The sequence below is a fragment of the Halomonas organivorans genome, assembly GCF_014192055.1.
GTDB lineage: Bacteria > Pseudomonadota > Gammaproteobacteria > Pseudomonadales > Halomonadaceae > Halomonas > Halomonas organivorans.
Genome location: NZ_JACHXM010000003.1, coordinates 1 through 57,671 on the forward strand (window position 1 = coordinate 1; position 57,671 = coordinate 57,671).

46 protein-coding genes and 1 pseudogene (1 of these 47 running past the window's edge) are annotated in these 57,671 nt (G+C 59.6%); 11 read left to right on the forward strand and 36 right to left on the reverse strand.

The features are described 5' to 3' along the window. Positions 1–223: 223 nt before the first annotated feature. Together leuD and leuC are read right to left on the reverse strand one after the other, a co-directional pair. Complete coding sequence (leuD, locus tag FHR96_RS04410) at positions 224–868, reverse strand: 3-isopropylmalate dehydratase small subunit (protein ID WP_183386459.1); 645 nt, start codon at positions 866–868, stop codon at positions 224–226. Positions 869–871: 3 nt separating this feature from the next. After that, on the reverse strand, positions 872–2,335 hold the full coding sequence (gene leuC, locus FHR96_RS04415; protein WP_183386460.1) for a 3-isopropylmalate dehydratase large subunit: 1,464 nt from the start codon (positions 2,333–2,335) through the stop codon (positions 872–874). A 256-nt stretch (positions 2,336–2,591) separates the two neighbouring features. On the opposite strand from leuC, the gene FHR96_RS04420 reads away from it, so the two are divergent. Both FHR96_RS04420 and FHR96_RS04425 read left to right on the forward strand, forming a co-directional pair. Beyond that, positions 2,592–3,488 (forward strand): LysR family transcriptional regulator, encoded by an 897-nt coding sequence (locus tag FHR96_RS04420; protein ID WP_183386461.1) that lies wholly within the window; start codon positions 2,592–2,594, stop codon positions 3,486–3,488. Positions 3,489–3,791: 303 nt separating this feature from the next. Next, positions 3,792–5,126 (forward strand): hypothetical protein, encoded by a 1,335-nt coding sequence (locus FHR96_RS04425; protein ID WP_183386462.1) that lies wholly within the window; start codon positions 3,792–3,794, stop codon positions 5,124–5,126. Positions 5,127–5,357: 231 nt separating this feature from the next. On the opposite strand, the gene FHR96_RS04430 is transcribed toward FHR96_RS04425, so the two are convergent. Continuing rightward, positions 5,358–5,879: a zinc ribbon-containing protein gene (locus FHR96_RS04430; protein WP_183386463.1), complete on the reverse strand. Its 522-nt coding sequence runs from the start codon at positions 5,877–5,879 to the stop codon at positions 5,358–5,360. A gap of 238 nt (positions 5,880–6,117) precedes the next feature. Here FHR96_RS04430 and leuS point away from each other — a divergent pair, with 238 nt between their 5' ends. From leuS to FHR96_RS04460, 6 genes are all read left to right on the forward strand, one after another. After that, a complete protein-coding gene (gene leuS, locus FHR96_RS04435; protein WP_183386464.1) occupies positions 6,118–8,712 on the forward strand; it encodes a leucine--tRNA ligase in 2,595 nt (864 codons plus the stop codon). A gap of 29 nt (positions 8,713–8,741) precedes the next feature. Then, on the forward strand, positions 8,742–9,233 hold the full coding sequence (locus FHR96_RS04440) for an LPS-assembly lipoprotein LptE (protein ID WP_183386465.1): 492 nt from the start codon (positions 8,742–8,744) through the stop codon (positions 9,231–9,233). A gap of 7 nt (positions 9,234–9,240) precedes the next feature. Beyond that, on the forward strand, positions 9,241–10,299 hold the full coding sequence (holA, locus tag FHR96_RS04445) for a DNA polymerase III subunit delta (protein WP_183386466.1): 1,059 nt from the start codon (positions 9,241–9,243) through the stop codon (positions 10,297–10,299). A 221-nt stretch (positions 10,300–10,520) separates the two neighbouring features. Further along, positions 10,521–10,916, forward strand: a complete 396-nt coding sequence (locus FHR96_RS04450) for a PA2779 family protein (protein ID WP_183386468.1) — start codon at positions 10,521–10,523, stop codon at positions 10,914–10,916. Between the two features lie 15 nt (positions 10,917–10,931). Continuing rightward, the gene (locus FHR96_RS04455) at positions 10,932–11,903 is read left to right on the forward strand and encodes a PA2778 family cysteine peptidase (protein WP_183386469.1); all 972 of its coding nucleotides are present in this window, start codon (positions 10,932–10,934) and stop codon (positions 11,901–11,903) included. Beyond that, positions 11,900–12,331 carry a DUF488 domain-containing protein gene (locus FHR96_RS04460; protein WP_183386470.1) on the forward strand — a complete coding sequence of 144 codons (432 nt, stop codon included), beginning with the start codon at positions 11,900–11,902 and terminating at the stop codon, positions 12,329–12,331. The genes FHR96_RS04455 and FHR96_RS04460 overlap by 4 nt, the downstream gene beginning before the upstream one ends. Positions 12,332–12,446: 115 nt before the next feature. Here FHR96_RS04460 and FHR96_RS04465 read toward each other — a convergent pair whose 3' ends face one another. Both FHR96_RS04465 and FHR96_RS04470 read right to left on the reverse strand, forming a co-directional pair. Then, positions 12,447–13,796, reverse strand: coding sequence for an O-antigen ligase family protein (locus FHR96_RS04465; RefSeq protein WP_183386471.1), 1,350 nt, complete (start codon positions 13,794–13,796; stop codon positions 12,447–12,449). A gap of 31 nt (positions 13,797–13,827) precedes the next feature. Continuing rightward, positions 13,828–14,835: an NAD-dependent epimerase gene (locus FHR96_RS04470; RefSeq protein WP_183386692.1), complete on the reverse strand. Its 1,008-nt coding sequence runs from the start codon at positions 14,833–14,835 to the stop codon at positions 13,828–13,830. Positions 14,836–15,466: 631 nt separating this feature from the next. On the opposite strand from FHR96_RS04470, the gene tviB reads away from it, so the two are divergent. Further along, the gene (tviB, locus tag FHR96_RS04475) at positions 15,467–16,747 is read left to right on the forward strand and encodes a Vi polysaccharide biosynthesis UDP-N-acetylglucosamine C-6 dehydrogenase TviB (RefSeq protein WP_183386472.1); all 1,281 of its coding nucleotides are present in this window, start codon (positions 15,467–15,469) and stop codon (positions 16,745–16,747) included. Positions 16,748–16,830: 83 nt separating this feature from the next. On the opposite strand, the gene FHR96_RS04480 is transcribed toward tviB, so the two are convergent. The 31 genes and pseudogenes from FHR96_RS04480 to FHR96_RS04630 form a co-directional block, all read right to left on the reverse strand. Further along, the gene (locus FHR96_RS04480) at positions 16,831–18,006 is read right to left on the reverse strand and encodes a DegT/DnrJ/EryC1/StrS family aminotransferase (protein ID WP_183386473.1); all 1,176 of its coding nucleotides are present in this window, start codon (positions 18,004–18,006) and stop codon (positions 16,831–16,833) included. A 27-nt stretch (positions 18,007–18,033) separates the two neighbouring features. Further along, positions 18,034–18,636, reverse strand: coding sequence for a sugar transferase (locus FHR96_RS04485; RefSeq protein WP_183386474.1), 603 nt, complete (start codon positions 18,634–18,636; stop codon positions 18,034–18,036). Positions 18,637–18,719: 83 nt separating this feature from the next. Then, positions 18,720–19,625, reverse strand: a complete 906-nt coding sequence (locus FHR96_RS04490) for a GNAT family N-acetyltransferase (protein WP_183386475.1) — start codon at positions 19,623–19,625, stop codon at positions 18,720–18,722. Positions 19,626–19,776: 151 nt separating this feature from the next. Next, complete coding sequence (locus FHR96_RS04495; RefSeq protein WP_183386476.1) at positions 19,777–20,988, reverse strand: glycosyltransferase family 4 protein; 1,212 nt, start codon at positions 20,986–20,988, stop codon at positions 19,777–19,779. Positions 20,989–21,172: 184 nt separating this feature from the next. Continuing rightward, the gene (locus FHR96_RS04500; protein WP_183386477.1) at positions 21,173–21,919 is read right to left on the reverse strand and encodes a class I SAM-dependent methyltransferase; all 747 of its coding nucleotides are present in this window, start codon (positions 21,917–21,919) and stop codon (positions 21,173–21,175) included. 99 nt (positions 21,920–22,018) lie between these two features. Then, the gene (locus tag FHR96_RS04505) at positions 22,019–23,167 is read right to left on the reverse strand and encodes a hypothetical protein (protein WP_183386479.1); all 1,149 of its coding nucleotides are present in this window, start codon (positions 23,165–23,167) and stop codon (positions 22,019–22,021) included. A gap of 46 nt (positions 23,168–23,213) precedes the next feature. Further along, complete coding sequence (locus FHR96_RS04510) at positions 23,214–24,014, reverse strand: glycosyltransferase family 2 protein (protein WP_183386480.1); 801 nt, start codon at positions 24,012–24,014, stop codon at positions 23,214–23,216. 223 nt (positions 24,015–24,237) lie between these two features. Continuing rightward, on the reverse strand, positions 24,238–26,010 hold the full coding sequence (locus tag FHR96_RS04515; RefSeq protein ID WP_183386481.1) for an asparagine synthetase B family protein: 1,773 nt from the start codon (positions 26,008–26,010) through the stop codon (positions 24,238–24,240). 146 nt (positions 26,011–26,156) lie between these two features. After that, positions 26,157–27,605 (reverse strand): capsular polysaccharide export protein, LipB/KpsS family, encoded by a 1,449-nt coding sequence (locus FHR96_RS04520; protein WP_183386482.1) that lies wholly within the window; start codon positions 27,603–27,605, stop codon positions 26,157–26,159. A gap of 507 nt (positions 27,606–28,112) precedes the next feature. Next, positions 28,113–29,633 (reverse strand): annotated as a pseudogene (locus tag FHR96_RS04525) (ATP-binding cassette domain-containing protein); the annotation flags it as partial. Positions 29,634–29,710: 77 nt separating this feature from the next. After that, positions 29,711–31,000, reverse strand: a complete 1,290-nt coding sequence (locus tag FHR96_RS04530) for a DUF4910 domain-containing protein (RefSeq protein WP_183386484.1) — start codon at positions 30,998–31,000, stop codon at positions 29,711–29,713. Positions 31,001–31,045: 45 nt separating this feature from the next. Beyond that, a complete protein-coding gene (locus FHR96_RS04535) occupies positions 31,046–32,023 on the reverse strand; it encodes a polysaccharide deacetylase family protein (protein WP_183386485.1) in 978 nt (325 codons plus the stop codon). Positions 32,024–32,053: 30 nt separating this feature from the next. Further along, positions 32,054–32,878, reverse strand: coding sequence for an SDR family oxidoreductase (locus FHR96_RS04540; RefSeq protein ID WP_183386486.1), 825 nt, complete (start codon positions 32,876–32,878; stop codon positions 32,054–32,056). Beyond that, positions 32,859–33,758, reverse strand: coding sequence for a Gfo/Idh/MocA family protein (locus tag FHR96_RS04545; protein WP_183386487.1), 900 nt, complete (start codon positions 33,756–33,758; stop codon positions 32,859–32,861). Before FHR96_RS04545 ends, FHR96_RS04540 begins: the two co-directional genes overlap by 20 nt. A gap of 144 nt (positions 33,759–33,902) precedes the next feature. Continuing rightward, positions 33,903–35,123, reverse strand: a complete 1,221-nt coding sequence (locus tag FHR96_RS04550) for a polysaccharide pyruvyl transferase family protein (RefSeq protein WP_183386488.1) — start codon at positions 35,121–35,123, stop codon at positions 33,903–33,905. Then, positions 35,124–35,858, reverse strand: coding sequence for an SDR family NAD(P)-dependent oxidoreductase (locus tag FHR96_RS04555; protein WP_183386489.1), 735 nt, complete (start codon positions 35,856–35,858; stop codon positions 35,124–35,126). Continuing rightward, positions 35,855–36,562, reverse strand: a complete 708-nt coding sequence (locus FHR96_RS04560) for an acylneuraminate cytidylyltransferase family protein (protein WP_183386490.1) — start codon at positions 36,560–36,562, stop codon at positions 35,855–35,857. Before FHR96_RS04560 ends, FHR96_RS04555 begins: the two co-directional genes overlap by 4 nt. Positions 36,563–36,610: 48 nt before the next feature. Next, on the reverse strand, positions 36,611–37,666 hold the full coding sequence (locus FHR96_RS04565; RefSeq protein ID WP_183386491.1) for a nucleotidyltransferase family protein: 1,056 nt from the start codon (positions 37,664–37,666) through the stop codon (positions 36,611–36,613). A gap of 15 nt (positions 37,667–37,681) precedes the next feature. Next, the gene (gene neuC, locus FHR96_RS04570) at positions 37,682–38,878 is read right to left on the reverse strand and encodes a UDP-N-acetylglucosamine 2-epimerase (RefSeq protein WP_183386492.1); all 1,197 of its coding nucleotides are present in this window, start codon (positions 38,876–38,878) and stop codon (positions 37,682–37,684) included. Continuing rightward, positions 38,875–39,894: an N-acetylneuraminate synthase gene (gene neuB, locus FHR96_RS04575; protein ID WP_183386493.1), complete on the reverse strand. Its 1,020-nt coding sequence runs from the start codon at positions 39,892–39,894 to the stop codon at positions 38,875–38,877. The genes neuC and neuB overlap by 4 nt, the downstream gene beginning before the upstream one ends. Continuing rightward, positions 39,891–40,517, reverse strand: a complete 627-nt coding sequence (locus FHR96_RS04580; RefSeq protein WP_183386494.1) for a NeuD/PglB/VioB family sugar acetyltransferase — start codon at positions 40,515–40,517, stop codon at positions 39,891–39,893. The genes neuB and FHR96_RS04580 overlap by 4 nt, the downstream gene beginning before the upstream one ends. A gap of 33 nt (positions 40,518–40,550) precedes the next feature. Further along, entirely contained in the window at positions 40,551–41,555 is a 1,005-nt protein-coding gene (locus FHR96_RS04585; RefSeq protein ID WP_246392781.1) for an NAD-dependent 4,6-dehydratase LegB, read from the reverse strand. 213 nt (positions 41,556–41,768) lie between these two features. Beyond that, positions 41,769–44,042 carry a polysaccharide biosynthesis tyrosine autokinase gene (locus FHR96_RS04590; protein ID WP_183386496.1) on the reverse strand — a complete coding sequence of 758 codons (2,274 nt, stop codon included), beginning with the start codon at positions 44,040–44,042 and terminating at the stop codon, positions 41,769–41,771. A gap of 1,304 nt (positions 44,043–45,346) precedes the next feature. After that, complete coding sequence (gene nqrM / locus FHR96_RS04595) at positions 45,347–45,604, reverse strand: (Na+)-NQR maturation NqrM (protein ID WP_183386497.1); 258 nt, start codon at positions 45,602–45,604, stop codon at positions 45,347–45,349. Between the two features lie 175 nt (positions 45,605–45,779). Continuing rightward, positions 45,780–47,012 (reverse strand): NADH:ubiquinone reductase (Na(+)-transporting) subunit F, encoded by a 1,233-nt coding sequence (gene nqrF / locus FHR96_RS04600; protein WP_183386498.1) that lies wholly within the window; start codon positions 47,010–47,012, stop codon positions 45,780–45,782. A gap of 69 nt (positions 47,013–47,081) precedes the next feature. Continuing rightward, the gene (gene nqrE / locus FHR96_RS04605; protein WP_183386499.1) at positions 47,082–47,699 is read right to left on the reverse strand and encodes an NADH:ubiquinone reductase (Na(+)-transporting) subunit E; all 618 of its coding nucleotides are present in this window, start codon (positions 47,697–47,699) and stop codon (positions 47,082–47,084) included. A gap of 1 nt (position 47,700) precedes the next feature. Beyond that, complete coding sequence (locus FHR96_RS04610) at positions 47,701–48,369, reverse strand: NADH:ubiquinone reductase (Na(+)-transporting) subunit D (RefSeq protein ID WP_183386500.1); 669 nt, start codon at positions 48,367–48,369, stop codon at positions 47,701–47,703. Between the two features lie 2 nt (positions 48,370–48,371). Next, complete coding sequence (locus FHR96_RS04615) at positions 48,372–49,181, reverse strand: Na(+)-translocating NADH-quinone reductase subunit C (protein ID WP_183386501.1); 810 nt, start codon at positions 49,179–49,181, stop codon at positions 48,372–48,374. After that, entirely contained in the window at positions 49,181–50,407 is a 1,227-nt protein-coding gene (locus FHR96_RS04620) for an NADH:ubiquinone reductase (Na(+)-transporting) subunit B (protein ID WP_183386502.1), read from the reverse strand. Before FHR96_RS04620 ends, FHR96_RS04615 begins: the two co-directional genes overlap by 1 nt. After that, positions 50,407–51,756, reverse strand: a complete 1,350-nt coding sequence (locus tag FHR96_RS04625; protein WP_183386503.1) for a Na(+)-translocating NADH-quinone reductase subunit A — start codon at positions 51,754–51,756, stop codon at positions 50,407–50,409. The genes FHR96_RS04620 and FHR96_RS04625 overlap by 1 nt, the downstream gene beginning before the upstream one ends. A gap of 282 nt (positions 51,757–52,038) precedes the next feature. Beyond that, positions 52,039–53,502, reverse strand: coding sequence for a glyceraldehyde-3-phosphate dehydrogenase (locus FHR96_RS04630; protein WP_183386504.1), 1,464 nt, complete (start codon positions 53,500–53,502; stop codon positions 52,039–52,041). A 228-nt stretch (positions 53,503–53,730) separates the two neighbouring features. Between FHR96_RS04630 and mfd the strand changes: the two genes are divergently transcribed. Both mfd and FHR96_RS04640 read left to right on the forward strand, forming a co-directional pair. Further along, a complete protein-coding gene (gene mfd, locus FHR96_RS04635) occupies positions 53,731–57,180 on the forward strand; it encodes a transcription-repair coupling factor (protein WP_183386505.1) in 3,450 nt (1,149 codons plus the stop codon). 149 nt (positions 57,181–57,329) lie between these two features. Then, positions 57,330–57,671, forward strand: partial view of a L,D-transpeptidase family protein gene (locus tag FHR96_RS04640; protein ID WP_183386506.1) — the beginning only. 711 nt of this gene lie beyond the right edge of the window; 342 of the gene's 1,053 nt are visible here — the first part of the coding sequence; the start codon lies at positions 57,330–57,332; its stop codon lies beyond the right edge, outside the window.

Sequence of the window (57,671 nt, forward strand, 5' to 3'; positions counted from 1 at the left end):
GAAGCTGGAAGCTGGAAGCTGGAAGCTGGAAGCTGGAAGCTGGAAGCTGGAAGCTGGAAGCTGGAAGCTGGAAGCTGGAAGCTGGAAGCTGGAAAGCAGCATATTGCCACCAGAAATAGCGTCAAAGGTTTTTCTTCAAGCTTCCAGGCGCGAAGCGCCGCTCTTCAAGCTTCCAGCTCAAGCCCGCGAAGCGGGCGCTCTTCCGGCTCCCGGCGAAGCCGGGTCAGGCTTCCCGAAACAGCCAGGGCCGCGCGGCACGATGCTTTTCTTCGAAGGCGCGGATGGCGTCCTCGTTCTGCAGCGTGATGCCGATATCGTCGAGGCCTTCGAGCAGGCAGTGCTTGCGGAACGCATCCACCTCGAAGTCGAGGATCTCTCCGGACGGCGTGGTGACGCGCTGGGCCTCGAGATCCACGTCGAGGCGGTAGCCCTCGGCGGCCTCGACCTCGGCGAACAGCCGGTCGACGACACGCTCGGGGAGCGTGATCAGCAGGATGCCGTTCTTGAAGGCGTTGTTGTAGAAGATGTCGGCGAAGCTCGGCGCGATCACCACCCGGAAGCCGAAGTCGGCCAGCGCCCAGGGCGCATGCTCGCGGGAGCTGCCGCAGCCGAAGTTCTGACGCGCCAGCAGCACGCTGGCGCCCTGATAGCGCGGCTGGTTGAGCACGAAGTCGTGATTGAGCGGACGCTGCGAGCAGTCCTGGCCCGGCTGCCCCTCGTCGAGGTAACGCAGCTCGTCGAACAGGTTGACGCCGAAGCCGGTACGCTTGATCGACTTCAGAAACTGCTTGGGAATGATCAGATCGGTATCGACGTTGGCACGGTCCAGCGGCGCGACCAGGCCGTCGAGGCGTTCGAATTTCTGCATGGCTCAGGCCTCCTGCTGCTGGGTGTCGTCGTTGGCGGCGCCGTCGCCACCGACGGCGCGCACGTCGACGAAGTGGCCGGCGATGGCGGCGGCGGCGGCCATGGCCGGGCTGACCAGGTGGGTGCGCCCGCCGTAGCCCTGGCGACCCTCGAAATTGCGATTGGAGGTCGAGGCGCAGTGCTCGCCGGCACCGAGCTTGTCGGCGTTCATCGCCAGACACATGGAGCAGCCCGGCTCGCGCCATTCGAAGCCCGCCTCGCGGAAGATCGCGTCGAGCCCTTCCGCCTCGGCCTGCTGCTTCACCAGGCCCGAGCCCGGCACCACCATGGCCAGCTTGATGGAATCGGCGACCTTCTTGCCGCGCGCCACCCTGGCGGCCTCGCGCAGGTCCTCGATGCGCGAGTTGGTGCAGGAGCCGATGAACACCTTGTCGAGGCGGATATCGGTAATCTTCTGCTTGGGCGAGAGCCCCATGTACTCGAGCGCGCGGCTGATGCCGGTCCGCGCGGTATCGTCTGCGGCCTCGGCCGGATCCGGCACTTCGCCACCAATCCCGGTGACCATCTCGGGGCTGGTGCCCCAGCTGACCTGCGGCTCGATGTCCGCGGCGTTCAGGGTCACCACCTTGTCGAAGGCGGCGCCTTCGTCGGACACCAGGCCACGCCAGTCGGCCACCGCGGCCTCCCACTGCTCGGCGCTGGGCGCGTAGTGGCGCCCCTTCAAGTAGTCGATGGTGGTGTCATCCACGGCGATCAGGCCAACCCGGGCGCCCGCCTCGATGGCCATGTTGCAGACCGTCATGCGGCCTTCCATGGACAGCTCGCGGATGGCGCTGCCGGCGAACTCGATGGCATAGCCGGTGCCACCGGCGGTGCCGATCTCACCGATGATGGCCAGCACGACGTCCTTGGCGGTGACGCCGACGCCGAGCTCGCCTTCCACGCGCACCTGCATGTTCTTCATCTTCTGGGCCAGCAGGCATTGGGTGGCCAGCACGTGCTCGACCTCGGAGGTGCCGATGCCGTGGGCCAGCGCGGCGAAGGCGCCGTGGGTGGCGGTGTGGGAGTCGCCACAGACCACGGTCATGCCGGGCAGGGTCGCGCCCTGCTCCGGGCCGACCACGTGCACGATGCCCTGACGCGGGTCGTTGATGCGGAACTCCTCGATACCGAACTCGTTGCAGTTGTCATCGAGGGTCTGGACCTGGATCCGCGACACCGGGTCCTCGATGCCGGCGTTGCCCGCGGCACGCTCCTTGAGGGTGGTCGGCACGTTATGGTCCGGCGTCGCCAGGTTGGCGTCGATCCGCCACGGACGACGGTGCGCCAGGCGCAGGCCCTCGAAGGCCTGGGGCGAGGTCACTTCGTGAAGCAGTTGGCGATCGATGTAGATCAGCGCGGTGCCGTCATCGCGCTCCTTCACCAGGTGCTGCGACCACAGCTTGTCGTAGAGGGTCTGGCCTGCCATCTCGTTCTCCCGGGCGCTGGGGCCCTGTGCGTGTCCGGTCGGTCTGTTCGTCTTTTGGCGCTTGGCGCTTGGCGCTTGGCGCTTGGCGCTTGGCGCTTGGCGCTTGGCGCTTGGCGCTTGGCGCTTGGCGCTTGGCGCTTGGCGCTTTTGCAGGAGTGTCCCGCGGCGCGCACATAAAAGCAATTCATGTTATTTATTCAAAGGATTCCATAAAGGAATATAGAGTCTCTCCTACGCCCACAACGCTGGAGCCCGAATGGATACCCAGAGCCTGCAGGCCTTCCTCGCCGTGGCCGACGGCGGCAGCTTCTCTCGCGCCGGCGAGCAGCTGCATCTCACCCAGCCGGCGGTGAGCAAGCGCATCGCGGTGCTGGAGGATCAGGTCGGCGCGCGGCTTTTCGACCGCATCGGCCGCCGAGTGACGCTGACCGAGGCCGGCCGCCTGCTGCTGCCACGCGCCCGGCAGATCCTGGTGATGGTGGACGACAGCCGCCGCGCGCTGGGCAACCTGAGCGGCGAGGTAGGCGGTAGCCTGACGCTGTCCACCAGCCATCATATCGGCCTGCACCGGCTGCCGCCGCTGCTCAAGGACTATACCCGCCAGCATCCTGAGGTGCGGCTCGACCTGCGCTTCGAGGACTCGGAACAGGCCTACCAGGGCGTGCTCGACGGCACGCTGGAAATCGCCGTGGCCACCCTGGCCCCGCATCCCGATGCCCAGCTCCAGGTAGTGCCGGTATGGATTGACCGGCTGTGCTTCGTCTGTGCCCCCGATCACCCCCTGGCCTCACGCGGCCCGCTGGCCCTGTACGAGCTGTGCGACTTCGACGCCGTGCTGCCGGGGCCGCTGACCTTCACTCGCGGTCTGATAGAAGCGCGATTCGCCGCCGCCGGCCTGCGCCTGCCGGTCACGCTTTCTACCAACTACCTCGAGACGCTGAAGATGATGACCGCCATCGGCCTGGGCTGGAGCCTGCTGCCGGAAGGCCTCGCGGCCGGCGAACTACACGTGCTCGAGGTGGATCATCCGCCGATCCAGCGCCCGTTGGGTTACCTGGTGCACCGCAACCGAACGCGCTCCAATGCCGCCCGAGCCATGCTCGAGCTGCTCGAGGAGGCCCGGGATGACGCCGCCAGCCAATGGACGGCCTAGGCCCGAACCCAAGGTGGCGAGCGAAGCTGGCGGCCAGCCCCATTCCCGACGGACCAGTGCAGGCCTCACCCCCGTCTGGATGGCTCACGCGGGAGTTGACGCGGTGCCCATGTGTCTCTTGGGCCGATGCCGAACGCCTGCTCGAGCGCAGGGAGTGCTGGCACAGGGCCCCGCCACGCCCCGCGAGCCTCCTGGGACCATCACGCCTGCGCGCTGGCCACCGACTTGAGGCCGACCGGCAATCTGCTTAGGATGCTATGTTTTCGTCGCATATCCATCCGCCGCTTGCCAGGGGTCCACGCCATGCCCTCCCAGTCTGCCGATGCGGCCTCCCCCGTGGTCGCGCCTCGCCACGCCCTCGCCGGCCTGGCGATCTTCGTCGGCCTGCTGTCACGGATCGCGAGCCTGGCCTGGCTGCCCGAGGCCGGGGCGCTGACCGGACCAGCCCTGTGGCTGGGCACCGCCCTGCTGTGGCCCGACCTGCCGAGGCGCAACCGCCGCCAGGCGGGACTGCTGGCGGGCATCGGCATCGGCCTGCTGCTGTTCGCGGCCTTCTTCTATGATGCCCGAGTGGACTGGGCAGACATGCTGGACGCCAACACCCAGGTAGTCGCCATGCTGGTAGGCGTCAGCTTCATCGGTCTGATCGGCAATCGGCGCGGCCCATCACGCCCGACCGGTCCGCCGGTCACCGGACGGCGCGGCCTCGCTGGCACCTGGCTCGGCGTGCACCTGCTCGGCACCATCCTCAACCTGTCGACGGTATTCATGGTCGGCGACCGCCTGGCACGCCGAGCGCCGCTGACCACGCCCCAGTTGCTGGCGCTCAACCGTGGACTGTCCAGCGCCGCGCTGTGGTCGCCCTTCTTCGCCTCCATGGGCATCGTGATCACCCTGGCGCCGGGCATGGACTACGCCACCGTGCTGGCCCACGGCCTGCCGCTGGCATTGTGTGCGGGGCTGATGACGCTGATCGAGCTGCCGCGGCGCTTCGATCTGACCGACACCGCCGGCTTCTCGATGGCGCCGAGGAGCCTGCTGCTGCCGGTGATCATGGCCATGCTGGTGATGGGCTTTCACTTCGGCCTGACGCCGGGGCTGTCGATCGTCGCCATCATCACCTTCCTGATGCCAGGCGCAGCATTGGCAACCAACCTGCCCCGCGGCCTGCACTGGACCGCCGGCCGCCTGCGCCAGCACACCTTGATCCGGCTACCCGCGATGCGCGGCGAAATCTCGCTGTTCCTGTGCGCGGGGCTGCTGACCCAGGGCCTCTCGACGCTCGCCGACGCCGCAACCGAAGGCGGCTGGACACTGTTCGAGCAGTTCGCCACGGGCGAGGCCATCATGAGCTTCCTGGCGATCGTGGTCAGCGCGGTGGCCGGGCTGCACCCGATCATCGGCGTCTCGGTGCTGGCCTCGGTGCTCGACCTTGCCCCCTCGGAGCAGACGCTGTTCGCCTTCGTCGCCCTGGCGGCCTGGGCGGTGGGCACCAGCGTGGGACCGCTGTCGGGGATCAACCTGTCGCTGCAGGGGCGCTATGGCGTCAGCGGCGGCCTGATGATGCGCGAGAATCTGCGCTACGCGCTGGTGATGGCAGCGCTGGTGGTGGGAATGATCGCCTGGCTGGCCGGCTGAGCCGGCTCGATCATGCTCTACAGGACACTCTCCGGTGGTTCGGGGGCCACCGAGCAGGGGTTCGTGGGAGCGCAGACCTTCTGCCGGTCCAGTGCCACCGAACTGGTTTTCGTGGGAGCACACGGTCCGCCGAACCAGCTGGCTGCGCGAGGGGGTGATACCTTGGGGCACCGCCCGCGCGCTCTGAAGAGCGCCCCCACCAGGAGCGCCCTCTCAAGATCGTGACGGGCATCAGTCCAGCGGCGCGCGCACGAAGTAGCGGTGGCCGCACTTGTGGCAAGGTTCGAGGCGGGCCACCTCGCCGAGCTCGACCACCGCATCGCAGTGGGTGCAGGCCATGCGACCCGGGGCGGCGATCTCGCCGGCGGTATAGTCCGCTCGCGAGGCCTCGAGGTCGTCCTCGAGCCGCTCCCGCTCGATCAGGCCTCGATCGGCGATCGACAGCAGCGACTCCACCACTCGCCGCGACAGCACCGACAGATCGACGCCGAGCCAGTGGGCCACGCTGTGTCCGCCGGCATTCAGGTAGCGACGCATCTCCTTGAGATCGCGATCGACCCAGGCGCGCAGCAGCGAGAGTTCGTCGCGGGTGAAATTCTCGACGTCCGACTCGAACTCGATCGCCTCGTCGAGCTCCTTCTGCAGCGACTCCCGGTTCAGCTCGCCGGCGCCCTCCTTGAGGCGCTCGAGCACGCGTTCGTAGGCATCCTTGAGGCGATGGTCCTCATGGGGCTTGTGCGGTTGGTCGCTCATCGCTGTTCTCCTGTCCGTGTCCTGTCCGCGTCGGGGTCACGACGCCGCCACCATAGCCGGCGCCGGCCGTGCTGGGGTATCCTTGCGCCCCAGAGGTTCTCCCATTTAGACGATATGCCGTCGGCGAATCAATGGCTTCCCCCAGCTAACGGGGCTGACCCTGACGCCGGACAAGGCCCGCTGACATGCGCCGCGCCACGCGCGCCGCGCTCGACTAGCAAGGTACCCGAAGACAGCGATGGACGCACAATACCAGCCCCAAGAGATCGAACGCGACGCCCAGCAATACTGGGAGAAGAACGCCTGCTTCAAGGCAGTGGAAGACGCCAGCCGCGAGAAATACTACTGCCTGTCGATGTTCCCCTACCCCAGCGGCAAGCTGCACATGGGGCATGTGCGCAACTACACCATCGGCGACGTGGTCTCTCGCTTCCAGCGCATGCAGGGCAAGAACGTGCTGCAGCCGATGGGCTGGGACGCCTTCGGCATGCCGGCCGAGAACGCGGCCATCAAGAACCAGGTGCCGCCGGGCGAGTGGACCTATCAGAACATCGACTACATGCGCCGCCAGCTCAAGGCGCTCGGCTTCGCCTACGACTGGGACCGCGAATTCGCCACCTGCGACGTCGACTACTACCGCTGGGAGCAGTGGTTCTTCACCAAGCTCGTCGAAAAGGGCCTGGTCTACAAGAAGATGTCCACGGTCAACTGGGATCCGGTCGACCAGACCGTGCTGGCCAACGAGCAGGTGATCGACGGCTGCGGCTGGCGCTCCGGCGCCCCGGTCGAGCGCAAGGAAATCCCGTTGTGGTTCCTCAAGATCACCGACTACGCCGATGAGCTGCTGGCGGATCTGGACAAGGTCGACTGGCCCGAGCAGGTCAAGACCATGCAGCGCAACTGGATCGGCAAGTCCCGGGGCGTCGAGCTGGCCTTCGACGTCGCCGACCATGAGGACAACGCGCTCGAGCCGCTGCGCGTCTATACCACCCGCCCCGATACCCTGATGGGCGTGACCTACGTCGCCGTGGCCGCCGGCCATCCGCTGGCCCAGGCCGCCGCCGAGGGCAATCCCGAACTGGCTGCTTTCCTCGAGGAGTGCGCCCACGGCGGCACCTCCGAGGCCGAGCTCGCCACCAGGGAAAAGAAGGGCATGGCCACCGGCTACCAGGCCGTTCACCCGCTCACCGGGCGTCGCGTGCCGGTCTACGTGGCCAACTTCGTGCTCATGGAGTTCGGTACCGGCGCGGTGATGGCGGTGCCCGCCCACGACCAGCGCGACTGGGAGTTCGCGACCAAGTACGAGCTGCCCATCGAGCCGGTGATCGCCGGCGAGAACGGCCAGGCGCCGGACGTGAGCCAGGGCGCCCATGACGAGCACGGCACGCTGATCAACTCCGGCGAGTTCAACGGCCTCGACTTCCAGGCGGCCTTCGATGCCATCGCCGCTCGCCTGGCCGAGCAGGGCCACGGCGAGGTCAAGACCAACTTCCGCCTGCGCGACTGGGGCGTGGCCCGCCAGCGCTACTGGGGCGCGCCGATCCCGGTCAAGTACGGCCCCGAAGGCCAGACCGTGCCGCTCACCGACGACGAGCTGCCGGTGGCCCTGCCGCTGGAGGTCACCGTCGACGCCTCCGGCTCACCGCTCAAGAAGATGCCCGAGTTCTCCGACCTCGGCGACGGCTGGGTGCGCGAGACCGACACCTTCGACACCTTCATGGAGTCCTCCTGGTACTACGCGCGCTTCGCCTGCGCCGACAACCCGGAGGCCATGCTCGACGAGCGCGCCAACTACTGGCTGCCGGTCGACCTCTACATCGGCGGCATCGAGCACGCCATCCTGCACCTGCTCTACGCGCGCTTCTTCCACAAGCTGATGCGCGACTTCGGCCTGGTCGAGTCCGACGAGCCGTTCCAGCGCCTGCTGACCCAGGGCATGGTGATCGCCGAGACCTTCTACCGCCCTGAGGAAAACGGCGGCAAGGAGTGGTTCAACCCGGCCGACGTCACCGTCAAGCGCGACGACAAGGGCCGGCCGCTGAGCGCCGTGCTCGAGGAGGACGGAGCGCCGGTGGAAATGGGCGGCATCGAGAAGATGTCCAAGTCCAAGAACAACGGCGTCGATCCCCAGGCAATGATCGACCGCTTCGGTGCCGACACCGTGCGGCTGTTCATGATGTTTGCCGCGCCGCCCGAGCAGTCCCTCGAGTGGTCCGACGCCGGCGTCGAGGGCGCCCACCGCTTCCTCAAGCGCCTGTGGCGGATGGTCGCCGAGCATGTCGAGGCCGGCACGCCGGGCGAGCTCGACGTCGCCCTCCTCAACGACGATCAGCGCGAACTTCGTCGCAAGACCCACGAAACCATCAAGAAGGCCAGCGACGACATCGGCCGGCGCACCACCTTCAACACCGCCATTGCCGCGGTGATGGAGCTGACCAACGCGCTCGGCCGCTTCCAGAACGACAGCGACGATACCAGCCCGCTCGGCCTGGCCGTGGCCCGCGAGGCCGTCGAGGCCTGCGTGCTGCTGCTGGCCCCGATCACTCCGCACGCCAGCCACGCCCTGTGGGCCGAGCTCGGCCACGACGGGCCGGCCATCGACGCCGCCTGGCCGGCGCTCGACGAGTCCGCGCTGGCCCGTGACACCATCGAACTGGTGGTGCAGGTCAACGGCAAGCTGCGTGCCCGCCTCGACGTCCCGGCCGATGCCGACAAGGCCGCCATCGAGGCCCAGGCCATGGCCGCCGAGAACGTCCAGCGCCACGTCGAGGGCAAGACGGTACGCAAGGTGATCGTGGTCCCGGGCAAGCTGGTCAACATCGTGGTCGGCTGAGCCGGCCGCCGGCCAAGGAGAGAGCCAAGATGCAACGGCGTGACTTTGTGCGCTTCACCCTGGCCGGCGCCGCCGGCCTCATGCTGAGCGGCTGCGGCTTCCGGCTGCGCGGCCTCGACCAACCCGCCATGGGCCTGAAGGCGCTGGCCATCGCCGGCACCGACGATGCCTTCGCGCGACTCGCCGCCGAGCGCCTCGCCTCCGCCGGAGTGGCCGTCCGTGACGACGCACCGCTGGTGCTCAACCTCGGTGCCGAGCGCATCGATGAGCGTCGCCTCGGCGTGCTCGATTCGGGCAGCCAGGAGCGCGAGTTGACCCTGCGCGTGCCCTTCTCGGTGCAGCGCCGAGCCGATGGCGCCTACCGCCTGGATCAGCAGGTCGTCGAGGTCAGCGAACGCTTCACGGTCAGCGACGACAACCTGCTGGCCAGCGACGACCTGCGTGAAGCGGCGTCCGAACGCCTGCGTCGCGACGCCGTGCGCCGGCTGATGGATCGCCTGCGCGCCCTGCCTCCGGCCTGAGGTCGACGTGAAGATCTTTCCCGACAAGCTCGAACCGGCACTGGCCAAGGCCCTGCCGTCGGTGGTGATCGTCGCCGGCGACGAGCCGCTGCAGCACATGGAAGCCTGCGACGCCGTGCGCACCGCGGCACGTACGGCGGGCATCGAAGAGCGCGAAGTGCTCCACGTCGAGGCCAACTTCGCCTGGGGACGACTGACCGAGGCCGCCGCCAGCCTGTCGCTGTTCGCCTCGCGCAAGCTGATCGAGCTGCGCCTGGGCAACGGCAAGCCCGGCCAGGAGGGCGCCAAGGCGCTGCGCGAGTATGCCGAAGGCATGGCGGGCAGCGACAATGTGCTGCTGGTCGCCGCGGGCAAGCTCGACTACCGCGAGCAGAAGAGCGCCTGGTTCAAGGCCCTCGACAAGGCCGGGCTGTTCGTGCCGGTGTGGCCGGTGGATGCATCGCGGCTGCACTTCTGGCTGCGCGACTGCGCCGGACGCCATGGCCTCTCCATGGACCTGGACGCCGCCCGGCTGCTCGGCGAGCGCACCGAGGGCAACCTGCTGGCCGCCGACCAGGAGTTGCAGAAGCTGGCGCTGATGTCACCGCCCGGGGCGCGCATCTCGCCCCAGCAGATCGCCGGCGGGGTGGAGGACAGCGCCCGCTACGACGTCTTCACGCTGACGGACGCCTGCCTGAAGGGCGAGCGAGCTCGGGTCTCGCGGATCCTCGCCGGGCTGCGCGGCGAAGGCGTGGAGGCCCCTATCGTGCTGTGGGCGCTGACCCGCGAACTGCGCCTGCTGCTATCACTGCACCAGCATCTCGACCAGGGACAGAGCCTCGAGCACGCCTGCAAGGCACAGAAGCCGCCCATTTTCGACAAGCGCCGTCCAGCCTACCAGCAGGCTCTCGGCCGCCTGCCCATGAAACGCCTGCACAAGCTGTTGCTGTTCGCCCAGCGGCTGGACCTGGCAATCAAGGGAGCAAGCGCGATCCCGCTTTGGGAAGGCCTCCACGATCTGGCCTTGACCCTGGCCGGCGGCCGCGGCCTGCTCGCCGAGTCAGCGCACTCCTACAAGGTCGGCTGAGGCCGGCGTCGGCACCGTCGCCGCCCAGTCGGCAAGCCGCGCTCGAATGCCCGCGCTTCAGCGGCGCCCCATTTTCACAAGCGTTTGGAAATCAACGCACAATCGTGAAATGACGGGCACTTATCCCCTATACTGTCGGAGCATCGCCGCCGGCATGACGCAAGGAAGTGCATGCGGAGCGGACTCGAGCCGGACCATCCCGATACACAAGGAAATCCATCATGAAGCGACTCACCCGACTCCTCAGCCCGCTCTTGATCCTGGCCCTGATTCTCGGCAGCCTGCCAGTGGTCGCTGCGACACCCAGCGCCGACCAGGGGCTGATCGGCACCGCCACGGTGCTGGATGCCCAGGCCAGCCAGCAGGATCGTGACAAGATTCGTCGCGTCCTGGCCCGCGAGGATGTCCAGCAACAGCTGCTCCTCCAAGGGGTCTCTCCTGCCCAGGTCGAAGAACGCGTGGCCGCCCTGTCCGACGCCGAGGCCCGCCAGATGGCCGACCGCCTCGACCAGATGCCCGCTGGCGCTGGCGTGGTCGGCGCCCTGTTCGCGGTCTTCATCATCCTGCTGGTGACCGATATCCTCGGCCTCACCGACGTCTATCCCTTCACCCGCTGAGCCGGGAGGTCACGCATGACCGACCTGTTCCGGCCGACCGGACGCAAGAACGCCCGCACTGCGGGCGTTCTTGCGCTGGTGATGAGCCTACTGCTGCTGGCAGGCTGCGCCACGACGCCGCAGCTGTCACCTGCCACCCGCCAGGCGTTGCCTACTCGGGCCACCGTCGGCGACGTGCCCTTCCATGGCCAGCGCGACTACCAGTGCGGGCCCGCAGCGCTCGCCATGGTGCTCGAGGCTGCCGGCCGTGACACCGCAGTGGATGCACTGATTCCCCAGGTCTTCCTGCCCGGACGCGATGGCAGCGTACAGCCCGAGATGCTGGCCACGGTGCGCCGCCATGGCCTGATTCCCTTCCGGCTGGAGACCGGCTTCCCGGGCCTGCTCGACGAACTCGCCGCCGGGCGGCCTGTGGTGGTGATGCAGAATCTCTCGCTGCCGATCTGGCCGCAGTGGCACTATGCCGTCGCCATCGGCTATGACCTGCCGGCCGATGACATCGTGCTGCATACCGGAATGACCCCCGAACGGTCCGTCGACTTCGGCCGCTTCGACGCCACCTGGGCACGCAGCGGCCGCTGGGCCTTCGTCGCCTTGCCACCCGGCCAGTTACCGGTCGACGAGGATGTCGATGCCAACCTGCGGGCCATTACCGACTTCGAGTCGGTGCAGGGCAGCGCGGCGGCTCTTCCCGCCTGGCGAGCCCTGGCCCAGCGCCATCCCGACGCTGCCATGGTGCAGTTTGCGTTGGGCAATGCGCGCTACGCCAACGGCGACGCCCAGGGTGCCAAGCAGGCGTTCCGAGCCGCCGTGACGGCAGCGCCCACGCTCGCCCCGGCGTGGCTCAACCTGGGCATCGTCGCCGGTCGAACCGGCGATAGCGACACCGCCCGTCGCGCCCTGGAACGTGCCGCCGCCCTCCCAGGCCCCTGGCAGCCTCGGGCTCGCGAGGAGCGCAAGGCCCTGGCCGAGGAGACCGACGCATGAGCTACGACATCGTCCTCAAACGAATCTATCAGGCCCCTGAGCCCGAGGATGGTGCCCGCGTGCTGGTCGATCGCCTGTGGCCACGGGGCAAGCGTCGCGAGTCGCTGCAACTGGCGGACTGGTATCGCGACGCCTCTCCCTCGCCGGCCCTGCGCCGTCAGTATCATCTAGGGGAGATCAGCGCCGCGGTCTTCGCGGTGCGCTACCGCGGTGAGCTGCGCGACCAGCCCGACTGCCTGCTGCCGCTGATGCGCCGGGCGCGCGAAGGCCGACTGACCCTGCTCTCGGCCGTTCGAGACCTTGAGTCATCCCATTTGCCCATCCTGCAAGAGGCGCTGCTCAAGGCGCTGGAAGCAGAGGATGCCAGCGACCGGGAACCGGCCTCCTCGCCGTGTCTTCGCGATGCGTTTCCGGATCCACCGCACTAGCCCCGAATCACGCTCATCCGACAGGTGCCAAGGTGGGCCATCGGTCTTGCAACGTCACCGGCCTCGTCCCGTTGACGCTCTCCGATGGCCTCGCTGCGGCAAACCCTCCACGCAGTCACTCATCGGCGCGTACCGCTCCCAGTGCCTGTGCACGAGCCAACCGACGCTGGCGGCGTCGTGCGACCCATTCCTCCCGACGCATCACGGCCCAGCAGCCAATGCTCAGCCCCATGTAACCGCTCAAACCTCGCACGTCCCGCAGCATGGACTGGGTCAGGCCAAACTCGAGGAAGGCGACAGGAATCAACAGCCCGGCCACGGCCAGGATCCGCACGCCGACCTCCTCGTGACCTAGTCGGCGATAGAACAGCCACAGCGGCACGCCATAGAACAGACCCAGAACCACCAGCCCCAGCAGCCCTCGTCGGGCGGCCGTGTCGACGGTGTCGCTGTGCAGTTGATCAAAGACACTGACCCCCGGATGCAGGTCGCCTCGCGCCACCATGGCATCACGGGCCGCCTCGAGCCGCCCTTCGCCCCAACCGCTCAGGGGGCGCTCGAGGAACAGCCGATAGCCGGCTCGCCACATCTCCAGGCGAAGCCCCACCGACCCATCCCGCTCCTCACCCTGCTGGTACGCCTGGAAATCCTCCACCGCACGCTCGAGTCGCGAGGTGACGCCGCTGATCGGCATTGCCGTCAAGACCATCATCATCAACAGGCCCATGATCACGGCAAACCGACGCCAAGGCGTCGCGGGACGAACCGTGCCCACGGGCAGCCGCCGCCAGGCCAGATAGCAAAGCCCCAACAGCAGCGGCAAGGCGATCCAGCCACCACGAGTACCGGAGAGCAGCGAGGCCAGGAAGCCCCCCAGCGCGGCGACTAGCGCCAGCCTCTCCCAGCGAGGCGTCTGGACATGGCGGCGGGACGCTCGGCGACGGCGCGACCACGACCAGAGGGCCGCCAACAGCGAGAGACACCCCAGCAGCAAGGCAATGTTGCCAAAGGGAATGGCATTCATGCCGTTACTGGCCCTGGAATACCTGAGCACCAGGCATTCGAACAGCGCGATTCCACCAGCGGCCAAGGCACCGGCGGCGATGCCCAGCCACCACTGACGCGGCGAAGGCCCGACGCAGCGCAGCCAGATCAGTAACCCCGCGGCCAGGAGCGGCCAGAGCGGCAGCCCGACCCCCTGATCTCCCTCGCCCACGGGCCATACGCCCGTGCGCTGCACGTCCCACAGCCAGAGCGCCGCATAGGCCAGCAACGCCAAGCACCACAGCGCATCCTCATGATCCAGGTATCGCCAGCGGTGACCTATAGAGGGAATCGACACCGCCGCCACGCCCGATGCCACCAGGGGCACCACGGCATACCCCCAGGGCACGACGATCAAGCAGGCCGCGAAGGCCCCCACCAGCCACCCGCTGATGCTCTGCCATGTTCTGAATGACATCATGACTCGAGGCACATTCCTCCAATGCCACCCATTACACGCCGTGATAGTCGCGATACCAGGCGACGAATCGCCGTATGCCCTCTTCGACGCGAACCTGTGGGGCAAAGCCGGTGACATCGAAAAGCGCCCGGGTATCGGCGTAGGTTCGCGGCACATCGCCCGGCTGCATGGGCAGGTATTGGCACTCGGCTGGACGCCCGACAGCCACCTCGATCGCACGAACGAAGTCCATCAAGCCAACGGGGCTGCCATGGCCGATGTTGTAGATGGCATAGGGCGCGCGACTGCTGTCAGGCGTTCCTACTGCCGGATCCCACGCATCGTCAGGCTGAGGAATCACCTCGAGCAGGCGCACGATGCCTTCGACAATATCGTCGATGTAGGTGAAGTCCCGGGACATGTCGCCGTGGTTGTAGATCTCGATGGGCTTCCCCTCGAGAATTGCCTTGGTGAACTTGAACAGCGCCATATCCGGTCGCCCCCAGGGGCCATACACGGTGAAGAAACGTAGCCCGGTGGTAGGCAGCCCATAGAGATGGGAATAGGTGTGCGACATCAGCTCGTTGGCCTTCTTGGTGGCGGCGTAAAGGCTGACGGGATGATCCACGCTGTCGTGGGTGGAGAACGGGGTGCGAGAATTCATGCCGTAGACAGAGCTGGACGACGCATACACGAGATGATCCACGCCATGATGACGGCATCCCTCGAGGACATTGAGGTGCCCTACCAGATTGGCATCCACGTAGGCGTGGGGGTTGTCCAGCGAATAGCGCACGCCCGCCTGGGCCGCCAGGTGCACGACCCTGTCGAAGCGGTAGCGTTCGAACAGCGAGGCCATGTCATCTCGGCTCGCGAGATCGAGCTTGACGAAACTGATGTCATCACACCCCGCCAGCTGGGCCAAGCGAGCCTCTTTCAGTGACACATCGTAGTAATCGTTGAGGTTATCGACTCCCACGATATGGTGGCCCTGGCCGGAAAGTCGCCGGGCCAGCGAATAGCCGATGAAACCTGCCATGCCGGTAATCAAGAGCTTCATGATGATGTCCCCTGCCTCTACCGCGTTATTCGATATATCACCCCATGCGCCGACATGGGAGTCGATTGCCAATGAGACCCACCTCTGACTCGCCTCTACGCAGACGGGCCACACCTTCTCTTGCCCGGCTGCGCCCACTTCCTTCATCCAGTGAGCGATCCCATGGAATAAGTCTTATCATTTCGCAGGAGAAAACTCCTACTTGCCCACTCCAGAAATTTCATCATTCGACACACGAATTATCAGAAATTCACCTCCCAATAATGACAAAAATCACCTTGTAATAGCTGAACCATAAATTATTGTTAATAACATTACTTAACATACCACCTGACAAATTTACACTACATAACAATAGCAGATATAACAAGGCAAGAAATAAAAAAAACATATATAAACGAAACATTAATCACGCAGAACACAGTCCTCTTAAACATCGACATTCAATACATATACCTCGAGAATCGTAACAGATCATGCGTCTCAAGATATTTATTTCAACATAATATAATGTCTTATTTTCCTGATCAATGACTCGGCAAAGATCGTAAGATCGTTAACTTCTCTCAACGCCATCACCCAGTGCCAATCAAAAAATCAACGACTTATTCCAGGAGATCAATTAGTGAACATGACAATATCACTGGGCGATACCCGGGTCGCTGTCATTGGCTTGGGATATGTCGGACTCCCCTTGGCCGTCGCATTTGGCAAGCGCTACCCGACGATGGGTTTCGATATCAACGCAAAGCGTATCGCCCAACTCAACGAAGGCGTTGACGCGACCCGGGAGGTCGAAACCGCTGAGCTCCGCCAGGCGGAGAACCTGACGTTTTCCTGCGAGAGCCAGGCGCTTCACGACAGCAACGTCTATATCGTTACGGTGCCAACGCCCATCGATAACCAACGTTGCCCGGACCTGGTACCGTTGATCAGGGCTAGTGAGACACTGGGTAAAGTAGTACGACCCGGCGACGTGGTAATCTATGAATCGACGGTCTACCCCGGAGCAACCGAAGAAGTTTGCATACCCGTCATCGAGCGCGTGTCGGGACTTGCTTACAATATCGATTTCTTCGCGGGCTACAGCCCCGAACGCATCAACCCTGGTGACAGAGAACATCGTGTCGACTCGATCCGGAAAGTCACCTCGGGCTCGACCCCCGATATCGCGGCATTCGTTGATGCCCTCTATGCTTCGGTCATCACCGCCGGGACCTTCCGTGCCAGCTCGATTCGGGTCGCCGAAGCCGCCAAGGTCATCGAGAACACCCAGCGCGACGTCAATATCGCACTGATCAATGAGCTGGCAATGATCTTCAATCGCCTGCAGATCGATACCGAAGAGGTGCTGCTGGCAGCGGGGACCAAATGGAATTTCCTGCCCTTTCGCCCGGGCCTTGTGGGTGGCCACTGTATCGGCGTCGACCCCTACTATCTGACCCACAAGGCTCAGCAGGTGGGTTACCACCCGGAGGTCATTCTCTCGGGTCGGCGGATCAACGATGGCATGGGCGCCTACGTGGCCGGACAGCTCGTCAAGCAGATGGTCAAGCAGCGCATTCACGTCCAGGGCGCGCGGGTGCTGATGATGGGTCTGACGTTCAAGGAGAACTGTCCCGACCTGCGTAACACCCGAGTCACCGACATCATTCACGAACTGGCGGACTATAACGTCACCGTCGACGTATTTGACCCCCATGTCGACCGCGACGAAGCCCTCCAGGCCTACGATATTCGCCCGATAGACTACCCCCAGCAAGGGGCCTATGATGCGGTGATACTGGCAGTAGCCCACAACGAATTCCGCGATGTCGGCATTGAGCGCATCCGCGCCTGGGGAAAACCGCAACACGTGCTTTATGACTTGAAGTACCTGCTCGACAACGGCGAGGCCGACTTGCGGCTTTGAACGCCCCTTCCCTGACACCCTTGCTCACAACAAACGCCCGGCGAGACACCTCGGCCGGGCGCATGTTCCACTGGAACAACGTATCAGGCAGTCGCCTTCTCCATCGTCTCCTCCAGGACATCGCAGGTCAGCGCGATCTCCTTGTCGCCAAGGGTCGGATGAACGAGAAACATCAGGCTGGTTTGTCCGAGCTCCTGAGCCACCGGCAGCGGTCGAGGCGGACGCCATCCGGTGCCTTCGAAGGCATGCTCTCGATAAACCTCCGAACAAGAGCCTGCAAGGCATGGCACGCCATGCGACTGGATGTCGTCGATGATCCGTTCACGATCCCAGTCGTCACGGAGCGCCGAAGGCTCGAGAAACACATAGGCCTTGTAAGCGGCGTGACCGAGATGCGCGGGGGGCTGGGGGGCACGTAGTCCAGGACAGCGACGCGCAACCTCCAGGATACGCTCCCTATTCGCGCGCCGGCGACGAGTCCACTCCGGCATGCGCCGTAGCTGGAGGCGTCCAATCGCCGATTGCATCTCGGTCAGACGCCAGTTGGTACCGAAACTATCGTGCAGCCACCGAAATCCTGGCGGATGCTCACGATCGTACACGGCCTCCCAGCTCTTGCCATGATCCTTGTAGGACCACATCTTCCGCCACAGTGCCTCGTCGCTGGTAGTGACCATGCCGCCTTCACCACCGGTGGTCATGATCTTGTCCTGACAGAACGACCAGGCGCCAACGTGACCGATGCCCCCTACACTGCGCCCATGCCAGGTAGCCCCATGGGCCTGGGCACAGTCCTCCACCACCGCCAGTCCGTGAGCGTCGGCCAGCGCCATGAGATCGCCCATTTCACATGGCCATCCCGCCAGATGAACGGCAACGATCGCCCGGGTACGTGACGTGATCAGGGGCGCCACGGTAGCGGCGCTGATGTTCTGGGAGTCTCGATCCACATCCGCAAACACGGGGGTGGCCCCTGCCGTGACAATGGTAGAAACAGAGGCCATGAAGGTTCGTGGGGTCACGATGACCTCATCGCCCGGACCTATGCCCAGCCCCCGGAAGGCGAGATCCAAGGCCGTGGTGCCATTGGAAACGGCCACCGCATAGCGCGTACCGGCGAATTTGGCAAACTCGCGTTCGAAGTGTCGACCCTCTTCTCCGGTCCAATAGTTTACCCTGTTGGAGAGCAACACCTGGCTGACGACCTCGGCCTCCTCGCCGGTGAAAGCAGGCCAGGGAGAAAAATCGGATATCGACATGGCGACCTCTTGCGTGAGAGCATTTCATTAACCCACTAGGGTTCTGCAGATAAGTTTCAGGTCTCCCCAAAACGTCCAGTTATTGACATACTCCACATTGAGCCTGACTTTCTCAGGATAGATGACATCGCGGTTATATCGCTCGGGGTTATCCTGAGCAGCCAGCAGGTTTTCTTCGTCTCGATACTTCAAGGTCGCCGGCCCAGTAATGCCAGGACGCACACTCAGCACGATCGACTGAGTGCCCGTCAGCCTATCGGCAAAACCGGGCACGTCCGGTCGTGGGCCCACGAAACTCATGTCACCCTTCAGCACATTCCATAGCTGTGGCAACTCATCGACCTTGGTCTTGCGAAGCAGACGTCCCACGCGAGTGATACGAGGATCTCGTGACGTCGTAACAGTAGACGTTGAGACACTATCATTTTTCATCGTCTTGATCTTGTAAAGCATGAAAACATGCCCATTGCGACCGACGCGCTTCTGTTTGAATATGCCATGACTTCGGGTATCCCAGCTTGCCATCAAGTAGGCCACCACAATCAGCCATCCCACAACAAGCAAACCGAAGCTCGATAACACTATATCGAAGCACCGTTTCTGATACACCCTTATCTTGTCAATTTTCATGTCGGCAAGCCCTGAGGTACAGCTGGACAGCAACCTTGGCATTACAAGCATGGAACTACATGTTTAAAACCAGACATTTGACACTACAAGGCATTACGGCGTATCCGCTCTTGAAGCAAGATCGCCCGCACCTTGAGCAGTAACCCGGCATTGCCTAGACGATGCCACTCAAAAAGGCGAAAAAAAGGATAAACAAGAGACAGCATGAAAAAGAATCGCGGTGAATATACCACCTCGAGCTGAGAGTAGGCTTTCTCGAAACCAAACCTGTCCATCAGAAAGTCCTGCACACCTGTCTGATGATAGATAGATCGACAGCCATCCGATACGTAATGAAACCCTCTATCACTCAGGTAATACTCCAACATGTAGTGAACAAGCACATAGCTTGAATACAAGCTCATATAGTCTGGGTGATACCAAATATTTTCCCAGAAAACGCCTCCATCCTGGATATGGTTTTCGGAGAAACCCACAAGTTTTTCGTCGAAAAAGACACCGACATATTCCACGGTACCCACACACTCCTCGGCCGCTAGCAGCCTTTCATCGAAGGTTGCCGGACTAGGGAGATAGCCAGTCATTTCATGTCGAGTAACTGCCGCCTGACAAACACCGTAGCCCTGTGCCGCCATCTCGGTGAGAGAGACTGGTCGCGCGACTAGCTTCTTCAAGCCGCGTCGAACCTTGCTACGGGTGCTGCGACTACATTGCTGCAAGGAATACGGAGCGTATCGAACCACGTACCACCAATCCGACTCATCCTTCATGTGAAAACCACGATTCCAGCGCGCAAAGGGAACACCGGCAATTCTGATGGCCTCTCGAGCCTGAGCTCGGTCAATTTCTGGAGTCGCATGTGGAAGGTAGGCCGGCATCAAGAAACCCTGATAAAGATGCCAGTACACGCCGTCATGACAGAAAATTTTTTCGCCAGCTCTCTGAAGATAGGAGGCATAGTCGCTGCCACGGTTAGGTAATTCGTTCATTCTCCCCCTCCGATGAATAAAGCAGCAAGAAAATGGGAACTCTTCACTCCATGGCCCGACGATTGTCGAGAAAAGTTACTCAGCAAACATGCTCACCAGGAGCACATTGGCTCAGCGTGGAAACATCATGAAAAACAAGAATATTTATGAATTACTGCGAACGTGTGGCTTGGCTACCGAGTACAAAGTCTCTATACATCGTATTCGAGGATGTCCGCATCACATGGGGTATTCCCATACCCGTCATTAAAGCCTCATTCACCTTGTTCACATCATACTTTTCGACGGCTTTCCATCTTGATCTCTCCCCGTGAGCTCCGACGAGATCAGGATCATGGATATAGCGCAGCATGGTATCGGCCAGCGACATGACATCGCGCACAGGCACCAGAAATCCGTTGTCACCATCGACGACCGTTTCTCGGCAGCCCGGCGCATCTGAGGTAATCACAGCCCTGCCCATGGCCATGGCTTCAAGAACAGTACGCGGAGTTCCTTCCCGATAGGAAGGAAGTACATACACACTGCACTCGGCAATGGCTGATCTCACGTCTTCCAGACGGCCGAGAAACTCGATGTCACCTGCATCTATCCATCGATCGAGTTCCTGGCGGCTAATCGAATCGGGGTTATCATCGAGCCAGCCCACCAAGCTGAAGACCACATGCGGGTAGCGACGCTTTACAAGACGTGCAGCTTGAACGTATTCCCTCACCCCCTTGTTGCCAAGCAGACGCGCAATCAACAGAAAACGTACTGAGTCCCTCGGAGGGGGAGTAACAGCATACTCATCGATATCGATACCTGAGCCATTAACCACCTGATAGGGTGTCCTCGGAGAAAGCACCTCGAGTTCCCGCAAGAGAGTCAGATCATCATTATTCTGGAAGAATACTCGATGGCTTCGGGCAAGAGACCAACCATAAAGTTTCTTGACCAACCACGACAACCAGGGGCGCCGACACTTGCCCCCAGGCTCGTCAAGGCTGGTGAAGGCGTAACCTAGCCCAGTAATCATCACGTACCGCTTTGGCACCTTGGCCAGCCACGCCGTTAGCGTTCCATAGATAACTGGCTTGATGGTATACCCCAGCACCATATCAGGCGCAATCCATTGCATCAGCCGATACAAGCTTGCGACCGTGCGGAAGTCCGCGAAGGGATTAAGCCCAGTGCGTTGCATGGGAATGGCATGAACCACGATACCCTTGGCCTCCAGAGACGTTCTTATCCGACTATCCAACCCGACATCAGGAGATGCTACATGCACCTCCCAACCACTACTCTGCAAGTCTTCTAGTAATCGACCACGAAAACTGATCAGAGAGTCTGGGAAACTAGCAATCATCAGGAATCGTTTCATCGTCTGCTACTTCTCCTCGTTAAAAGGAATACAGGCTTCGGCATCCTTGGCCAAGGCAAAAACAGAAAAACCAGAAGACGTACAACAACATATAAAACTTACAACACGAGCACATTCACGCTACATCCCTAAACTCATATCTTATCCTCAAGGACATCTCGCGTTTCACAAGACACGAAGACATTTATTTTCTGCATACAACATAAAGAGCATGACTCTTCTTTAAAGCTGACAGAGAGGATTCAGAAACATCAGCGGCAGCATCTCTATCAGAACAAACAAAGATAACGTCGAACCCGATGGAACGCAAAAGATCAACAACCTCATCAGACCTGAACCAATAGTTATACGGCCCTCTATCTATCAGCACCTTGAAATTCAGTTTCTTGTTGTTTTTTATCCAGGGAAGGGACTGCAAAGACCTTCTGCATCGTTTTACGCGCCTCAAGAAGTTGATATAAACAAGAAAGGCACGATATGAAAGTCTTTCGAAGCGTCCATCAAAGCAGAGAAAGGAAAATATAACCACACCACCTTTTGACACCACTCTATATGCTTCTCGAAAAGCAGAGCATCTATCTTTTTCATGATCTATAAAGCAAAGCACCTGCTGTAAATATAAGGCCTGGTCAAAGCTCGAATCTTCATAGTCGAGCTTGGACGCATCCTGCACTTTAAACTGTATGCCTTGCGCCGCAACTCTTCCTTTTGCCAAGCCTATCATCCTGCCTGACAAGTCAAAGCCATGAAGATCATCGAAGCCTAATCGTTTCATCTCAATCAAGATGCGCCCAGCACCAGTCCCGGCTTCTAGTGTCGCACCCTCTTTACTTAAATATTTCTCTATTAAAAACTTCTCCCTATCACTCAGACCTTCCATGTATGCCCATCTTTCAAACTCAGCACCATCAAAAATATTCTCTTGCAACATGAAACGACTCACCAGGAAGGAAATTCGGAGATTTAACAAACAGATCGAGCTTTCACTATCGACAGCTCACGCGTTTTAAACCAGGCAGGGAAAGAACAACTAAAACCCGCGCAACAGGCGTGCTGCCACTTTACTGTCCTTACTACCCTTGTACTCGGACCAAATAATCGCTATAAAAAACCAGAACATCGTTGTTCGTAGCCCCATATGGGTTAGGGAGTAAACCAGAGGTCCTGCGGTCACGATCCATACGGGAAGTGGTGCATTTTTCAAGACAGAATAAAGAAGAACAACAAACAGCGTAATACCAGGTATTCCGTATGAAAAAAGCAAAGTGCCAAAACTGGAGTGAATTTCAAGCTTGTCGTGGGGATAAAAGCGCTCAAGATGGCCTTCACCCGCTCCAAGAATCGTATATTCCGGAAAGGCTAGGATACGATCATAATTTCTTTCTTCGCTAATTGACCCAAACTTTCCGTCAACCACTTGGGTGCGATTATGGACATTATCATAGATGTCCATTATGGCTTTATCATCAGCAATAAAGGAAACGGCAGCCAAAACAAAGACAACGGCTAATACTCGAAACATTTTCTTGGGCTGAAAATTGGCAGCCAAATATCCCACCACCACGAGACAGAAACCGGAAATAGCAGCTAATGAGGCAGAAGAAAATATGCCAGCGATGCCCGACAGCACTGCCAACACTGTCATCGGCTTAAGCGAAACGCTCATCCTGCCAAGGACCAATAAAGAAGAAATACCCAGCAAGGAAAAGAATGCGAGCTGATTAGGGTTATTGAAAAATCCCGTTGTACGTCCGCCATCCCCTAGTGACACAACCACTCCCACGCCAGAAACCACCAGACCCAAGCAGATAGAGTATTCGATATATCTCTTGCACTGCTCACCACATCCGATCAAATATATGACGCATGAACCTACCGCAGCATTATAAGTCCAAAACATGATAGTCCTGCTGAAATCTGATGACTGCAGAACCAAGGAATAAGCAGCGCAATGAAATATAATCCAGACCACTAACCCCGCCCATGACAGGGGAAGCTTGAACAATGGTAACCCTCTTGCCGTAGCAATAGAGTGAAAATAAACGATACCTACCAACATCATGAACACATAGTCAGTGGGCTGTGGGTTACCGCTGGGGAACATATAAACGGGACTCAAGGCTCCCGCGACAACGAGAACAAACAGTATTAAAACAATCATACCATCCCCCTTCAGCAAGAACTCCCTTCTGCTTTTACAAACGATCGTCACTATCCTTATCGCACTACTGCCTAAGATGCATACGTACACCCTGCGGCAACAACCCATAAATCAATCGCATAAAAAGATAAAGATAATATATATTCCCGCCCCGGAGTTCTGAAATGATTCTTTTCTGGAGAAGCACGCTTGAAAAGAGATACTTTATGCGATTCTTGTTTTCAAATGACTGTCGGGCATGTATTCTTTTTGCAGCCAGTGGGTAGCTCGTTCTATAGAGCTTGACTCCATTCATCACAAGTCTGAACCACAACTCATAGTCCAGCTGTGACTTTCTTGTTTCACTATAACCTCCCACGGACAAAATATCATCACGACGGCAAAACATGCTGATATGACTAACGGGATTACTCTTCATCAACAACGATGACACATCGGTCACATCATGATGAAAGGGTGATGAGAAAGGTGTCCACTTGGCAGCAACATCATCGTTGATGATATCTGTGCCCGCGCACAGGAACCTGCATTCGGTGACTGATATTATCTCGGCTTGCATCTCGAGACGCTGAGGGTGCGACAGGTCATCCGCATCCAGATTTGCCACATACAGGCCTCGCGCATTTTTTAGGGCCATGTTCAAGGCCTTGCCTCGACCACAGCCTTGGCCGGCAAAAATTCTGAATCTGTCGTCCTGGGACTCGACCTCCCTCAAGTACGCTAACGTTTGATCAGTAGATCCGTCATCAACAATAACGGCTTCCCAGTTTTCATATGTTTGATTCCTTATGCTATCGACGGCCTCATGAAGGTAGGGAAGACCATTCCTCACTGTCATATAAAAACTAACAAGTGGCTTATTCATAGATCGATTCCGACATCAGCAAGAAATCAAGGAAAACAATTCAACACTCATTCATAGAGGAATACTACTAGACCTTCCCTAGGGGCCTAGCACGGCAGGCATTCAACCACGCCAACCAAAACTGGCTGTCCTTTAGTATCCAAAAAGTCTTCCCGCACATGAAACCATTGCCAGCACCTGGTCTATTTCAGCCTGCGCTGACTACATCAAACCATCTTTACATTTATTTTGCGACAAGCCCTGCTTCGCTCATGCAAACATTTATCTGAAGCCATTCAGATAGCACAGAAAATTTCCTCAGCGACCCTGTGTCCAGTGAAGAAAACTTGCTGGAGACTTCTTCACCTAATACATTTTCAAGCATATCCCTGTTCTTATATAAAGAAGCCTCGTAAATATCTGAGCAATCTTGATCCAGGACCGAAAACCCCTTTTTTCTTCCAAAGGATATTTTTGACTTAGACTTGACATAGTCTTTCAAGCCTTTTTTCTTGTCGACAGGCGCCTCAAGAAAATAAGGATTGAGAAGAGGGACTCTTGCCTCCAACCCATTGTATATTGATATGTTATCCATATCCCTGAGCAACTGATTCTTGCAATAGTCAAATAGCTCGCAAAACTTTATTTGCATACCTGAATGACACGCGTATTTCTCCAGGCTCTCTACTGGCAAGGCATCATGCACACCTTTCTTGAATCTTTCATAAGACGTTCTCAATCGTTCTGGTTCGCTCAAGTCCACAAAGGCAGGATCGGTCCTGTACAGGAAGTAATATACAAGAACATTCCACTCACCAAGGATTCTTTTACCATCTATAAATCGTCGCATTCTCGAGACGACGACATCAGACCCTGGAAAGAAAACCAGTGTATTTATCAAATTGAAGTTCCTGAAAGACGGATAACCTCCAAATATCTCGTCCCCTCCCAGCCCCGAATATACAACCTTCAGTTTCGGAAACTTCTCTTTTAGATGTTTCAGCAAACGGCATACCTGCAAACCATCTGCCGTAGGCTGCTCCATTATATTCGCATAATATTCAAGTTCTTCTGCCAAACTTTTTCTATCGCTAGCATTATTGATAAGTGCTGAGTACTGATAGGCTCTTTCATCAAGATTCATCAGGGTCAGATTTTTTTCAACTTCACCCACCTCGCCCTTTCCATCATCATTTCCATAAGTGACTAGAGAAAGTTCCACGTTTGACTCAACAGATTTCAGAAGCAAATAACTCGAGTCGACACCAGAACTCAGTAGAAGTGCTGCCTCGACGTCCCTGCTCAGGAAAGAGTTTCTGAAGTAGCTATCAGACATCTCTCTATCCCTTCCGCAGAACAACTGGAAGTTTTCCCTTTTTAATACAACCTCGTCTCGGGTGAATATTAAAGAACAGCCGGGCGGTATCTCAAATACTTCTTTCCACACCGTTTCCGGCTCTCTAATAAAACCACTCAGCACATAGTCAAAACGCAAAGCGTCTATATTCAAGCCCACTTTCCCACCAAGTCCATTAACAATACATACAATGGATTTCAAGGTCGAGGCAACTAAAAAAACCTTGGAGTCCATATAATAATACAACGGTTTTTCACCAAAAACGTCTCTGCGAAAGATTGTCTCGCCTGTTTCTTTATCATGCCACGCGTAACCATATGGCCCATCTATCGAAGACCCGCCACCTGGGTCACTCTTCAAATAATGAAAAAGTGCCTGTGTATCTGATTCAAAACCGTGGCATCTTTCCTTGTAATTATAATACTCGCCATTAAACAGCAATACATGGCGATCATCTTCCATTGGTTGATTACCACTTTCATTCAAGCCGTTTATAGCCAGCCGGGCATGTCCGAAGTAAAACCCTTTAAACTCTTTAAGTGCAACATTATCTCTTCCTCTATACTGCATTTTTTCAAGAGACAGGGTCAAAAGCTCATGAATATCGTATGCTTCATGAAGAGTCTTATCGAGAACTTTGCAAAATAGAATTCCACACATTCTCATTACTCATCTGTTAAGCTATACTTGAGTCTTACCAGGCACCTCAGCAACCCAAGCAATGATGATGTCTACTTATTCAAACATCATCCCATGACCACATTCAGCGGTTCTGACGATAAATTTCGTGGGGGAGCCGAAAGAGCTCAAGAAGCTTCGCCTTGATGAAACGTGTAGCGATGTTCATGGTTATGAACTAAATGGTCGAGATCTCCATCCAGTAAATCCAACAGCGCAGAACAGTGTTCATCTGTGAAATGATGGGGGCTAAAATCAGTCTCTGGAAAAACGGAGTATTTTAGAATATCACTCACCATTTGACTCACATGGGCTTTGTCATATCCCTTGAAACCTATCGCATTATTCACGTAATCCTGCATCCTTGTAAAATCTCTTGCATTTTCGACTCCTGGAAGTCTGTTATAAAAGACATCTCCGAAGCAGATAACAGGTTTATTGTGAAGTATGGCCTCCAACCCCATGCTGGATGAAATGGTGACAACACCCGTAGAGTGTCTGATGAGATCATGGGGGTTCAAATCATGATTTACCAGCATTACATTATGATGCTTTACAATCTCGCGGTAAAAATCTCTTCTCCGCCTTCCGATCGATACTCTATGCTCTTTGACAAGCAGAACATAGTTGGATGGCAAGGACTTGGATATGAACTCAATAATTTGGAGTTGATTGTTGATCCAACGACCTTTGACCAAGGTGGAGGCTTCCGGATGAAAATGAAGTGGATAAACAAAAAAATCAACTCCTCGCTCGACAATATCCTTTAATGCGACCCTATTGTTTTTCAACACGGCGCTATAGTTAAGTGCGTTTACTATCCTGAAAACGCGTTTCTTCAGAATATCAATTGAACCCTCGTATGCATGAAAGGTAGTGTCTTTGTTTTTTTGGATAGTCTTTTTTGCTAAAACAAGAAAATCTCGTCTATCTGCCACCTTGAAGAAGCGCTTATTAGCGACCATGTAAGAAGGCTGTTCTTTTTTTTCAAGATAATTATCTATATATTCATCCGCATTTAGAGTGGCATTTCCGTTTGATGGTCGACATGCAGCCACATTTCCATCGAGTCCATCTGATAGATAAACCCCCGTTCCAATGCGGCTCCTTACCGGATACCTGAACGGTATTTCATATCTCCTTGAGAAAAAATAGGCAAACATACTAAGGAAGTCATCAAGCCCTTCCGCGACAATCAATGATACTTTATTTTCCTTGTTTAGCTCTTCCACCTTGAGCCCCATCAGCACAGCCACGCGAAAAGCATCTTCCTTGTTGAATCGCGCAAAATGTCGCTCAGCGTGGATCAAATCAGACAATACAAATTGATATTCGGCTTCCATTCTTCTGGATTCAACCATAAAGTCAATAGCATGGGCTTTATCGTTCATCTGATCGAGCACATCCTTGAAATACACGACGTGATCAAATACAGACAGGTCATGATCACTATAATTGTAATATGAAAAAGCAGATAGGCGACATTTTCGACGCCTGGAATCCAGTTCGAAAAGATCCATGCATCTCGTGAAAAACGGCTCACTTACAGAAAGAAGAAAGAGAATATTACTACTCATGCAAAGACTCTCCTGAAAACGGGCAACCATAGAGCACACGCCTGCCGGGTGGATATTAACAGCATTGAGAGCACAGAAGTCCTGTCGGCTGCATTGCCATGAAGACCCACAACCAAACAACAAGCAGGGCAAATAGTGCCTAGTTACCGAGCACTAGCAGAATCATGAACTGGACTTCTGCCACTGGTATCATCCACCATGAGCCTTTATATTCCATGTAAGCTCTATCATTCATGCGTGATGTTCCGCCATCCGCTTGAAAATCATATTTCGCTCTGCCAGCTCATCATAGTTGCCATAATCTACCACTTGACCGTCAGCCATCATGTATATCCGATCGCATTGTTTAACTGTGGTCAAGCGATGGGCTATCATGATAATCGTTTTTTTCCCGGAAAAATCATGAATGGCGTCCATGATCAATTTCTCTGTAATTGAATCCAACGCACTGGTGGCTTCGTCAAGCACCAAGACATCTGCATCGTGATAGAGCGCACGGGCAATGCCAATGCGTTGGCGCTGCCCACCGGATAACTGAACACCACGCTCTCCCACCCGGGTGCCCAACCCTTCAGGAAGGGTTTCAAGCAACTCATCCAGATGGGCCATACTAGCGGCCTGACGAGCCTTATCCGTATCAATACTATCGACTGGCAAGCCAAAGGCTATATTTTCCAATATGCTGCTATCTGCCAAAAAAATAGCTTGAGGCACGAATCCCAGGCTATTTTGCCATGCACGAAGATTCTTCAATGTTAAAGGTTGGTCATCAATCAACACATGACCTTCTTGTGGCCGAATCAAGCCTAATATCAAATCAATTGCAGTAGACTTTCCGGAACCTGAGGCTCCAACAATACCTATAATCTGATTCTTCTTTATTTCAAGACTGACCCGATTTAATGCAGACTCTTGTTTCCCGGGGTATGTAAAGATAACGTCCTGAAGCTTTATCCCTTTCTTCATAGACACCCTGGAATTATTAAATCCACGGGGTTCATCACTTTTACTACTGGCATGCAAGTCTTCACTTATCGCTTCGAACGCAGCCAGATTTCCTCGAATCTGAGAAATGCTTTTATATATCTGCTGAAACGCCGGAAGCAACTTGAAACCCGCCAGCGCATACACAGACAATATAGGTAGAATAGTGCCCAAATTCCCCTTATGCGCGGAAAGCAAGTACAGGATCAAAAAAATCACTGCGCCGAACGCCATCAGTTCGATCGCATATCTCGGCGTCTGCCCTAGTGCCATATTATTACCGCGAGATCGAGAAAAACTCTGACTGGCCTTTTCAAATTGATCTATAAAGACCTGCTGCCTACCCAGTAACAGTGCGTCCTTTATTCCACCAAACCCTTCATTCATCAGTTTGAATCTATTGCTTTGAGAAGCAGATATATCCTTACCGTTACTGACAAGCTTACGACGAACCGTCCAATACAACAGACAATAGGCCACGACAAATATGCTGATGCCCGTCATGGCCACTATCGGGTTATAGATAAAGATAGTCATAGCCATCAGGCTTACCATCACCAGCTTGGCATTCATCTCCAACATTGGCAGTATCAATTCATTCGTGACACGTAGACACTCCTGAGACACCTGATTTGTCAGCTGACTACTGGAAGTACACGAATGAAACAACCATGGCTGATGCATATAATGGCGATAAAGCCGGCTACTTAGTTCCCCTCCAACTCGATTGCCGTACATGGATAGACGCCAAATGGTGTACATGGATACCAGGGAAGCGCCAGTCAACATGATCAGTACGCCTACTCCCATCCAGAACAAGAACTCTTCGGGCGTCCTGAATCCACTGAGCTCGTATATCCTTGCAAGACGACCTTCACCTTCAAGTTGTGTCACATCCCCAACGACAGCCATAAATGGGCCGATAGAAAGAACACCAATGATTTCAGAAAATGCCATTAAAATAACGAATACTTGCAAGCTCAGGAGCTTCTTTCGCTGCTCTTTCGTAAGAAGCCGGTAAAGCTCTATAAGTTTTTGCAGCATAATCGTATCTTTTTCATTTAACGTGAAAAGTACACATATCGACTTTCAGACCTCAACGGCATAAACTTACGAGGGGATCACGAACTTACATCCAGAAGCCCCCGTTTATGCCAAGACTTTATATAGCCTTCCACTGCCGACATCGGCAGGCCTACTTCTTTTGCCAACTGTCGAACGGTCGTTGGTTTTTTTATCGACGGAATAATGTCCATCAATTTACGCATACGCCGTCTGTTTTCATCGGGTCGATCACCGAAAGCTACTTGTCCCGGGTCGACATAAAGGTCATAATCAGGATTTGACAAACATATATTCCCAATAAACTTTTTCCTGATGACCGGCGATTCCTCAAGACTTTCAACGGCGGCCTTGAGCAAGGCCAGTGCCTCGGCAAGTCTTTGCTCATCCATCAAGGAAAGATTATCAGCATCGGTGTGATACTCAGGGTAGGGAAAGCGCGACAGAGACGACATCGGTACATCATAGGCTTCCCAGATATATTCATCATTGAGCAGTAGGCTTTCAAACTCACCGACCCGATGTTCAAGCAGGGATTCGTTTATGACCTCCTGCAGCGCGAGTTCAATATTACTGTTCTGGCTCCTTGAGAGTTGGAGATTCAACTGGGAGGGCGACCCCAGCATTTCCAGCATGACACCTTCCAGTAACTGAAGACGCTTTTCATCCGCCATTCTCCCCAGATAGTACTCGTTACCCATGATGCCTGGCGCCAACACCAGTCGGTAACTGAACTTGAGGTCTCGCTTACGGAGCATGTCGAAGAGTGCCATCCCGACGACAACGCCCGACAAGCCATCGTTCGCAACACCAGGATGATCCAGATTGGCACCGAAAACGATGGTGTCTTCAAGCTTGCCAGGCAAGTGATATTCAAGTACTCGCAAGGGGCCAGCAGCCTCCTCGGTGTCAATCACGACATCGTAATTCCCTGGAAGCAGTGAGTCATGGAGAGCCTTGGGAACGCAGAACCCCCAGTCCCGTTTCCAGCTCGTGAAGAGCTGACGAAAATGGAAAGGTATCCGGTCATCATAGCGATGATCGAAATGCAGATGTTCACGTAGCTCCTCCCGTGACACCCGACCTCGGAATGGCGCCGACAAGGCCATCACCGCCATAGGATGCCAACGACCATCGTAAATCAGTTCCCCGTCACGATGTATGCTGGCTTCCTTGACATCCCACTTCGGAGGAATTATCCAGCCATTGTAATTATCCTCAGCTGAGTAATTCACCTCCTGAAATGGTAGAACGTCCTTGAGATACTCGATAGTGTAATCATAGTCACTAGAGCAAATAACACGATTAAGAGGGGTCAAATCAGCCAGTAACTCCATCATTGTTTTCATACCACCACCCTTAGAGCTTAAAAGCAGCTAGTCAAAGTAAACAAATTATATAGTGCTAGCCTTCCAGTTCTTGCACGGGGCATTACCATCGGTAGGCAAGTCGTTGGTATCCAGGCGCGGCAAGGTCAATGGCTCATGCTGAGTCAAGTCCGCTATTCCGACGTCGACGGTCAGGCCCAACGAGCAGCCCTTTTCCCGAAGAAGATCGAGCAGGCGCTCGTCATAACCACCGAAGGGATAGCACATGACCCAGTCGCGTGTGGAAACCCCCAGCCCCGCCAGAAACGCCAGGCTGGCGTTGATCTCGTCGTGTTGCTCGCCGTCAGGCAACGTGTTCAACCATAAATGCTCATCGCCGTGACTGCCGATACACATTCCCGCGGCATACATCTCTCGTAGCTGTTCCTCGTTGAGATACAGCTCGGCGGCAAAATCACGCTCATCTCCCGTGACGAACTCACGGAATAGCTTGTCGATGATGGGTTCGCGCAACGTCTTGGGCAGACCCTTCTGCAGCAGACGTTTTATGAATGTTACCCGCGGGTCGTCATAGCGCCCTTCTCGTGAGTAAGCCTCAAAGTATTCTTCATTACTGGGCAAGTCGTGATCGGCACGATGTGCATCTAGCTCGGCATATATCTTCTCAATCAGTCGCTCTGGATGAGCGCCACTGGCGAGAGTAAAGTGGATCTTGTTGACGTCCAGTACACGCCCTTCTCTCACGGCACGGACTGGCGGAAAAAAACTGCCCTGCCAACCGCGCGACGCTAATTGCGGTAACACGTAGGCATAATGGTCCAGATAGCCGTCATCAAACGTCAGCAGGAGGGAGTTATCGGGTAATACAACATCGCCACGAGTGGCGGCGATCACCTCCTGCATGCTCACAACCTGGTAATGACGTTGAATGAAATCCAACTGGCCGCGAAAATGGTCAAGATCCAGTGCCTTCAGGTCGGGATAACGAGAACCGCGCAGTGGACGCACATAGTGGTACATCACGATGGTGAGGTGATTCGCCATGGTTGTTGTTACTCCCTCGTCTCTATGTCGTTACCAGGCACTCAAGCCGCCATCGACGAAAAGGCATTGGCCTGTGACGTATCGAGAGGCATCGGAGGCCAGGAAAAGCAGCGCCCCCACCAGCTCATCGGGATGCCCCATGCGCTGTAAAGGGACCCTCTGTGAATAGCGCGAGACGAACTCCGCGTTCTGGCCACTCTCGATTCCCCCGGGCACCAAGGTGTTCACTCGAATACCATGCTCCGCCCAGCTTGTTGCCAGGTAGCGTGCCAGGCCGGCGACACCGGCCTTGGAGGCGGCGTATACGGGTGGAGTATTGATCGCCACACCCAAGTACTCCGATCCGGCATAGATGCGGGGGTCACTGCCCAGCTGTCCGTAGATCGATCCGGTATGGATGATGCTTCCACCACGCCCCTGCTCAATCATTCGTCGCCCCACGCTGCGCGATACCAGAAAGACGCCATCGAGGTTGACCTCCATGATCTTGCGCCACTCGGCAAGGGTGTAATCCTCTACCGGGGCGAAGAACGCCTCTAGATCATTGGACTTGCTGGCAGCGTTGTTATGCAGGATATCGATAGCACCGAAGTGTTCCAGGGTGCTCGTCACGAGTGCCTCAACTGAATCTTCACGGGTGACATCGCATGCTCCGCCCAAGCAGGGCACGCCGTTCTCATGCTCGAGCTCCTCCGCAAAAGCCTTGGCAGCGTCACCGTCAAGGTCGGCAACGACAACGTGAGCTCCATATTCAGACAGCGCCCGACAAAAATGACGTCCCAGAATGCCCAGACCACCCGTCACGATAGCGACACGCCCGCTCAGATCAAATAAGTCATGAAAGCTCGGATTCATCCAGAGACACCTCCTCTCCGGTTTCCATCGCCTGTTTTCCGGCGATCAGGGTACGAATGACATCAAGCGTCGAGATCGAAGGAATCGCCGCTCTACGCTCGACCAACTGGCGCCAGAACTCCCATAGAGTGCGACGGAACATCGTGAAGTTATCGGTGATATCGACGCTGCTGATATGCCGGCTTCCCAACCACTCGATGCGAAAGATTGCTGGTACCGCGCCGAGGGCATCGATACGAATCGTAACCCCATCCTTCATGACCACTTCCAGGGTGTCGTGCGTGCCCGAGAGCGGACGAACCGACTCAGGCCGTGACGGCATCAAGGGCAGAATGGCGTCCAGGAGGTGCACGCCATAGCGCTCCCAATCGTTGACAATGGTCCCTCTCACCAACATCAGCTCTCCAAGATCCACTTGGCCAGCACGCCACGTGTCCAGCTCTCGTGCATATCGCATCCCCGAGCACGACATCAGCAGACCTTGCTCCATGTAAGGAACGAAGTAGCGCAGTTCGTCGAGATCCAGCGTCAGCGGCTTATCGATAAAGACCGGAACATCACTTTCCAGGAATGGAGCGGCCAACGGGCGATGCGAGGCATGATCGTCCCGTGCGATGATCACGGCGTCGACCTCGCCAAGCAACTCACCGGGATGAGTCACGGCACGAGGAATCCGGCAGGCGGCACACAGCGATGCTGTCTGCTCAGGGTCTTGCGTCCAGGCATGGGTCACGTGCAGGTCGCCCACGCCGAACTCGGAGCCATGACGCCGCCTCACGTAGTCGTAGATACCTGGCCAGCCGGCCGCGCGAAGACCGCCGTCGTGGTAGCCGTTGATGATCGCCGAAAACGAGAATGGATGCCCGTTGCCATCACTCATTCCCAGTATTCCGATGCGAGTTGCCATAGGGCAGCTGCCTCTTGTGCGTGTTGGAGCGACGGGACTATTGGAACGAGGGGACCATTGGGCCTAGAGGACTATCGGACCCATGGACTATCGAAATCTGGAGCCATGCGTCTGGCATCAACACTCGGCCACTATGCGCACATTTTCCCTGGCCGTCTCGGCAAGCCGGACCGCCCCGCTGCGCCATGACTCCCGCCCCCTTTTCCCCGCCTGGGTATGCCTATGCACATTCTTCATGATGTCGTCGAGCTGTTCCTCGATCGAGAAGGGGTCCAAGTGACTCGATGGCATGCCCGCCTGCCTGAGAAAAGCATCCATCTTGGGAGTATGTCGGCTCAGGGCGATGACCGGGGTGCCACCGCGATGAGCGAAGATGCTGGGATGCCAGCGGGCACCGATATAGAGCTCGGCATGCCCAATCAGATCGACCGCCTGCTGGATGGGCAGCGTGGCATCAGCCAGGGGAAGTGCCAATCGCGTTGCCACCGGCGCCATGATGCGCAGATCCTTGTCGGAAGAGGCCGTGAGTACCACTTGGCCGACGCTATCCAGCAGTGCCTGACACAGCCGGATTAGTCCGGGAACGGCATCGAAGTCCCGGCGGAGGCCGCGGAAGTATACCGATCCTCCACCGATGCAGGCATACGGCGAACTGGGATCGAACGTAGCGCCTTTCCCATATGCCGCATGGTCCGCGCCATGGGACGTCATCGTCCATGATTCAACCGACTCCGGCTCATACAGGTAAGCGGCATCGGCAGCGACCCTCCCACGGTCAACGGGGCATGCCCTCGCCGAATCGGGCTCGCGAAACACGATGTCATCGAGCAATGGATAGACGTGCCGGGCGATATCGGCCAATACCGGATCGTTCATGACGATGCTGTGATTGACCAGCGCGGTGGGCTTGGCGAAGAAGCGCTTGGACAGGTAGGCGATAAAGAAGATCATGCGGCTCTGACGAGTGCGATCATAGATACATCCCTCACCGTTGATCAGCACCACATCGCACTGTCCAATCGCCATCGCCAGTTCACTGAAAATCTCACCTTTCATCACCGACTGCGCGCAGGCTTCGAACTCGTCCCAGTGCGACGGTGCCACATCCTCATCCGCCCCACTTCGTTGGCACTCGGATTGCCCTGACCTGTCGATCGCTTGCGGCGTACTGAAAGCATACTGATACAGGGTCGATGAAACCGTTCCCCCCACTTCAGCTATCAGCTCGCGAAGAGCCTCGGAGGTTGCCCTCCCCCCCCAGTTACTGTCGTCCGACGTATCATTCACCAGGAAGACTTTCACATCACCCTCTACTGCGCGATACATGTTATGACTCACCTATACGATCCTTGGAAATTCTGCCGATGCCGTTCCATGCAACCAGTCGACACCCTCGAGATCAGGAAATAGAGGCAGTTCATGACCCAACCAGAAAAATCGGCCACTGGGGCCAGTTTCATCCAGGTTAAGCAAGTAATCGAAAGTCGGGAGACATACATCAGGGTCCATGGAGGCCGCGGGAGCCATACCGCTTCGTACGGGACCAGGACTCATCAGGTTTATCTTTATGTCATAGTCCTCGTGCTCACGGGCAGCCGTCACCGTCAAGGCATTCAGGGCTCCTTTGGAAGCACTGTAGGCGGAAAACCCCGCGAAACAATTCATTGGTGCACCGGAGGTGATATTGATGATTCTCCCGAAGTTCTCCCTGCGCATGGCGGGGAGCACCCCCTGCATGATCAAGAAGGGAGCGATAGCATTGACCGACAACGACGATACCAGCTCATGGTGAGACATATCATCCAGGGAACGAGGAACATTGACTCCCGCGTTGTTCACAACATAAGGGATGTGGTCGTATTCACTGCGCAGCATATCCACGAGCCTGGACACATCGTCCGAGCTCCCCAAATCACAGCAATACGTCGAGATCTCTGGCAGCATCTCATGCAACTCGTCGAGTCGCCGAGGTTGTCTTCCAACCGCCAGTACCTGATATGTCTCAGCAAGATATCGACACAGCGTGCTACCAACCCCTCCGGTGGCCCCGGTTACCAGGACGTGCCGCATCATGGCCTCACCTCCTGCCTCTCGCATATCAATTCGGCCATGGCCAGATCGAGTTCGTTGTCGATATCGACTGAACGCTCATCTGGCATGGGAATCCCCCCACAGCGTCCGAACAGCAGGCCGGAATAGCCTGCCGGCAGCCTGTCGGGACGAAACGCATAGACCGCCCCATTCAGTTGATAAGCCGACGGAAGCTCCTGTCTCGGCCGCCAGGGGTCGCTGCCATCAATGAAGGACGCCGGCTCTCCCTCTTCCAGCCGCCATGCACGGCAAGGATTGAGTGAAGCGGTCTTGAAGGTCGCCACCGAGTCGAGCTCGTCATTGACCAAGCGTGACAGCGCCCAACGAATATCGTCTCCGCCGCGGAACGGACATGTCGGCTCAAGCAGTACCATCACGTCGGTGCGTTCCCCCTCGCGCTCCAGGGTGGAACGTAAATCCCGTAGCGTATCGGCCACCAGCGCCGCATCCGTGGCTAGGCGAGCCGGGCGCTTGTACACCTCGGCGCCGTAATGGACTGCGATCTCGGCAATCTCTTTATCGTCAGTAGATACGATGACACGATCGATCTCTGACACCTGGCGAGCAACGCGAATCGACCATGCAATCAACGGGATTCCCCCCAGAAGCCTGATGTTCTTTCCCGGCACGGATTTGCTCCCGCCGCGCGCGGGGATCACCGCTATGATTCGCTGGTCCTTGAGCATGGGCATACTCCCGGGAAAACGTCAGGGTAAGGTTCTGGATATTCGGCATTACGCCAAGCGAGCCATGGTCTCGCAGTACTGCTGCCATTCACCGGTATCCAACCAGGCCTTGTCGCTGATCGGATAGACGCCCACGCGACCGCCGCGCTTCTTGACGTCCTCGATCAACTCGGTGAGGTGGTAGAACTGGTTTTCGGGAATCAGCTCGAGCATCGACGACTTGAGGACATACAACCCGGTATTGACCAGGAAGTTATAGTGGGGCTTCTCGCGCATCGCGCAGAGCTGGCCATTGTCGACGATGTCGCAGATACCGTAGGGAATGTCATAGTGCCGCAGCGATACCACCATGGTGATGTCATTGTCTTCCCGGCGATGATGCTCGACCAGGTCGTGATAGTCGGCCTTGACGATGACATCGCAGTTGGTGACGATCAGATCGCCCTCGAGCTCCCCGGCCAGGGTATGCAGGCTGCCGCCGGTTCCCAACGGTTTGTCTTCATAGACGTAGTTCAAACGATAAGGTGGCGCGAGTTCCTCGAAGTAGGCCTGGATCAGCTTCGACTTGTAATTGACCGAAAGATAGAAGTCATCGACACCGCATTCGACGAAGGAATCGAGGATCACCTCGATGGCGGTCTTTTCTCCTACCGGGATCAAGGGCTTGGGCAAGACACTGGTAAAGGGCGCGAGCCGGGTTCCCTTGCCGCCGGCCATGACCACCACCGGCAGGTCCAGCGACGTCCGTTGGCGATTCTGCACGTCTTGCTGGAAGAGGCTATCCCAGAACAGCACATCGATGATGTTGCCCGCGTCGTCGAGCACGGGTACCGAGTTGATCTTGTGAGAGGACATCGCGCTCTTGATATCGGCGATGCGATAGCCGGCCCTGGCGGAATAGGGGATACGGTTGCAGACCGCCTCGACCGCTCCGTCCAGGTCACCGCCACCGAGAATCCATCGTCGCACGTCGCCATCGGTCAGCGTGCCGAGCAACCGCCCCTCCTCGACCGTCACGTAGAGAATCTTGCGCCGGGTCTCTTCCAGTTGGTGCAACGCCTCCAGGACCTTGCGTTGTCCGTCGATCAAGAGTGACTCGAACATCGGAGTTCCCCCCTCTCAGTCAGTCCCTGCTGCCATGCGGATGTCGATGAAGCCCTTCTTCACCAGCCCTGCCCCAAGGGGCACGGCCTTCAAGGTGTCCTTGATGCGTCGCGACGTCAGGCCGTCGCCAAATCGATCGTAAGGGTTGCTCAGGTCGGCGAGACGGGCCCGGAATGCCGGGTCCAGGGCCCGGGCGATGCCATCGCGGATCGCCGACGCTTCGTTGTCTACCGCGATCACGTTGGCCGCGGCCAGGCGCCCCTCCTGACGCGACCCCACGTTGACCACCGGCAGGCGAAACGACGGTGCCTCGACCAGTCCGCTCGAAGAGTTGCCGATCATCACGTCGAGATGGCGCAGGCAACCATGGAAGATTCGCGGCCCCAGGTTGTCGAACAGCCGACTCCGCTCGGGATGGGCGTCGCACCACCGGGCCAAGTGCGCGTTGATAGCCCGCCCGCGGGTATCGGCATTGGCCTTGGAGAACACCACCTGCAAGGCGTCGTGGCCCTCGAGGGCCTCAAGCAACGCGGCCACCGGCGAGCGCTCCCCTCGGTCAGGTTCGCTGGTGGCCGGATGGTAAGTGACGATGGCCGTAGGACGATCCAGGCTCAGGCCGAGGACCTCGGCCAGCGCCTCGCGACCGATCGGCTCACTGCGATGCAGGTGGTCCAGCCCCGGGGCGCCGAAATTGAAGACCCTTTCCGGGTCCTCCCCCATCTGCAGGATGCGCCGTCGATAGCGCTCGGCGGCGGGAAAGTGGATGTTGGCCAGCTTGGTGACGGCATGGCGAAAGTACTCGTCGAGCGCGCCACGGCTGGTCTCGCCGCCATGCAGATGGACGAGGGGGATGCCATGGGTCACCGCCGCCAGCGCCGCGGGCACGATCTCGAAACGGTCGCCGAGCAACACCACCATATCGGGACGATCTTCACCGAGGGCATCGCCGCAGGCCAGCATGGCCAGGCCCATGGCCTTGGTCATGGCCGTGCGACTGTCCGCAGACAACAGCACCTCGAGCCGTCGATGGATACGAAAACCATCCCGCTCGATCTCGCCGACCGTATAACCGAACTCGGGGGATAGATGGCTGCCGCTCACGGCCAGCATCAGTTCCAGCTCGGGATCCTCGTCGATCTCTCGAAGCAGCCAGTAGAGCAGGCCATAGTCCGCGCGGGTCGTCGACAGCACCCACAGGCGACGCGCCATCATGCCAGGTCTCCCCAGTCGAGCAGCTCGTCGATCGCGATCATCCGCGCGGCCCGACGACCGACCACGGCCTCCAGCTGGCTCGGCGCCAGCCCGGAGCCCGGCCGTTTCAGCGCCAGGTGCGCCAGGGTGATGACCTCGCCTTCAGCGATGGGACGCTGCGCAATGATGCTCTTGCGAACAATCCCGAGGTTGGCACGCTCGCAGGGAGCCGGCCGCTTTCGCCCATCGCCGCGGGCGCTCTCCACATGCCGGATCGCCGCCACCATGCGCTGGAAGTCATCGGGCGCCAGAGAAGCAGCATGGTCCGGCCCTGCCAGGCGGGTATCCAGGGTAAAGTGCTTCTCGATCACGGTTGCGCCCATGGCCACGGCGGCGATCGGAATCTCGATGCCCGCCGTATGATCGGAGTAGCCCACCCGGACGCCGAAGGCAGTGGCCAGGGTGTGCATGGCAGACAAGTTGATCTGCTCAAAGGGGGCCGGGTATTCGGTGACGCAGTGCAGCACCGTCAGCTCGCCGGCACCGGCGCTTTCGAGCCGTTGCAGCGCCGCCTCGATATCCGCCAGATGGCACATCCCGGTCGACAGGATCACCGGCTTGCCGAAGCCCCCGATGCGCGCCAGCAGCGGCCAGTTGGTGATTTCCCCCGACGGTATCTTGAACAACCGCATGCCGAGGCCATCGAGAAACTCTGCGCTGGCCGCATCGAAGGCGCTGGAGAGAAACTCGATGCCCAGGCTTCGACAATGGGCATGAATCCGCACGAAGTCGTCGTCACCGAGCTCCAGGGCCTTCAGCATGGCGTATTGGGTGTCGGAGTCCGACGTCGACTGTTGCTGATAGGCCGCCTTGGCGGCCTGCCGGGTCACCAGGCTGTCGGCCTTGAAGGTCTGGAACTTGACCGCGTCGGCTCCGCACCGCCTGGCGGCCTCCACCAGCTCGATGGCCATGTCCAGCGAACCGTTGTGGTTGACGCCGGCCTCGGCAATCACGAAGGTCGAAGCTGCATCGCTCATGCGATTCTCCTGGCTGGGGTGCCGACATAGGTGCCCGATATCTCGATGTCCTGTACGACGGTGGCCCCGGCCCCGATCATGCAGTCCGCGCATACTCGCACGCCATGAATCACGCTGGCCCCGGTGCCGATCATGCAGCGGTCGCCAATCTCGACGCCCCCGCTCAGGGTGGCGCCGGGGGCGACGTGGACGTCATCGCCGAGGCGACAATCGTGATCGACCGTCGCATTGGTGTTGACGATGCAGGCCCGGCCCAGGCGAGTCCCGGTGACCACCACCGCGCCATCCAGTACCACGCTGGCCGGTCCGGCGCTGACTCCATCATGAACGATGGCACCGGGGGCATAGATGGGCGGAAACTGCCACCCCTGGGCCTGATAGGCGTCGAGAATGGTCAGCCGCGGCGAGGCGACGGAGACCTTGCCCACCCCGAGTACCGCCAGCGGGGGAAATCCCATGTCACTGGCCGCCTGGTCCGCATCGGAGCCCAGGAACGGGACCCCCGGCGCCTCCCCCTCATCGCACGGCGCCACATACCCAAGAATCCGATGCCCCAGACGCTGCAGGCCATGGATCAGCACCCGGGCGTGACCGCCGCCTCCCACTATGCAGAACTCGTCCACGTCGACTCCTGTCGATCTCCGTTGCGTGCCGTTTCAGAGGTTGTAACGGTCCGCCTTGTAGCGAGCCAGGTTGTGACGTTCCTGGAACCAGGCGATGGTCTCTTCGAGTCCACGGCACAGCCCGTCACGCCCGGCATATAGCGGCGCATGGTTCAACAGACGGGCCGCCTTGTCGGTGCCGGCCACCAGTCGCTCTACCTCGCTGTCACGCGGACGCAGGCGCTGGGCGTCGGTATCGATCTCGATCTCGCGCCCCATCAGCTCGGCGATCAGGCCCACGGTATCGCCGATGCTGATTTCGAAGCCGCTGCCGACATTGATCACCTCTCCCACAGCGGCATCGCACTCCGCCACGCGCATGAAGCCGGCCACGGTGTCGGCCACGAAGTTGAAGTCACGCGTGGGGTGCAACGCACCGAGACGCAGCCGCCGCGCGCCACTGGCGATCTGGGCGATGACGGTGGGAATCACGGCACGCGCGGACTGCCTCGGCCCGTAGGTATTGAACGGCCGAATCACCGCCACCGGCGTCGCGAAGGACCGCTGGAACGACAGCGCCATCTGGTCGGCACCGATCTTCGACGCCGAATACGGCGACTGTCCCTGCAGGGGATGCTCTTCGGTGATGGGCACCTGGCGGGCGGTGCCATAGACCTCGCTGGTGGAGGTATGCACCACTCTCTCGACGCCCAGCTCGCGGGCGGCCTGCACGACGTTCAACGTGCCGCTGACGTTGGTCTCGATATAGGTGGCAGGAGAGTGATAGGAGTAGGGAATGGCGATCAATGCCGCCAGGTGGAAGACGACGTCGCATCCCGTCATCGCCTCGCGCACTCCATGGGGGTCCCGGATGTCGCCGGCGAAGACATCCAGCTGCCCACGGATGGCGGGATCTCCATGGTCGAGCCATCCCCAGGAGTTGAACGAGTTGTACATCACGAACGCCCTGACAGATGCACCATGCGCCACCAGGGCTTCCGTCAGGTGCGAGCCGATGAAACCGTCGGCCCCGGTCACGAGCACTTTCTTGCCTTTCAAGTCCATTCTCGTTTCTCGCCGTGATGGATGAGTCGTCCAGGCGCCGCAACACCCGCTGAACCCTGCCCAGCCGCTGCCCCACCGCTCGCCGTCTTCCTGCAAGAACGTGATGAATGGCCAGCGTAAGCCGCTTGTCGATAACCCCCTCGCCCACCTCCGACAGGCCATGACGAGGCTGGAGCGACGACGGTCAGGCCAGTCACACCAGCGCGGTCACTTGTAGGCGTAGTTGTAATAGCCGTAGCTATACGTCACCGCGCTGCCCTCGATGGCGTTCAGGATGAATCCCCGGACCTGCACGCCGGCATTCTCGAGGCGGCGTATCGCCATGTTGAGCTCGCTGGGAGGGTTCAGCTGGTAGCGAGCCAGCATCAGACTGGTCCCCACTCGCTTGCCCACTATGGCGGCGTCGGTCACGGCCAGGACGGGAGGGGTATCGATGATCACCAGGTCGTACTCCGGCCCGAAACCGTCCAGGAAATGGTCGAAACGATCCTGCATGAGAAGTTCCGACGGGTTTGGCGGCACCATGCCCCGCGAGATATAAAACAGGCCGTCGAGATCCGTGGAGCGAATGGCGTCCTTCCATTCCAGCCGTCCGGAAAGCAGGTCAGACAGCCCTTCATTCGACGGTTGCCCGAACGCGCGATGGATATGCCCCTTCCTCATGTCGGCATCGATGATCAAGACCCTCTTCCCCGCCTGGGCACATACCACCCCCAGATTGACGGTCACGAAGCTCTTGCCGATCTCCGGACTCGGCCCGGTCACCATGATGCGGTTGTTCCCGGACTCCATCATGGCGAAATGCAGGCTGGTCCGCAGGCCTCGCAGGGCCTCGACGGCCGTGTCGGTGGGATTCAACGTCGCCAGGATGCCGTGGAACACGGAACTCGACTTCCGATCGCGGCGATGCTTGATGCGTCTACCCAGCTTGTGTTGGTCATCCGAGAGTGGAATCGCCGCATAGACGGGCAAGCCAAGCTCTTCGAGCTGCGCAGGATCTTCGATTCCCCGATTGAGGAAAGCACGCAACAGCACCAGCATGACGGCCAGTCCTGCCCCTATCAGCGTACTCATCATGACGCTGAGCGACTTCTTGGGCGCAATCGGACTATTGCCCACCTGGGTATTGTCGATGATGCGAACGTTGCCCACCGTACCGGCCTTGGCGAGTTGGAGCTCCTGAGAGCGGTTCAGCAAGTTGACGTAGATGGCTTGGGTAACCTGGACATCGCGCGTCAGGCGCACGATCTCCTGCTGAGCGGCTGGCATTTCACCGATACGCTCCTCCAGAGATGAACGCTCATCGAGCAGATAACGTTTCTGCCGCATCAGCGCCTGATAGGACGGATGGTTGGGGGTGAAACGCTGCACCAGTTCGGCTTCCTGGAATTCCAGCTCACTGAGCTTCTTCTCGATGTCGATCAGTTGAGTGACCACGGACTGGGATTCCGTATTCAGGTCGACGCTGTCCATCTGCACCCGATACTGATTGAGCTTGTCCTCGGCGCTGGAGAGCTGCGCTCGGATATCCGGCGCCTGTTCCTGGAGGAATGCCAGGCGCTGGTCCACCTGGGCCGACTGGCGCTCGACGTTCTGCATCAGGAAGGTTTCGCAGATGGCATCGAGCGAACGACGTATCTCATCGCTATCCGTGCCGGTCAGGGTCAGGCGCAGCATGCCGACGTTACCGCTGCTCCCCCCGCCGCTCTCGGCAACCGACAGCCTCCCGGCCAGCTCACTGATGGCAGCGGCACGCGACTTCTTCAGCAAGGTGAACTCGGCGCCGGAGGGGGCCTGGATATCCGCGATGCGCAAGTTGATCGCGTCATCGAGAAAGGCCGCCCGCTCGTTGACTCGACCGGTGCCCAGCACGGTATTGCCAAGCGCCAGCCGGTAGTGCTCAGGGTCGAGAACCGTCAGTGTCAGGGGCTGGCCACGCAGGCGATCCGCCACGTCAAAGAGCCCCATCTGAATGTGCTCTCCTCCCCAGACCGCGGAGGCAATATCCAGCGACTCGGGCAAACGCTCCCCGTATCGGGCCAGCATGCTGCCCAGCAAGGGAATATTCTCGACGTCGGGCCTCGGGATGTTCTCACGCTGGATGAACCCACCAATGAGCAAGAGACGGTGCGGCTCCACAACGGTATCCAGGCCCATGCGGTCCACCACGCGCCCAAGCACCATGCGCGAGCGCAGGATATCTATCTCCACCGAGGCATTGTTCTGCGGCTCCCCCCCAAGGATCGAGTCAAGATCCCCCAGCGGGCTTACCGAGGAACGTTTCTCTATCTGAACGAGGGCATTACCCCGGTAGACAGGCGTCGAAAGAGAGGCATAAACGATACCACCAGCAAAAAACAATGCTGTCGTGATCAGTATCTTCCATTTGTTGTCGATCAATATCCCCAACAAGCGAGCAAAATCGACGTCTTGATCTCCCCGTTCCGGTTGACCACCCAAGTAACGACTAAATTGATTCATGACGCACCTCGAATGGCACGAACGCGATATCCTTCGGACCGTCAGCCTTCATCGGTGTCAGCGATGGAAGAGCGAGACGCTCACTTGCTACCGACTCGACCTCACTCACGCGGCCATTGCCGCCTTGCACCATAGGCGAGCTGTCGCGCAGGACACCTCAACAACAAAGCGCAAACCCTCATATCGTCCCCGACTCGAACGAATCGCGACCTGGCGAAGAATAACGGCGACATACAGCATCGATTCGAAATAGCGATGTGACTCGAAAGCCATAGGTAGCACATCCTTGCGGCCACGCTACCGCCACTGGAAAAGTAAAACTTTCCCAAGGCGACAAGAAATCGTGTGAGCGGGGTGATTCCACTACCCCATACGCTCACTCTCTTCCCTGCACTCATTTCCCTACACTTACCCACCTACAACACATTAACCTTCACATACAGAAGATTACATACTGAACGACAATTATGCGCACACCATTTTTCTCATTGAGTATCTACGGCGTCGTGCCCGCCACATGACAAGGGCAACTATCGACAAGGAAACGAGTTTTTCATGAAAACACATTGTTACATGTGTTACTGAACTTGCATGCAAGTCCCGGGAATGTAAAACGACTGAGTGTTGTATCAATGCCGGTGTGATGTTTCTGATACTTTTCGATAGAACGCCCTCGAGCATGGTGCCTGACACCCCCGACATGCTTTCCTTTCACCCTTGCCTTCCAGCCGGTTTTACACGAAAGCTCGGCACCACTCACACACCCACAGGGATCGCCAGGCAGCAAACGGAGACACCTCGCATGGGGGGCCGGTGTGGGAAGCTCCGCTGCTCGTAGAGCGCGACATGAATGTCGCGCGTCAAGGGACAGACCGGGCTCGCGCGAGTTTACGCGGTATAAATGAGGACGTTGACGGGGACGCCGGGCCCAGGCGCGAGACGTCGTTTCACGCCGAATGGGCGCGGTACAGAAGAGGCGTCGAACGCTTCGAGTTCCAGGGGGAAACGCGTCACGGCTTCGGAAGAGGATCGTCGCCAAGGAGGTACGGGCGGATGCATTCGCAATGCCCACCCGCAGTTGCAGTCAGCCTGGCCCGCGACGTGTGAGGCTCCCGTCGGTTACGGGGAGCGAGCCTAACAGGCGGACGCTGGAACAGATACGGGCCCGCGGCGGCGTCGAAGGGGCGGAGAAATGACAAGCATCTCCTCGATGGTGGATCGAGGCGCGCGCCACTCGGGAAACGGCCATGAGACATGGCAGGCAGGGGATCTCAGGCAGCGCTCACCCCGATGGTATGATCCGGCTATCGCCTGGTGGCGTCGTAGCCGAGATCCACCCCGCGATTCTGGTCGCTGCGACGACGCGCGCTGACCTGGCGCTTGCGGCTTTCTTCTTCGCAGACCTCGTCCTTGCCACCACAGACCTCACAGCCCTCTTTCAGGCCGAGCTTGTTGAGGCCGCCGCATGAGCCCTCGATGGGCTTGCGACCGAGGATCACGCCCACCGCCATGGCGGCCATGATGACCAGCATGAAGGCCAGTACCACGAGAAAGGTGCTCATAGGATGCTCCGCTGATATCGCTGATAAGGTGCCTATCCCTGTGACCACGACGGGTGCCGTCGTGATCCCCGGGATCCGTCGCCTGATATGCCGACCCACGGGGATCGACATATCGGGCGGCGGAACCGATCAGGGCTGGCCCGTGGGCCAGCCCTGAAGGTCGCCGGGGGCGAGATCAGCCGCCGAAATCGTCGAGCATGATGTTCTCGGGCTCGACCCCGAGGTCCAACAGCATCTTGATGACGGAGGCATTCATCATGGGCGGCCCGCACATGTAGAACTCGCAGTCCTCAGGCGCCGGATGGTCCTTGAGGTACATGTCGTAGAGGACATTGTGGATGAAGCCGGTCGGCCCCTCCCAGTTGTCCTCGGGCTGCGGGTCGGACAGCGCCAGGTGCCAATCGAAGTTGTCGTGCTCTTCGGCCAGTTGATCGTACTCCTCGTTGTAGAAGGTCTCGCGCCAGGAACGAGCCCCATACCAGAAGGTGATCTTGCGCTTGGTGTCGAGACGCTTGAGCTGGTCGAAGATATGGCTGCGCATCGGCGCCATGCCGGCACCGCCGCCCACGAACACCATCTCGGCATCGGTGTCCTTGGCGAAGAATTCGCCGAAGGGCCCCATCACGGTGACCTTGTCCCCCGCCTTCAGGTTGAAGACGTAGGTGGACATCAGGCCAGGCGGATGACTGGTGTTGGGCGGCGGCGTGGCGATCCGGATATTGAACTTGAGAATGCCCTTCTCTTCCGGGTAGTTCGCCATCGAGTAGGCACGGATGACCTCCTCGGAGTTCTTGTGGGAGACGTTGAACAGGCCAAACTTCTCCCAGTCGCCGCGATACTCCTCTTCGATATCGAAGTCGGAGAACTTGATATCGTAGGGAGGCGCCACCAGCTGGACGTAGCCGCCGGCGCGGAAGGCCACTTCCTCGCCCTCCGGCAGGCGCAGGTTGAGCTCCTTGATGAAGGTGGCGACGTTGGGGTTCTCGATGACCTCGCATTCCCACTTCTTGACGCCGAAGACCTCCTCGGGCACTTCGATCTTCATGTCCTGCTTCACCGGCACCTGGCAGGACAGGCGCCAGCCGTCCTTCTTCTCGCGCAGGGTGAAGTGGGACTCCTCGGTGGGCAGGATGGAGCCACCGCCCTCCTCCACGCGACAGCGGCACTGTGCGCAGGAGCCGCCGCCACCGCAGGCGGAGGAAAGGAAAATGCCATTGGCGGCCAGGGTGTTGAGCAGCTTGCCACCGGCCTGGGTGGTCAGGGTGTGCTCGGGGTCGCCGTTGACCTCGATGGTCACGTCCCCGGTGCTGACGAGCTTGCTGCGGGCGGCCAGGATCACCGCCGTCAGACCGATGATGATCAAGGTGAACATGACCACACCGAGCAAGATGACTGTTGTTTCAACCATGTCGGTTTCCTATTGCTAGCGTTGCCTGGTCACCGGCGGCGCGGCACGCCGCGCCGCCGGAAAGCCGTCTCAGAGCTGGATGCCGGAGAAGGACATGAAGCCCAGCGACATCAGGCCCACCGTAATGAAGGTGATGCCGAGGCCCTGCAGGGAACCGGGCACGTCGCTGTACTTGAGCTTCTCGCGGATACCGGCCAGCGCGGTGATGGCCAGCGCCCAGCCCACACCGGCACCGAGGCCATAGACCACGGACTCGCCGAAGTTGTAGTTACGCTCGGACATGAACAGGGTCGCACCGAGGATCGCGCAGTTCACGGTGATCAGCGGCAGGAAGACCCCCAGCGCGTTGTAGAGCGCCGGCACGTACTTGTCGAGGAACATCTCCATGATCTGCACGATGGCCGCGATCACGCCGATGTAGCTGAGATAGCCCAGGAACGACAGGTCGATGTTCTCGGCACCGGGCAGACCGGTCCAGGTCAGCGCACCCTCGTCGAGCAGATACGTCAGCAACAGGTTGTTGACCGGGACGGTGATCACCAGCACCGCGATCACGGCGATGCCCAGGCCGATCGCGGAAGACACCTTCTTGGAAACGGCCATGAAGGTACACATGCCCAGGAAGAACGCCAGGGCCATGTTCTCGACGAAGACCGAGGCGACGAACAGGCTCAGATAGTGTTGCATCTTACACGGCCTCCTTCGGCTGGGTGTTTTCCTTCATCTTGAACTCGTTTTCCTCGATCTGCTCCGGGTTGATCGCTCGCAGCGCCCAGATGATCAGGCCGATGATGAAGAACGCTGACGGCGGCAGCAGCAGCAGCCCGTTGGGCACGTACCAGCCACCGTTCTGGACGGTCTCCAGCACGGTGAAGCCGAACACGCTGCCGGAACCCAGCAGCTCGCGGAAGAAGCTCACCGTCATCAGGATGAAGCCGTAGCCCAGGCCATTGCCGATGCCATCCAGGAAGGACAGCCCCGGACTGTTGGTCATGGCGAAGCCTTCGGCGCGGCCCATCACGATGCAGTTGGTGATGATCAGGCCGACGAAGACCGACAGCTGCTTGGACATCTCATAGGCAAATGCCTTGAGAAGCTGATCGACCACGATCACCAGCGAGGCGATGATGGTCATCTGCACGATGATGCGGATCGACGACGGAATATGGTGCCGAATCAGCGAGATGAACATGCTGGAGAAGGCCGTGACGAACATCACCGCCAGCGTCATGACCAGCGACACGCTCATGCTGCTGGTCACCGCCAGCGCGGAGCAGATCCCCAGGATCTGCAGCGCGATGGGGTTGTTCTTGAAGACCGGCGTCGTCAGGACGCCTTTGGGAGTCGGGTCAGACATCATCAGGCTCCTTCACTATCGGTGGACGCATCCTGCACGGCTTGCCGCTCGATGCCGCTGCGGAACCGGGCGAGGTACTCGCCGAAGCCAGCGGGGCTCAGCCAGAATTGCAGGAGATTGGTAACCCCCTTGCTGGTCAGGGAGGCACCGGACAGGGCGTCGACCTCAGTCTCACCGCTGGCGCCGCCCTTGACCAGAGCGATGGCCGGCTGGACGCTGTCGGCGTTGGCGAAGATCTCCTTGCCCTCCCACTGGGCCTTCCAGCGCGGGTTGTCGACCTCACCGCCGAGGCCAGGGGTCTCGGAGTGAGAGTAGAAGGTGATGCCCTCGATGGTGTTGCCATCACCCTGGACCGCCAGATAGCCGCGCATCAAGCCCCACAGGCCCTGGCCACGAATCGGCAGGATGATCTGCTCGGGATCATCGGGGTTGCCCACCAGGTAGACGGTGCTGTAGTTCTCCTGGCGAGACAGCCCGGCGATGTCCTTCTCCCCGGAAAGCGTGCGGGACTGGGCCGGGTCCTTGGCCGCCTGGAAGCTGTCGTAGGTCTGCGGGTCGAACTGGTCGGTATATTCCCCGCTGCGCAGATCGACGACGCGCGGCGTGATCTGTTCGAAGGCCTTCTCGACGTCGGTGCCAGGCTCGTAGAGCCCCGCCACGTCGAGGATGTTCGACTTGCGATCCAGTTCCTGGTTGAGCTGCTGCTTGGCGCGCAGCCCGACCGCGGCGGTGGAGACGATGACCGAACACACGATGCAAAGTGCGAACGCCACCGTCAGGATCTTCTTGATGGAGTTGTTGCTCTGTGCCATCAGGCGTTCTCCTCGGCCGGCACACCGGTGCGCTGCTGGCGGCGCTTGATGTTGGCCTGAACAAAGAAGTGGTCGATCAGCGGGGCGAACAGGTTGGCGAACAGGATCGCCAGCATGATGCCCTCAGGGAAGGCCGGATTGACCACGCGGATCAGCACGGTCATGACCCCGATCAGGGCCCCGAAGATCAGCCGCCCCGGATTGGTCATGGAGGCAGAGACCGGATCGGTGGCCATGAACACCATACCGAAGGCAAAACCGCCCACCACCAGATGCCAGTACCAGGGCATGGCGAACATGGCATTGGTGTCGGAGCCGATCAGGTTGAACAGCAGGCTGGTCGCCACCATCCCCAGGAACACGCCGAGCATGATCCGCCAGGAGGCGATCTTGGTCCACAGCAGCACCGCCGCGCCGATCAGGATGGCCAGCGTCGAGGTCTCGCCCACCGAACCGGGGATGAAGCCGAGGAAGGCGTCCCACCAGCTGAACTGGTCGGTCAGCGCGTTCATGCCGCTCTGGAAGGCGGTGGACAGCGCAGTGGCGCCGGTATAGCCATCGGCGGCCACCCACACCGAGTCACCGGAGATCTGCGCCGGATAGGCAAAGTACAGGAAGGCACGGCCGGTCAGCGCCGGGTTGAGGAAGTTCTTGCCGGTGCCGCCGAAGATCTCCTTGCCGATCACCACGCCGAAGGTGATGCCAAGTGCCACCTGCCACAGCGGAATGGTCGCCGGCAGGATCAGGGCATACAGCACCGAGGTGACGAAGAAGCCCTCGTTGACCTCATGGCCGCGCTTGATGGCGAACAGCACTTCCCAGAAGCCGCCGACCGCGAAAGTCACCAGGTAGATGGGCAGGAAGTAGGTAGCGCCAAGCACCAGGTTGGCCCACAGGCTGCCGGCATCATGGCCGCCGGCCAGGGTCATGACGATGGCCTCGCGCCAGCCGCCCGGGGCGCCGAAGCCGTCGGCGATGGCCAGGTTGGCCTGCCAGCCGGCGTTCCACATGCCGAAGAACATGGCCGGGAAGGTGCACAGCCACACCGTGATCATGATGCGCTTCAGGTCGATGCCGTCACGCACGTGGGCCGTGGTCTTGGCAACGCTCGGCGGCGTATAGAAGATGGTGTCCACCGCCTCGTAGAGCGGGTAGAACTTCTCGTACTTGCCACCCTTGTGAAAGTGCGGCTCGAGATTGTCGAGTGTCTGTCGGATTCCCATCATCAGGCCTCTTTCTCGATCATGGTGAGGTTGTCACGCAGGATGGGACCGTATTCGTACTTGCCGGGGCACACATAGGTGCACAGCGCCAGGTCCTCCTCGTCCAGCTCCAGACAGCCGAGCTGCATCGCCGTCTCGATGTCACCGACGATCAGCGAGCGCAGCAGCTGGGTGGGCAGGATATCCAGCGGCATCACTTCCTCGTAGGCCCCCACCGGCACCATGGCCCGCTCGGACCCGTTGGTGGACGTGGTCGGGGCGTAGTCGTGAAGGCCCTTGATGCGTGACAGGTAGATGCCGAGTACCGAGTGGCGGTTGCTGCCAGGGGACATCCAGCCCATGAAGGTACGCTTGTTGCCTTCCTCGAGCAGGCTGAGCTGCTGGTGGAAACGGCCCAGGAAGCGCAGGCTTCCCTCGGCGGTGAAACCGGAGAACACCGACCCGGAAATCACGCGGGTATCCTCGGGCTCGCGGACCTCGCCGGCCAGCAGCTCCTCGGTGCTGGCGCCCACCCGGGTGCGCAGCAGCCGCGGCTGCTCGGCGCGCGGCCCGCCAACGGCCACCACGCGGCTGACGTCGAGCTTGCCCTCGCTGAACAGCTTGCCGAAGGCGATGACGTCCTGATAACCGATGTGCCAGACCTGCTTGTGCAGGGCCACGGGCGAGAGATGGTGGATATGGGTACCGACCAGGCCGGCGGGATGCCGCCCGCCGAAGGTCTCGGTCTGCACGCCGGCCACGTCGCCGCCGGGTACCTGGGCCTCGGGCGCGGTACACAGGAACACCTTGCCCTCGGTCAACCGCGACAGCACCTTGAGGCCATCCTCGAAGGCCTGTGGCTGCTCGTTGATGATGACGGCAGGGTCGGCGGAGAGCGGGTGGGTATCGATGGCAGTGACGAAGATATTCTCCGGTGTACCGTCAATGGCCGGGGTACGCGAGTAGGGGCGGGTGCGCAGCGCCGTCCACAGCCCGGACTCGACCAGTTGGTCGACCACACTCTGGCGCTCCAGGGAGGCCAGCTTGTCACGGCCGTGGGCGGAGAATTCCACCGCTTCTTCGGACTCGTCGACCTTGATCACCACCGACAGCAGCCTGCGTTTCTCGCCACGGTGGATGGCCACGACCTCGCCGGCGGCTGGCGCGGTGAAGCGCACGCCGTCGATCTTCTTGTCGGTGAAGAGCAGCTGGCCCAGTTTGACCTTGTCTCCCTCCCGGACCTCCATGGTCGGCTTCATGCCGATATAGTCGGTGCCGAGAACGGCCACGTGGCGTACCGGACGCGCATTCTCGATGCGCTGCTCCGGTGCTCCCGTGATGGGGAGATCCAGGCCTTTCTTGACTTCGATCATAGTCTCGCCCAGTTGATGGATCTGATATACGAAGGAAAGGGGTGCGAATGGATCGGATTCTTGTAGGTTGTCAGAATGACACCAGTCGGGCTCGAGACGCGCTCGAACCACCCCGGAAAAATCCCCCGTATTATAAAGAGAAGCCGCTGGAATGACTACCTGCCGAAGGTCGCACACGGGCAAGTGCTCGCCGCGGCGGGATCGCCTGGAGAGTCCAAAAAGCGTTGACGGATAGTCGTTTGGAGATAGGCCGCTCCCGGCGTGGCCGGGAGCGGGAAGCGCTTACCCCTGGGCGCGGGGCAGCTTGAGGAAATCGACGTTGGAGATGTGTTGCAGGATGCGGATCACCTGGCAGCTGTAGCCGAACTCATTGTCGTACCACACGTAGAGCACCGCATGCTTGCCGTTGGCGATGGTCGCCTGGGCATCGACGATGCCGGCGTGGCGGTTGCCGACGAAATCGGTGGAGACCACCTCCGGCGAATCGACGTAGTCGATCTGCTTCTGGTACTGGGAGTCGATCGACATGCGGCGCAGGTAGTCGTTGAGCGACGCCACGTCGGTCTCGCGCTCCAGGGTCAGGTTGAGGATTGCCATGGAGACATTGGGCGTCGGCACGCGGATGGCGTTGCCGGTCAGCTTGCCCCCCAGCTCCGGCAGCGCCTTGGCCACCGCCTTGGCCGCGCCGGTTTCGGTCAGCACCATGTTCAACGGCGCGCTGCGCCCACGACGGTCGCCCTTGTGGTAGTTGTCGATCAGGTTCTGGTCGTTGGTATAGGAGTGCACCGTCTCGACGTGGCCATGGGCGATGCCATACTCGTCGTTGAGCGCCTTGAGGGTCGGCACGATGGCGTTGGTGGTACAGGATGCCGCCGAGATGATGCGATCATCGGCGCTGATGTCCTGGTGATTGATGCCGTAGACGATGTTCTTGACGTCGCCCTTGCCCGGCGCCGTCAGCAGCGCCTTGGCCACGCCCTTGCAGGCCAGGTGCTGGCCGAGACCGTCCTCGTCGCGCCAGATGCCGGTGTTATCCACCACCACGGCGTTGTGGATGCCGTAATCGGTGTAATCGACATCGGCCGGCGAGTCGGCGTAGATCACCTGGATGACGTTGCCGTTGGCGGTCAGGGTGCGCGCCTCGGCATCGACGCTGATGGTGCCTTCGAAGGGCCCGTGGACGCTGTCGCGACGCAGCAGGCTGGCACGCTTTTCCAGATCCTTGGCGATGTCGCCGCGGCCGCGCACCACGATGGCACGCAGGCGCAGCAGGTTGCCGCCGCCGGCCTTCTCGACCAGCACACGAGCCAGGATGCGACCGATGCGACCGAAGCCGTAGAGCACCACGTCCTTGGGCTCGCCGTTACCGGTATCGGCACAGTGGCCGTCGACGATCTCGGCCAGTTCCTTGCGCAGGAAGGCCTCGGCGTCACCGCCCCCCTGCTTCTTGTAGGCCACGCCCAGCTTGCCCACGTCGACGTGGGCCGGCCCCAGGTTCAACCGGGTCATGGCCTGGACCAGCGGGAAGGTGTCCTGGACGGACAGCTCGGTGCCCTCGATCTTGCGCACGAACCGGTGGTCCTTGAGGATCCGGATCACGCTGCGATTGAACAGCGAACGGCCGTACAGGGTGGTCACGACGTTGTTGTGGCGGTAGAGGCTGCCGATCAGCGGGATCATCTGCTCGGCGATCGCCTGATTGTCGTGCCATGCCTGGAAGACGCTATCGAGGGATTGCTGACTCACGTGGGGCCTCTCTATGGGGTTGAGATGTCGGCGGTATTATCCGGCCCCCTCCCCGCCAGGGCAATCACGGGATGGTCGCAGGCGCTGTAGGGGATTTACAGAAACCCGCATTTGACTACAAGCGGGCGTCATGTCCCCGCCCATCGCCGCCAGGGCCGATCGCCACGAGGCGGTGCGGGGCTGGTATGATGCGCACAGCCATCCCTTGGATACGACGCAAGCGACGCCATGCCGACCTTCTCGCCACTCGACCCGCCGCGCCCACAGGGGCTGCGTGACACGCTCTACTGGCAGACGCCTCCCGGCAGTGCCACAGCCCTGGCGCTGGCCCACCTGGCCGAGGACGCCCCGCTGCTGGTGATCACCGCCGATACCGCCGCCGCCCAACGCCTCGAAGGCGATCTCGCTTTCTACTCGCGGCTGCCGGTGATGCCGTTCCCGGACTGGGAAACCCTGCCCTACGACAGCTTTTCCCCTCACCAGGACATCGTTTCCTCCCGCCTGCGCACCCTGAGGCGTCTGCAGGAAGGCGAGCACGGCATCGTGCTGGTACCGATCAACACCCTGATGCAGCGCCTGCCCCCGGTGGACTACATCGCCGGACGGGTGATCACCCTCGAGGTGGGCATGACGCTGGATCGGGAAGCGTTCCGCGATCGGCTGTCGCGAGCGGGCTATCGGGCCGTCGAGACCGTCTATGAGCCCGGGGAATACGCCCTGCGCGGTGCACTGATCGATCTCTTCCCGATGGGCTGTGACGCCCCGCTGCGCATCGACCTGTTCGACGACGAGATCGACACCCTCCGCCACTTCGATCCCGACACCCAGCGCAGCGCCGACAAGGTCGAACGCATCGAGCTGCTGCCGGCCCACGAGTACTCGCTGTCCCGCAGCGCCATCGCCTGCTTCCGCGAGACGTTCGAGACGCTGTTCGACGTCGACCCACGTCAGTGCCCGCTCTACGTCGACGCCCTCAAGGGCATCCCCTCCCCCGGTCTCGAGCAGTATCTGCCGCTGTTCTTCGAGGAGACGGCGACGCTGTTCGACCACCTGGCCGAGGGCACCCGCGTGGCGCTGCTACCCGGCGTCTTCGAGGCCGCCGAGCACCACTGGGCGGCCATCGAGAGTCGCTTTGACAATCTCGGCGTCGACCCGACACGGCCGCTGCTGCCGCCCCACCGCGCTTTCGTGCCGGTGGCCGAGGCCTTCGGCGCCATCAAGCGCTATCCGAGAGTCGAACTCACCGATGACGCCGAGCATCGCCACGCCGTGGCACCGGCGGCGCGGCCGGCCCCAACGCTACCGATCAATGCCAGGGCCAAGCAGCCGCTGGCCGAACTCGACGCCTTCCTGGCCGAGCATGTCGACACCCGCGTGCTGTTCGTGGCCGAGTCTCGCGGCCGCCGCGAAGCGCTGGAGGAGACCCTGGCGCCACTGGGCATCGCCCTGCCCCATGTCGACGACTTCGCCGCTTTCCTCGATGACTCGAGCCGGACCGCCATCACCGAAGGCACCATCGACGCCGGCCTGTGGCTGGAAGCCCCTAACCTGGCAGTGATCGGCGAGACCGAACTGTTCGGGGAGGTGGTCCGCCAGAGCCGACGCCGCGAGAAGGCCACCGACGACGGCGAACTGGCCATCCGTCACCTGGCCGAACTCAAGCCCGGTGCCCCGGTGGTCCACCAGGCCCACGGCGTGGGACGCTATCGCGGCCTGGAAACGCTGGAGGCCGGCGGCCAGGCGGCCGAGTTCGTGGCCCTGGAATATGCCGACGGCGCCAGGCTCTACGTTCCGGTGGACAGCCTGCACCTGATCTCGCGCTATGCCGGTGTCGACGACGAGCTGGCCCCCCTGCATCGACTGGGCTCCGAGCAGTGGGACAAGGCCAAGAAGAAAGCGGCCGAACGCATTCGCGACACCGCCGCCGAACTGCTGGACGTCTACGCCCGCCGCGAGGCTCGGGAGGGCTTCGCCTGCGCGACGCCGGACGCCGAGTATGCGCGCTTCGCGGGCAGTTTCCCCTTCGAGGAGACCCCCGACCAGCGCGCCGCCATCGAAGCAGTGGTCGGCGACATGACCGCACCGCGCCCCATGGACCGGGTCGTGTGCGGCGACGTCGGCTTCGGCAAGACCGAGGTGGCAATGCGCGCCGCCTTCCTGGCGGTGCATTCCGACCGCCAGGTGGTAGTGCTGGTCCCCACCACCCTGCTCGCCCGCCAGCATTTTGAAAACTTCCGCGACCGCTTTGCCGACACCGCCGTGAACATCGAGCTGGTATCGCGCTTCACCGGCGGTCAGGGCCAAGCCGCCGCCAAGAAGCGCATCGAGGAAGGCAAGGCGGACATCGTCATCGGCACCCACAAGCTGCTGTCGAAAACGATGCGCTTTCCCAAGATGGGCCTGCTGGTCATCGATGAGGAGCACCGTTTCGGGGTCGCCCAGAAGGAGCGCCTGAAGAGCCTGCGCGCCGAAGTGGACATCCTCACGCTCACCGCCACGCCCATTCCCCGCACTCTCAACATGGCGATGAGCGGCATCCGCGACCTGTCGATCATCGCCACTCCGCCGGCCCGGCGCCTGTCGGTGAAGACCTTCGTCCAGCAGCGCGACGAGGCGGTGATCAAGGAAGCGATCCTGCGCGAGATCCTGCGTGGCGGCCAGGTCTACTTCCTGCACAACGAGGTCAAGACCATCGAAACCGCCGCCGAGGCGGTGCGAGGCCTGGTGCCCGAGGCCCGGGTCGGCGTGGCCCATGGCCAGTTGCCCGAGCGCTCCCTCGAGCGAGTCATGTCGGACTTCTATCACAAGCGCTTCAACGTGCTGGTCTGCTCGACCATCATCGAGACCGGCATCGACGTGCCCAGCGCCAACACCATCGTGATCGAGCGGGCCGACAAGTTCGGGCTGGCCCAGCTGCATCAGCTGCGCGGCCGGGTCGGCCGCAGCCACCACCAGGCCTACGCCTACCTGCTGGCCCCGCCGCCGAGAGCCATGAGCCGCGATGCCGTGAAGCGACTGGAAGCCATCGGCCAGGCCGAGGATCTCGGCGCCGGCTTCACGCTGGCCAGCCACGACATGGAGATCCGCGGCGCCGGGGAGCTGCTGGGCGAGGAGCAGAGCGGCCAGATGGAGGCCCTCGGCTACAGCCTCTACATGCAGATGCTCGACCGCGCCGTGAAGGCGATTCGCGAGGGCAAGACGCCGAATATCGAGGCACCGCTCGACGAAGGCGTGGAGATCGGTCTCAACCTGCCGGCACTGATCCCCGACGACTACCTGCACGACGTTCAGCAGCGCCTGGTGATGTACAAGCGTATCGCCAGCGCCGAGACCGAGGCCGAGCTCAAGGAACTTCAGGTGGAGATGATCGATCGCTTCGGCCTGCTGCCGTCACCGGTCAAGACCCTGCTGCGCCAGACCCGCTTGCGCCAGCGCGCCGAGCGACTGGGCATCGCCCGCCTCGAGGCCGGCCCCGAGAAAGGGAGAGTGATCTTTGCCGGCCATACCCGGGTCGATCCGCTGATCCTGGTGGAGATGATCCAGCGCGAGCCGAACCGCTATCGGCTGGATGGCGCCGACACCCTGCGCTTCGACGCCGAGATGGCAAGCGAGGAGACCCGCTTTACGGTAGTCGAGCAACTGCTCGAGTCGCTGAACCGCAAGGCCGAGGCGGCATGACGGGATCGAGAGCGAGGCCAGGAACTCCTTACTCTTTACATATCGCTCCACTGGCGAACCGTCGCCACCTCGGGCACTCTAACGCCACGGTCGGTGGCCTCGGCAAGCAGGCGGCCGCCCCATGACCCATCAGACGAGACGATGACCAAATGACCCCTTCACTCCTTCGTGGGCCCCTCGCCCGCGCCACCCTGCTGTTCGGGCTGGGCACCGTCCTCGCCGCCCCCCTTCATGCCAGCGAGGACTTGCCGCGCGGCTATTATCCGTTGCCAGAGGAAGGCGACCTGGTCGGCGAGGTCTATACCGTCGTGGCCGACGAGGACGACACCCTGATCGACATCGGCCACCAACACGGCATCGGCTACCGCGCCATGGTCCGCGCCAACCCGAATGTCAGCGTCTGGTATCCCGGCGAGGGGACCGAGGTGACGATTCCCGGCCAATTCATCCTGCCGGACGCGCCGCGCACCGGCATCGTGATCAACGTCGCC

Excerpts from the sequence above, each read along its gene's own strand:
- leuD (WP_183386459.1), bottom strand. The coding sequence starts at position 868 with ATGCAGAAATTCGAACGCCTCGACGGCCTGGTCGCGCCGCTGGACCGT.
- leuC (WP_183386460.1), bottom strand. The coding sequence starts at position 2,335 with ATGGCAGGCCAGACCCTCTACGACAAGCTGTGGTCGCAGCACCTGGTG.
- FHR96_RS04420 (WP_183386461.1), top strand. The coding sequence starts at position 2,592 with ATGGATACCCAGAGCCTGCAGGCCTTCCTCGCCGTGGCCGACGGCGGC.
- FHR96_RS04425 (WP_183386462.1), top strand. The coding sequence starts at position 3,792 with ATGCCCTCCCAGTCTGCCGATGCGGCCTCCCCCGTGGTCGCGCCTCGC.
- FHR96_RS04430 (WP_183386463.1), bottom strand. The coding sequence starts at position 5,879 with ATGAGCGACCAACCGCACAAGCCCCATGAGGACCATCGCCTCAAGGAT.
- leuS (WP_183386464.1), top strand. The coding sequence starts at position 6,118 with ATGGACGCACAATACCAGCCCCAAGAGATCGAACGCGACGCCCAGCAA.
- FHR96_RS04440 (WP_183386465.1), top strand. The coding sequence starts at position 8,742 with ATGCAACGGCGTGACTTTGTGCGCTTCACCCTGGCCGGCGCCGCCGGC.
- FHR96_RS04450 (WP_183386468.1), top strand. The coding sequence starts at position 10,521 with ATGAAGCGACTCACCCGACTCCTCAGCCCGCTCTTGATCCTGGCCCTG.
- FHR96_RS04455 (WP_183386469.1), top strand. The coding sequence starts at position 10,932 with ATGACCGACCTGTTCCGGCCGACCGGACGCAAGAACGCCCGCACTGCG.
- FHR96_RS04460 (WP_183386470.1), top strand. The coding sequence starts at position 11,900 with ATGAGCTACGACATCGTCCTCAAACGAATCTATCAGGCCCCTGAGCCC.
- FHR96_RS04465 (WP_183386471.1), bottom strand. The coding sequence starts at position 13,796 with ATGATGTCATTCAGAACATGGCAGAGCATCAGCGGGTGGCTGGTGGGG.
- FHR96_RS04470 (WP_183386692.1), bottom strand. The coding sequence starts at position 14,835 with ATGAAGCTCTTGATTACCGGCATGGCAGGTTTCATCGGCTATTCGCTG.
- tviB (WP_183386472.1), top strand. The coding sequence starts at position 15,467 with ATGACAATATCACTGGGCGATACCCGGGTCGCTGTCATTGGCTTGGGA.
- FHR96_RS04480 (WP_183386473.1), bottom strand. The coding sequence starts at position 18,006 with ATGTCGATATCCGATTTTTCTCCCTGGCCTGCTTTCACCGGCGAGGAG.
- FHR96_RS04485 (WP_183386474.1), bottom strand. The coding sequence starts at position 18,636 with ATGAAAATTGACAAGATAAGGGTGTATCAGAAACGGTGCTTCGATATA.
- FHR96_RS04490 (WP_183386475.1), bottom strand. The coding sequence starts at position 19,625 with ATGAACGAATTACCTAACCGTGGCAGCGACTATGCCTCCTATCTTCAG.
- FHR96_RS04495 (WP_183386476.1), bottom strand. The coding sequence starts at position 20,988 with ATGAAACGATTCCTGATGATTGCTAGTTTCCCAGACTCTCTGATCAGT.
- FHR96_RS04500 (WP_183386477.1), bottom strand. The coding sequence starts at position 21,919 with ATGTTGCAAGAGAATATTTTTGATGGTGCTGAGTTTGAAAGATGGGCA.
- FHR96_RS04510 (WP_183386480.1), bottom strand. The coding sequence starts at position 24,014 with ATGAATAAGCCACTTGTTAGTTTTTATATGACAGTGAGGAATGGTCTT.
- FHR96_RS04515 (WP_183386481.1), bottom strand. The coding sequence starts at position 26,010 with ATGTGTGGAATTCTATTTTGCAAAGTTCTCGATAAGACTCTTCATGAA.
- FHR96_RS04520 (WP_183386482.1), bottom strand. The coding sequence starts at position 27,605 with ATGAGTAGTAATATTCTCTTTCTTCTTTCTGTAAGTGAGCCGTTTTTC.
- FHR96_RS04530 (WP_183386484.1), bottom strand. The coding sequence starts at position 31,000 with ATGAAAACAATGATGGAGTTACTGGCTGATTTGACCCCTCTTAATCGT.
- FHR96_RS04535 (WP_183386485.1), bottom strand. The coding sequence starts at position 32,023 with ATGGCGAATCACCTCACCATCGTGATGTACCACTATGTGCGTCCACTG.
- FHR96_RS04540 (WP_183386486.1), bottom strand. The coding sequence starts at position 32,878 with ATGAATCCGAGCTTTCATGACTTATTTGATCTGAGCGGGCGTGTCGCT.
- FHR96_RS04545 (WP_183386487.1), bottom strand. The coding sequence starts at position 33,758 with ATGAGTGATGGCAACGGGCATCCATTCTCGTTTTCGGCGATCATCAAC.
- FHR96_RS04555 (WP_183386489.1), bottom strand. The coding sequence starts at position 35,858 with ATGATGCGGCACGTCCTGGTAACCGGGGCCACCGGAGGGGTTGGTAGC.
- FHR96_RS04560 (WP_183386490.1), bottom strand. The coding sequence starts at position 36,562 with ATGCTCAAGGACCAGCGAATCATAGCGGTGATCCCCGCGCGCGGCGGG.
- FHR96_RS04565 (WP_183386491.1), bottom strand. The coding sequence starts at position 37,666 with ATGTTCGAGTCACTCTTGATCGACGGACAACGCAAGGTCCTGGAGGCG.
- neuC (WP_183386492.1), bottom strand. The coding sequence starts at position 38,878 with ATGATGGCGCGTCGCCTGTGGGTGCTGTCGACGACCCGCGCGGACTAT.
- neuB (WP_183386493.1), bottom strand. The coding sequence starts at position 39,894 with ATGAGCGATGCAGCTTCGACCTTCGTGATTGCCGAGGCCGGCGTCAAC.
- FHR96_RS04590 (WP_183386496.1), bottom strand. The coding sequence starts at position 44,042 with ATGAATCAATTTAGTCGTTACTTGGGTGGTCAACCGGAACGGGGAGAT.
- nqrM (WP_183386497.1), bottom strand. The coding sequence starts at position 45,604 with ATGAGCACCTTTCTCGTGGTACTGGCCTTCATGCTGGTCATCATGGCC.
- nqrF (WP_183386498.1), bottom strand. The coding sequence starts at position 47,012 with ATGGTTGAAACAACAGTCATCTTGCTCGGTGTGGTCATGTTCACCTTG.
- nqrE (WP_183386499.1), bottom strand. The coding sequence starts at position 47,699 with ATGCAACACTATCTGAGCCTGTTCGTCGCCTCGGTCTTCGTCGAGAAC.
- FHR96_RS04610 (WP_183386500.1), bottom strand. The coding sequence starts at position 48,369 with ATGTCTGACCCGACTCCCAAAGGCGTCCTGACGACGCCGGTCTTCAAG.
- FHR96_RS04615 (WP_183386501.1), bottom strand. The coding sequence starts at position 49,181 with ATGGCACAGAGCAACAACTCCATCAAGAAGATCCTGACGGTGGCGTTC.
- FHR96_RS04620 (WP_183386502.1), bottom strand. The coding sequence starts at position 50,407 with ATGATGGGAATCCGACAGACACTCGACAATCTCGAGCCGCACTTTCAC.
- FHR96_RS04625 (WP_183386503.1), bottom strand. The coding sequence starts at position 51,756 with ATGATCGAAGTCAAGAAAGGCCTGGATCTCCCCATCACGGGAGCACCG.
- mfd (WP_183386505.1), top strand. The coding sequence starts at position 53,731 with ATGCCGACCTTCTCGCCACTCGACCCGCCGCGCCCACAGGGGCTGCGT.